This is a genomic window from Bacillus cereus group sp. BfR-BA-01360 (assembly GCF_022663595.1).
GTDB classification, from domain to species: domain Bacteria; phylum Bacillota; class Bacilli; order Bacillales; family Bacillaceae_G; genus Bacillus_A; species Bacillus_A cytotoxicus.
This window is the reverse complement of the sequence record NZ_JAKUFV010000012.1, coordinates 57,672-115,155: the sequence shown is the minus strand read 5'-3', so window position 1 is coordinate 115,155 and position 57,484 is coordinate 57,672. Positions and strand designations below refer to the sequence as shown.

Sequence of the window (57,484 nt, the reverse complement as noted above, 5' to 3'; positions counted from 1 at the left end):
GTCAAATCAAAATGACATTAGCGGGTCAATTTCAAGTTGTCTACAATTTGAAGCGTATTCGTAGAATTATGAAGAAATACGGGATTATCTGCCCGATCCGCAAAGCGAATCCTTACAAAAGAATGATAAAAGCGACGAAAGAACATTTCGTGGTACCAAATCGATTGAAGCGAGAATTCAGGCAAGGTACCCCTGGAAAAGTGCTTCTTACAGATATCACCTACCTGTTTTATGGTAAGAATCAGAAAGCATATTTATCTACTATTTTAGATGGGTCCACAAATGAAATTTTAGCCTATCACGTTTCAGAACAGCTCACATTAGACATCGCAATGACGACTCTTCACAACCTAAAGAAGAATAAGAAAATTCGATTGACTGAAGATGCCTATATTCATTCTGATCAAGGAGCTCATTATACAAGTCCGACCTATCAAAAACTAGTTAAAAAATTAAAACTGGGACAATCCATGTCAAGACGAGGAAACTGTTGGGATAATGCCCCCCAAGAATCTTTTTTCGGGCATTTTAAAGATGAAGCGCATATAAAAGCTTGTACATCTTTTTCCCAGCTAAAACAAGAGATTAAAGACTATATGAAATACCATAACCAGCATAGATATCAGTGGAATTTAAAGAAGATGACTCCTGTTGAATACAGAAATCATCTTCTCGCGGCTGCCTAACTTTTTTTTAAATGTCCTTTATAAAGGGTACAGATTAACAAAAGCATTGCTTTTTCTAATTTCCAACATGGAATGGTCCTCACATTAATTTGCATTTTGAACAAATACACGTTTCAATTGCTTACGGAAACGAATACATAAGGTAATTGCCACAATCAAAGCAATTCCAAAAATGATTTTCCCGCTATGCTGTCCCAGTGCACCAAAGATGTCATGTAAATTTCCACCTAACCAATAGCCACCAAGCAAAAAGAACAACACCCAGAATAAAGCACCTGCATAAATTGTAATTGCAAAGCGACGGAATGGTAGATTAATAATTCCTCCAAAATATCCGGTAAAGTGACGGACACCTGGGATAAAGAAGCCAATAAAGATTAAGAAATATCCATACTTATCAAACCACATTCTTGTTAAATCAATTTTTCTTTGTGTTAAAAAGACATACTTTCCATACTTTTGTACAAAAGGCATCCCAAGCTTATTTCCTAAAAAGTATTGAATCGTCATTCCAATACTTGTCCCAATAAATGACAAAATAATTAATACAAATAAGTTTAAATCTCCTGTATGTGCTAAATATCCTGCATAGGCTAATGTCGGCTCTCCCGGAAATGGTAGAGCGATATACTCTAACAGTAATCCAACAAGTACAACATAGTAGCCATATTGCTGAAATAACTCATGAATCCATTCCATGTTATCTCTCCTTTTCTAATCCTATCAACATGAATCACGTACCCATTGTTACTATTATTGTATAAAAAAATTGTCGAAATAACTATCATAACAGCTTACATTTTTATTACATTTTTGTAAGATACACATCAACTTATTTTCACTGATCCCATTCTATATGTTTCTAAATCACATATACGCTAACCTAAATTACATCCATTTGTTCTATATAAAAAACGAATTCAAAAAAATACATACTTTTATAAACTCTTTATTTGCAAACCTTTATCCATTTTTATATAAATACCCTTTCTGTTTTTTTAAAAAAACGTTCTATATAAAAAACCATATTAAACTCATCTCAACTTCATATTAGCTTCATATACATATTGTAAAATTATATCGGAATTTGTTGAAAAGTATAACTAGTGAATGTGCCATATATTAAATTGAATAAATATAAATGATTCCCCAAAAAAAGAGAAAAGGAGAATAAAAATGGAAGCGTATAACATGCACAATTTTATCAATACAGAAATTGAATCTCAGCCGCATGAAACAACTTTCAATCTACACATATGCGAAGCAAATGAATTTGATACGAATTTAACAAAATCTACAACGTTATCCTTTATTGTTACAAAAAGAAATATCAAAATTATTACTAGAAAGTGGATCAATTCTCGGCAAGAAAGTATGATTGGTAAAAGTTATATTATTCCAACTCAAGCATTTCACTATCTGCTACCTATTATTTGTGAAAATGAAGAAGAAATGATTATTCAAGTACAAAGCTTTGGCACAAGCGGTGAACTTCTACTTAACGAAAGATTACTAATCAATAAAAATAACCGCAAGAATAGTACGAAAATCACTTCCTTTTTTGAAGCTTTAAATGAGAATATTATTCAAACTTTACGTACTTTCCAAATTCAATGTATGTAGTACAGTCATAAATAATTTATTCGTACTTATTATTTTAAATGATAAAATGAGCAAGAGGAGTATAATGATGAAAAAGTTATTATTAGTTATGTTATTTATATGGATTTGGGTATATCCTCTCAAAACTACCGAAGTAAAAGCAGCTTCACCATCTCAGCAACTAATTGTTAACACAAATACACATAAGATGGCATTCTATCAAAATGGAGTATTAATAAGAAACTTTACTGTCGCTACTGGAAAATCTACCACACCTACTCCAACAGGATCTTTTATTATTGTTAACAAAATTAAAAATCGCCCTTACTATACTGGCCATATTAAAGGTGGCGATCCACGTAATCCGCTCGGTGATCGTTGGCTCGGATTAAATATGGCAGGCACATGGGGAACAACATATGCGATTCATGGAACAAATAATAATCAAGCTATCGGTAAATCTACAACGCTTGGTTGCATTCGTATGTATAATAACGATATACATTGGTTATTTGAACAAATTCATGAAAAAGCCACTGTCATTGTAAAAAACTAGTTTAATACCGAAACAAGAGAAAACTCTTGTATTAGCCAAGAACTTATCTTGGCTTCTTTTATTTCCTTTATTTCTTTGTTTACAGTAGCAAAGCAGTTGTCTTTACATATATAATAAAAATAACTTTAATAAAAAGGCTATTAACATTTATAAAAATAAATATTAAAATTATACAGTTGTAATGTTTCATAAATTTCATATTACATACTATAATAGAATTATCGTGAATAAATTTTTTATCCCCATATATTACATACTTTTACTTTATTGTAATAGCGGGGGCTTATTATGTATATGAGCAATAGAAATTGATTATAATGCTTCATCAATCAGCTTTTTACAGGTAGTTCATCTCTCACCTAATTTCTTGCTTTCACTAAGCCTTAAAGTGTGAGTCTTACTGCCCGTTAATGCAGGATAAATGTTGAATTTGAATATTTTAGTAAAAAGCGTTATTTAGGAGGTGTTACGATGACGCATATACTAGTGATTGAAGATAATCCAGATATACAAGAACTGATACGAGAATTTTTGACTGCACAAAATTATAAAGTTGATGTTGCAGGTACAGGAACAGAAGGCATTCTTCTATTCCAAAAGAATTTATACGATCTTGTCCTGTTAGATGTAATGTTGCCAGATATAGATGGATATAGTATTTGTAAAATTATCCGTGGTCAGTCAGATGTACCGATTATTATGCTAACAGGTCTACAAAATGAAGAAAACGAAATTAAAGGTTTTGAGCTCGGGGTCGATGATTACATTACAAAGCCTTTTCATTATGCTATTTTTATCAAACGAGTTGAAGCAGTATTGCGAAGAGCAGCTTCAACAGAGGTTGAAAATGCAAATATACTACAATTCCATGAACTAATGCTAAATTCCACTGCATATGCTGCATATGTAAATGGTGATCAAGTGGAACTTACAACAAAAGAGTTTGAAATTATATATACGTTATTACAAAACCGTGGGAAAGTATTATCAAGAAGTGATTTATTAAATAAAGTATGGGGCTATGAACATTACGGTGATGTGAGAGTAATTGATACACATATTAAAAATTTAAGGAAAAAATTATGCATTCCTTATATTAAAACGGTGAAAGGCATTGGCTACAAAATCGACTCTTAAAAAAGGAAACATCACCAGAAATATTTTTATTAAAACCATGTTATTTTGTATCCTTTTATCACTATGCCTTTATCAAGTTATTTATTTTTTATTATCAAACTATGATAAAGAGCATCACGGGCATTCTATTCATTCAAAAGAATTACAGACAACGCAGGACGCGGTTGCAAATACAAAGGCTGCTCAAAATAAAAGTGAACAAAATAAAGCATTTTCCGGAAGTCTATCAAACCTTCCACCTTCTAGTATAGATATTCAATTGCTCTATACTGCACTCAATCATGTCTTACATCATGATCAAGAGGCAAAAGAAAATGCGCAAAGCCCTTCTCATGTAAATAGTAAAAATGAATCACCTTTACATTCTGAACAACAAGCTAGCCAAACTGTTAACTCAGATGTAACAAAACAAGAAGACAAATCAAAAAGCCTTGCAGAGATATTCAAGCAGCTCGCTCCACATATCGCGCTAACAATGTTGACTGTCTCACTCCTTGGCTCTTTCATTTATACAACATTAATAGCGAAACCATTTCACTATATGAGCGAAACATTGCGAGAAATTATGAATCTCGATTTCTCCGATAAACCATCTACAAATATACAAAAAGAGAATTATGGTTTAGAAACTTTAGCTGTTGGAGCACAACAAATTGTTAAAAGATTACATGAAACGAATAAAGATTTAAGAAACGAACTGAAAAGAGAACAAGAACTGGAGAGATCGCGTAAAGAATTTATGTCCATGCTGTCTCATGAATTAAAAACACCAATTACAGCTGTTATGGGGCAATTAGATGGTATGATTCACGGAATCGGCGCTTATAAAGATCGCGATAAATATTTAAAGCGTTCCTATGAGATGATGCAGGATATTAACAATTTAACGGAAGAAATGTCGGAATTATCCAAAATACAAAATCCTCAGTTCAAACCGAATCTACAAGTCATTTGCCTATCTAACATACTTGAAGATATTATGAAGAAGGTAGATTATTTTGTAAATGTAAAGCAATTAAATGTTCAATCTAATATCAAACCAGACGTACAAATTTTAGCTGACCATAAATTTATTCAAACAGCCATTTTTAATATTGTTTCAAATGCGATTAACTATACAATCGACCATCAACATGTATATATAAAACTTTATGAAAAGCCAAATGCTTATGCTTTGGAAGTATTAAATACAGGTACACAAATTGAAGAGGAAAAATTAGCTCATCTATTTGAGCCGTTTTATCGAGCCAATCCTAGCAAACACGGCCTAGTACATGGAAGCGGTTTGGGCTTGTATATTGTAAAACAAATATTAGATAAGCACCAATTCCCTTACGGCATTCAAAATACGCCTCAAGGTGTAAAATGTTCGATTGTGTTTCCAAAAGCTTTGTAGCATTCATAGACTCTACGATTGCTTCAGAACATAATAGAAAGAGAATTTCCCTATTCAAACTCAATATGTCTTTATGAGCGGCGGAATTTTGCAGAGCTTTTACTCTGTTTCGTTTGCTCGTTGTCCTAACTTGGACAACGGGCGCTTTTATTTAGAAAGAAGGTTTTGTATTGAAGTTATGTCTCCACTTCAATGGCTTGGCATCATTTTTATATGGATTGGTATTTTCACACCGCAGTTTCTTAAAACACGTCCATTCAATCAAAGTATGTAGAAAAGAAATTGAGAAACCTTGTTACTATATAATGCAAAAAAGGATCCCTTCACGGATAGGATCCTTTTTTGCATGCTTAACGCATATAAGTTGAGGTTGGAGATTACCATAATTCTGTAGAATAGGACACAAGGTATTTCAACATTTTATCTCTGACTTTACGTAGTCAAAAGGGGTATGACCAACATAACGAAGAGTAATATTTTAGTTGATATTGATAACGATTATCAATATCAACTAATTAGAAGTATACATGATGTGTTCTAGAAATACAATAGTTTTTTATTTATATTTTTTACTATGGAAATGTAAACATTTTACGAACATTCCCATAAATTAGGGATTGAATTCCTATAATCTGCTATACTTGTACTAGAATATGAAGCACTTTTTCGTTTAAAGTGTTTCAGTTCTTTTTCATAAATATCTATTAATTATAATAATCAATTTTAAAGGTGGAGAGATTATGAAACAGATCGGAATTCGTAAAAAGCTTCTCTTTATGTTTTTAGGTATATGTTCCTTATTTAGTATTGCACTCATTATTATTCTTTCCTATGCAATAAGTGAGACGCACAAGGCTGAAACCTTAAAATCTGAAGTATCGAAACGAGCTACTATTTTAAAAGAGAGAGGGGATTGGTTTCAAGCACAAGTTGCTGGCTTACAGGAATATTTACTATCTCATGATCAAAAAGGGTTAGATAAATTTAATCGAGAAGGCAAAAAATTAGCAGATACACGTAAAGAAGTGACAAGTGATAAAAAGCTGTCAGAAGGGATGAAAGAAGCTATTTTAATGGGGGGAAAATGGCGCAGTGTGATTGATAATGAAGTTCTTCCACTTGCACGTGAAGGAAAGTGGGAGGAAGCTTCCAAAATTGCAATAGAACAAACGGATTACGTCAATGATCTATTGGATCGCTTTACCAAATATGCAAATGAAGAAAAAGAAAAACAAAATCAATTAATTGAGGATATTCATACTTCATCCGAATTCATCCAATATATTATTTTCTTCTCGCTTATTGCATGTACGATTATTTCTATCTTATTAGCTTGGTGGTTCTCCGGCCATCTTGTTAAACCGATCCAAAAAATTGATTCTAAATTAAAAGAATTAGCTTCTAAAGATGGTGATTTAACAGCAAGATTAGACGTAAATAGTAGAGATGAAATTGGCAACATCGCTCATTCTTTCAACCAAATGCTCGCAAATTTACAACATATTATTCAACAGGTACAACAAACATCTACGAATGTAAAGGAAGCATCGTTAAGCATGTATTCCAGCACAATTGCTTCTATGGATGCGACATCACAAATTCAAGATACAATGGTATCTCTTGATGATAGTATTCGTTCACAAGTTTCTAGTATAGAAGAAAGCTCCACTGCTATGGACGACATGTCAAAAAGCGTACAGCGCATTGCGGAATCTGCTTCTTCTGTCGCAGAATTAGCAATGACAACAGCTGAAAAAGCAGACGATGGTGGCAAAGTTATTGAAAAATCAATTTCACAAATGAATACAATACATGAAGCAGTCAACGCCACATCACAAGTTGTGGAACGCCTAATTACACATACAAAACATATTGATACAGCTGTACAATCCATTTCTAATATTGCGGAACAAACAAACTTATTAGCTTTAAATGCTTCCATTGAAGCTGCTCGGGCTGGGGAACAAGGAAAAGGATTTGCGGTTGTTGCAGATGAAGTTCGCAAACTGGCTGAACAATCTAAAACAGCAGCGACTGATATTAACCATTTATTACGTCAAATTCAAAATGATACACAAGCTGCCAATGATATGATGACACAAGGGCAATCAGAAGCATCTCAAGGAATTACGGTCATTCGTACTGCTGGTTCTTCTTTTACAGCAATTGTAAACCATATAAATGAAGTTTCTACACAAATGCAAGAAATGTCTGCTACTGCTGAAGAAATGGCTGCAAGTGCTGAAGAAATGAATGCATCCTTAAATAATATCGCCTCCATTTCAAATGAGGTGGCAGCTGATACAACCCAAACATCCAATTCAGCTGGTGAACAAGTTCATGTAATGAAAGAAGTCGCTACAAAATCATCAGAGATGAAAGCTACTGTAGAGGAGCTAGAAGCACTTGTTGCGCATTTTAAAACAACTTCATAATAGATTGTAAGAGAGACTTTTCATTTGTCTCTCTTTTTTATTATTTATCATGGATTTACATATATCTCGAAAAGAAATATCTTATGCTTTCCTCTTTGAATGACTGTCTGCTATAATTCCTAATGGAAAGAACGTTTTATTCCAACAAGATATAGGATAAAGTGAAACTTTAATCAGTGGGGGCTTCATCCCCATCGATTATGAGCCTTCACCAATCGGGCTGTTACGGGCAGTAAGGCTCCCACCTATCTTCCTTGCTTCTTTCTGAATCTTGAGGTGGGAGTCTTACTACCATAAAATAGCGGGATAAAGCTTTTCACATTATTATATCTAAAAATCTTAATAGAATGATTAAAAGGAGGTTTTTCGTATGAGTTTTATTAGTATTCGCAAAAAATTGATATTCATGATGATAGCAACTTGTGCTTTATTCAGTATTGCATTAGCTCTTATTTTATTTTTTGCTACCGATCAATCCAAAAAAGCTGAGACATTACAAACAGATATCTCCCCTTTAGCAACAGAATTAAAGGAACATGGAGAGGCTTATCAAGTGCAACTTTCTGCTCTACGTGGTTATTTATTACAACATGATCAAGTGGAAATCGACAAATTTCATGAAATGAGTAAGCACATTGAAAGTACGAAGGACAAACTTCTTGCGGACTCTCATGCCAATGAACAGCTAAGAGATACAATGCAACTAGGGGCTAAATGGAGAGAATTTATTGACACAAAAGTCTTTCCACTTGCAAAAAAGGAAAAGTGGGAAGAAGCTATTCAACTTGCTGAAACAGAAAATGCGACCGTCTATAAAGTAATAGGGGATTTCACAAACTATAGCAATGAACAAGCAAAACTACGTGAACAGTCCATTCAAAAAATCGACCAATTCTCATCGTTCATTGTATATGTTGTATTGTTATCTCTTATTATCTGTAGTGTTGTTGCCATTATTCTTGCATGGTGGTTCTCTGATAAACTTGTTAAACCAATTCAACAAATTGATATAAAGTTAAAAGAATTAGCATCTCAAGAAGGGGACTTAACAGGTCGTTTACAAGTAAACAGTAATGATGAAGTTGGTGAAATTGCTACTTCCTTTAATAAATTGCTAGAAAATTTACAGCACATTATTCATCGAGTACAAAAAACATCTAAGGAAGTTCAAACAGCTTCTGAAAACATGCTCGAAAAAACGAATACATCAAGAGAAGCTACATTAAAAGTTCAGCGTACCATGTCTGAATTAGAAACAAGTATTCAATCTCAAACTTCTAGCATGGAAGAAAGTTCTACTGCTATGGATGACATGACCATGAATGTGCAGCGCATTGCGGGAGCTGCTTCTTCTGTTGCTGAGTTAGCTGTTACTACTTCAGATCATGCCAATAACGGTACTGCCGTTATTCAGAAATCGATTACACAAATGACAACAATTCATGAAGCAGTCAATGCTACATCACAAGTTGTCGAACGTCTAATCACTCACACAAAACATATCGATACAGCATTGCAATCTATTTCTAACATTGCGGAACAAACAAATTTACTTGCTCTCAATGCTTCTATCGAGGCTGCTCGGGCTGGGGAACAAGGAAAAGGATTTGCAGTTGTCGCAGATGAGGTCCGCAAACTTGCAGAACAATCTAAAACAGCTGCAACTGATATTAACACGCTATTGCATCAAATTCAAAATGATACAGAAACAGCAAGTTCTATGATGTCACGAGGACAAGCAGAATCTGCAGAAGGAATTCATGTAATTCGCAAAGCTGGAGATTCCTTTACAACAATTGTAGAACAAGTAAACCATGTTTCCACACAAATACAAGAAATCTCTGCAACAGCGGAAGAGATGGCAGCAAGTACCGAAGAAATGAACGCATCTCTTAACAACATTGCTTCTATCGCTAATGAAGTATCCGCAGAAGCGACTCAAACTGCAAAATCAGCGGAAAGAAAAGTAATTGTTATAAATGAAATGACTTCTACAGCAAGTCAAATGAAACGAACAGTAGAAGAATTAGATACTCTCGTATCGCGATTTAAAACAGAATAAAATTCCTTTTATCCAGGTACTCCTTTTAAAGGAGCCTGGATTTTTTACTTTTTCAAACCCAGTATAGTTCACTTTCTAAGTAATCTTCTATTACTATAGACGTTCTCTCACGAGATTCTCCCCATATGTAACGACATTCACAATCACGCGTTATTTCCCATATCACAATAAAAGGAGTCTTATTATAATCTATATGTATGCTCCTTTCTGCTACTTACCGCCATTATAGAAAGCACTTCATGAAACATGTGTGAGCTATTTCACTGCATCTTTATCTTTTTTCCTTTATAATGAGAATGACTATCACTAATATTAGGAGTGTGCTACATGTCAAAGGAATTTGAAGATAAGATATATGCAAACTTGGAAGCTGTGATTGATCCTGAATTAGGCGTTGATATCATCAACCTTGGTTTAGTATATGATGTTACCGCTGACGAACAAAATAACGTTGTTATTACTATGACAATGACTTCTATCGGTTGCCCGATGGCTGGGCAAATTGTATCCGATGTAAAAAAAGTACTATCAACAAATGTACCTGAAGTAAATGAAATAGAAGTAAATGTTGTTTGGAATCCGCCTTGGTCTAAAGAACGTATGTCCCGTATGGCAAAAATCGCTCTTGGCATTCGTGACTAATGTACAAAAGATCTGACTCAGCTAAGTCAGGTCTTTTCCCCTATTATTTTACGCCTACTGACTCATAAGCTTTGTCTACAGCTTGTACTGCTTTAGAATTTTCACCATATAAATCTTCAGCAGATTGCAGAGCAGCTTGACGCATCATTTTAAAATCAGCATTTGCAGTTAAATATTTCGTAAGCGCATGATAGTAAATTTTTTCTGTCGCTTCGCGGCCAATGCCAGTTACTTTTACACCGTAATGCTCTCCGCCCTCAGAAACTAAATATGCCGCTTTATTATTAATACTACTATTAATATGAACACCACCGTTATCATATGGTCCTACATAGCGTTTGCTATAATGATCTGGATACCCTTCACCTGGCTTTAACGGATTTGGAATCGAAGCTGGATCTTTCAGAGAACGAAGCGCATCTCCTTCAATATCAGGCGTGTAAATATCAGCCCCTATATCCCAGTTTTTCTTCTCAACCATAACACCCATAATATCCGATATCGATTCGTTCAATGCACCTGATTCATTTTGATAAACTAAATTCGCTGTATATTCTGTTACAGCATGTGTTAATTCATGACCAATTACATCTAATCCTGCAGATAATGGAATAAATGTTTTTCCATCACCATCACCATATACCATTTGTACGCCATTCCATGCCGCATTATTCCAAGCCTCACCTACGTGAACAGCTGAAATGAGCTTTGCACCTTTATTATCGAAAGAATTGCGATTAAAAGTCTTTTTATAATAATCATATACTTTTCCGGCATTTACATGTGCGTCAACTGCAGCTTTGTCCTCAAAGAACTTAGATTTACTCTCTATTTCTTCTCCTGTATAACCAAACCATTGTGATAAAATTATAAATATATTCTCGTCCATATTTTTTGCGTCAAATGTATGAACACCTTGCCCACGTTTCCCATCAAACAAGTTATATACACCTGTTTTCTCATCTTGAGCAATTTCAAATGATGCTTTGTTTCCTAATACACCGTATCCAAATCCTGTAATAGAATCGATTGCATTATATTTCTCAATCACATTTCCATTTGTTGCATCAATAAAATAATGCCAATATCCTGGAGCTGGTTTGGAAATAGATGCTTTTACAAGATAAGTAAGATAGTAGTTCCCGTCTTTTTCATACACATATAAATCTTTTTTTACACCATCATATTGATTCACTTTTCCAATTTCTTTTTCAATATTTTTCTTTGCAATGTTTACAGCTTGTTCATCCGTAATGCTCGTTGCAGTCGGAATATTTTTATCCTCTAAATTTGGAATGACTTGTCCGAAAAAAGCCTTCACATTATTTTCTTTATCAAATGTGATCGTTTGATCTGAGCCATACACAGGAATGTCATTATATTTCTCAACTAGCTTAATATGAGTTGTCTCCGACTTCTCATCTTTTTCTTCCCCAACAATCTTGAAATGTTTTTCTACATTTCCGGCTAATTTGAACATTGCTTTCTTACTCTCTAAATATTGAAAGACAGATTCTTTTTTATCTACTCCTTCTGGTGCTTTCCATTCTTCCCCTATGTAAGCAGGTGTTTTAAATTTTGGGTGATATTGAATTTGTTCTTCTGCCTGTACGTTTGATGTCCCGAATCCCCCAAATCCTAAAGTAATAACAGATAGAGCTAATGCTGACGAAACAATTGTCTTTTTCAAACGAGCACTCTCCATTCCCCAAAAATTTTTTGACACTCTTATACACTTCAAAAAAAGGAAAATATATCCTTTTGGAAAATATTGAGAAATAATTTTCTTACAATTTCATCCAAAACAGCAAATCAAAAGAAGTAGCGCATCTTTTTCATGCCCTACTTCTTTTGATAAGTAATAACTCTTATTGTTTTTTCATTTCAATCACCAAATAATGTGACTGCTCTTTTGCTTGAATATAAATGTCCTCCTCAACAACTTCCGCTGCATCTCGCATGACAAGTGTTTCATCATTTACAATACCGCTTCCTTCAATTTGTATAAGATAAACTTGACGTCCTTCATTTACAGGGAAACAAATCTCTTTTCCTGCTTCTAATGATAAAGAATATATATTTGCATCTTGGTGAATGGTAATTGGTGCATCACCATCAACTGAGGACACCATATGGAACCATGTATTTTCGCGTTTATTCCAATCAAATTTAAACTCTCCATAGTTTGGCTTATGGCCAGCATAGTCTGGTAAAATCCAAATTTGTAATAGACGCAATGTTTCATTTCCTAAATTATGTTCACTATGAAATACCCCTGTACCAGCACTCATATATTGAACATGCCCACGCTCAATTGTACCGCGGTTTCCCATACTATCTTGGTGCGTTAGCGCTCCATCTACAACGTAAGAAATAATCTCCATATCACGGTGTGGATGCATATCAAATCCTGTTTGCGCCGCTACTAAATCATCATTAATAACGCGAAGCACTCCGAAGTTCATATTATTTGGATTATAGTAGTCTGCAAATGAAAAATGAAAATGTGTATGTAACCAACCGTGATTTGCTCTTCCCATATTTTTATGATCAATTTTTCGAAACATATTCTTCACCTCATTTTATCTCATATTCGAGATATTTTCTTAAAATTTTTTATTGTAGCTTTCGAAGTAATTCTAATAATTGTCGCTGTTCCTTATGATTTAACTTTCCAAACTGTTCCGCTTGAAATGTTTCTTGCGGTGGAACAGTTTCTTGATATAACGCTCTTCCCCTTTCTGTTAACGAAAGATATTTCGTCGCCCCTTCCCGTTCCCGCTGAATCCATCCTGACTTTTCCATCTTGCTTAAAAGTTGCGTAATATTCCCTTTCGTAACAAATAACTTCTTTCCAAGTTCCCGCTGTGTTAATCGTTCTTGTCCACCAATTTGAGCTAAAACATCAAACTGTGCAGCAGACAAATTCCATTTCTTTAAATGCTGATTTGTTTCACGAATACTTTTGTTATAAAAGCGCGATAAACGGAACCATAATAGTAAACCTAGTCTATCTTCTGTTTTCATTCCATCACCTCGCTCATTTCATATCATTAGTTTAGAACTAAACTTTAAAAATGTCAAATACTAAAATTTAATAAGTAAAAAGCATAGTAGACTTGATCACTATGCCTTAGTTTATTTTCCCTCTTATATATTCATTCATTTTTCGTTCAGCAAATGTACGAGCATCTCTTTCTATCCATCGTCGTTCATATGCCTCGTTATCTATATATAAAACATTCTGTTCCTGTTGCATAGAGTGTCGAAACTCATGTAACAACGTTTTGAGCACTTGTTCATATTGTTCCCACCTGCATATAAAAATGAGTCTTTTTTCTTTATGATAAAAGCCGTTCAAAGGAAATAAAAATTCTTCTTCCTCTTCTCCTAACATGAGAAGAACTTCATTCGTCTCACACGTATCGCAAAAAATAACAGGAATTTCACGCTTCTCAATGAGTGAAAAAACATCATTTTTCACTTGTTGAATATCCCAAGGAAATTCTGCATCCAGCACGTACCAATTTCCAGCTTGCTGATGCACATTTTGAAACTGGAGTTCCATCTTCCTCCATTCCCCTTTCTATATTCCCTTTTTCTATATATATGCCACCACAAGAAGAAAAATAAACATATATTCCTATATAACATTACATCTCATTCAAAAATCTTTTAAAATATTGTTTCAAAGGCTTGATTTATACCAATTACTAATTTATAATTATTATAAATTAGTAATTGGTATAAAATAATAACTCAAAAGGAGATGGATTATATGAATACACAAGTAATCGAAGTATTAAATAAACAAGTAGCAGACTGGAACGTACTATTTACAAAACTACACAACTTCCATTGGTACGTAAAAGGACCTCACTTCTTCGTCCTACATGAAAAATTCGAACAATATTATACAGAAGCAGCTGAACACATTGATGAAATCGCAGAACGGATTTTAGCAATCGGCGGCAAACCAGTAGCAACAATGAAAGAATACTTAACACGATCTTCTGTTCAAGAAGCTTCTTACGGAGAAACTGCAGAAGGGATGGTTGAATCAATCTTGAAAGACTATGAAATGATGTTAGACGAACTCAAAAAAGGCATGGAAATTGCTGAAAATGCAAACGATGAAACAACATCTGACTTACTACTCGGCATTTACACAGAACTAGAAAAACACGCTTGGATGCTACGTGCATTCTTAAATAAATAATGCCCCGCCCTAACGGATCCGGTTCTTCCGTATAGAAAGTGCTCTTTCCTTTCTCTTCTGTAAGAACCTTAGACACAAGAGGCTTGCCACCGCAACTAGATATTCTAACCGCTAGGTCCCGAAAATACACTTAACAATGAAACGCCCCCAAATTTCAGAGGGCGTTTCATTGTTATTCATATTGACACGAATTCTGCTGAAAAGTTCTTTTCTCTCTTCTAGCTTATTTCTCTATATAAAAATGCATGTTAAAAAACATGCATTTTTGAATTCATTATTTACGATAATTGTTTCCACTTATTCCCCATTACAGGGCGCTGGTAATTTTTCAAATGGCGCAATAATTCTTCTGCATCATCTGCTGAAACGATTAATTCTTTATTAGATGGATTCATAAATCCTTCTTCTGCTGCACGATTTACCATTTGCAAAATCGGCTCATAAAAATCTTTCACATTTAATAAACCAACTGGTTTATCATGAATTCCAATTTGCGACCAGCATACGACTTCAAATAATTCTTCAAACGTCCCATATCCACCAGGTAACGCAATAAATGCATCTGCAAGTTCTCCCATTTTCGCTTTACGTTCATGCATTGTTTCTACTTCAATGAGTTCTGTTAACCCTTCATGAACAATCTCTCCACGAAATAACCCACGAGGCATAACACCTGTAACACGTCCACCTAGACGTAACACTTCATTCGCTACTTCTCCCATTAATCCTACACATGAGCCGCCATATACTAGTTCATAATGATTCTGGACAAGCATTTTTCCAAGCTTAATAGCCTGCTCTTTAAATTCAGGTCTCTCTCCTAAGTTCGAACCTGCAAATACACAAATTTTTCTCATACCTACACCCCAAAGCTATATATTGTTATGATACAATAAACATTGTACAACATATTGAGGGGATGAGAAAGAATTGAATATAGTTGAATTTCAAAGATGGGTCGAGGAATTTTATAAAAAACGAAACTGGTTACAATATAATGCCTTTATTCGCTTAAATTTCTTAACAGAAGAAGTAGGTGAAGTTTCCCGCGTTGTGCGTGCCATTGAAATTGGAAGAGATCGTCCTGATGAACAAACAAAAGGACAAGAAGAATTAACACGAGAACTAAAAGAAGAACTTGGAGATGTACTAGCGAACCTTATTATTCTTTCACAGAAATATGACCTTGATTTACAAGATATTATGCAGGCACATGTCTCAAAGCTTTCCAAAAGGTTCGAAACATCTAAATGAGAATACACCAAATCGAGTAGGAGAAGGTGATTAACCTCCGACCTCCCGTATACATCGGTTCAATTCAGTCTGACGAATCAGTGAATAGCTGCTACGTAAGCTTTTAAGCCCTAAACAATTCAAGAATGAATTGTTTAGGGTTCTTGCTAAGATTGGGCTATTAGAAATTCTCCAATATTTCTTCCGCTATTTCCTCATTCGTATGCTTTGGGAACTCCTAATGATCGTAATTCCTTTATGCTTATCTTAGGCGTTTTCCATTGTTTCCATATAATCATACGAAGTCAGATTCCCCCTAATTTTGGACACATACTACCCTTAACCCATTGTTTCAAAGAATTTCTCTTTCTTTCCAGATAAGGCAAGAAAAAATACGCCTCATACTCGAACTTCTTTGATTTTTCACTCTTCTATTTAAATTCGTCGATACAATTCATTTGGTGATAAACCAAAAATATAAGAATGGATCGTTGTTGTAAAACTCAATATATAGTTACTTCTTGATAAGCGTCTACATATGTTTGAAACATGCATCACTTCAAACATTCGTATGACTCGATATGGGCATTCATATGTGGTGTCTTCGGTGGAATTCTCCCATGCAAGATTCACAAATGGGGCATACTTTTTCAAATACATTCGAAATAAATGATGAACCATTGTCAGTACGAATCACAGGTTTGTAGTCCGTTTCAAATTATTCCCGCTTGAATCGAACCCTTTGTACAAGATGACCAACGTCTTCGCTTGGACATTGTAAACCAATATGATAACCAATGATAGAACAATCACACACATCGATAATGGATAGAATATAAAAGAAAGGAATCGAACTTAAATAGGCAAGTGGATATACAAACACAATTTCTACAAAACAAAGTTGAGAACGCTCAAAAAAAGTGCATACATATTCTTCTGATGAAGATATGCATACACTTTTCTATGTTAGATGGGAAAAGGCAGTGTAATGCTGAACATTCAGCATTACACTGCCTTATTTCTTAAAGCTTGAAGTGGGATGAGGCATAAAAGGAGCTTTTTGCCCCCCCTTGGAGGCGAGTTCGACTTACACAACAAAAACACTTGAGTAACATAGTAAAACAAAATTATCACTTTAGAAAGAAATGAATCCATTCTTTCTAAAGTGATACATATGATGAAAAAAGGACTTTTTACTTTATGGAACCAATCTGTCCAAAATCAAGTAAAGTTCATTCATCAACTATTGAGAATAGCTGCATAATAATAAATCTCATTAGAAATCTATATACTTCTTTCAAGTGGATGTATTCTTTGCATCAGACTCTGTTTGCCGCTCTATTTTGTCTTCAGCAACTTTTAACTTCTTTTCCAATTCTGTTTTTTCTTTTTCCCATGTTGCTTTGGCCGTCATTAGCTCCTGAAACTGCTTGTCTTTCCTCTCCAGTTGCTGTTTCAGATTTTCTGGCCCTACTTGCAACTGATCCATTTGAATTTCCGACTGGTCTTTTTCATCTTCCTTTTGTGTTGAATTTAGTGGATATCCCTTTGTATAAATTCTATAATGTTCATTAAATCTCCATCTGTAAACCTCGATATAGTATCTATTGCTAGGTGATACCCAGATATTATAATCCTTCTCCTCCGTAGCTACTTCACACGGCGTCTTCCCAAAAGTGCTCGGACATGCGGCTTTCCACACCCGCTTCTCTTTGTTTAACAGCGTGTAACGGTTTCCGCCGTTATATAATGTGTCGAAGCGCTTCCCGTCTGAGAATAAATTGATTTGATATGATAGGTAATCATCGTTTTTAAAAGTAATGTGAGTTGCTGTTTCAGCTTATCTGAGTCCTCTTGCAGAGTTTTAACCCGTTGCTTCTCCTGATTGTTTTCTTGGGCAGCTTGATCTAACGTTTCATGTAACCAATTAATGTATTGTACCTTATTTTCAATGATTTGATTGGCTTGTCCAATTTTGTTATTCGCATTCTGTGCGAATTCATCAAATTTTTTCTTTAAAGTATCGAAGGTATTGACAAATTTCGGCACATTTGTTTGGATTTCGGTTACATCCTCTTTCAGCTTATTTAAATGTGTATCTCCTGTCCATCCTGTAATTAGGCTCGTGGCCAATATGCCCAGCATCATTTTTTTCAACAACAATCGTATATTCCTCCTCGCCTAAATGTATTCATTTAGGTGACTGCTTAAAAAACATTTACTTTATTTGGTGCTCCCGGACGACGCTTACCTTTATCTTCGTTATCTGTAATTTCAGGTAATGATGGATCTAAGTCTTTTACCGCATTCTCTTGGATTGCTTGCTGCACGTTATCCAGCACCTCTTTTAATTTATCAGCGATGTCTTTTGCAGCCGCTTCCGTATTCACATTTGCTTCCGTCAAGCTCTGACGTAATGCGGTAATCTCATTTTTAATTTGCTGAATTGAATTTTTGTCCTGTCCGCTTGTTCCATCCTTTTCTAGAAGCCCTCGAATTTTTTCTAAAAGGTCTGTTGGTTCTTTGAGGCTCTCATCTGTAATTTCCTTCATTAAGGCAGTGACATCTCCTGTCTTGTCATTTCCTACTATTTCCGTAATTTTCTCTTCTAGTTCTTTTTGTTTATCTATATTCAGCTTATCCTTTTTTATGTTGTCAAAAAGGGTACCGATTTCGTTTTTGTGTTTGGGCTTTATTACCAGATCTTCTTTATGTTCTTTGTCGATTTCATCTGTTGTAATCATCACAGTAGCTGTTCCCGCAATAGATGACCCAACTAGTGTGCCCGTAAGAACAATTCCTTTTAAAGTTCCTAGTACCATTGTTCCATCTCTCCCTTATCTATTTTTTATCAGTTCGAATGATTAGATTGTTTGGAAAGATTGAATTCGCTTGCAACTTTCCCCTAATTCCAAAAACACCCTTGGGAACGTATTCACCATGCGAATTTAATGAGTAACCTAGAGAGGTGAATTTTTTGAATTTTATTGAAATAAAGGAGGTATTTCTCGGGGATTACCAGCGTTTCAAATGACCCTTTTCGTCTCAATCTCCTTTTTTCATATACAGAAGTGAGAAGGAGAAGATGATTGGAATCAAACATCATCCGTTCATGCTATATTATCTATTGAAATGCCATGAGGAAACAACTCGTCTTTTTTCTTTTGTTAAAGGAATTTATACACTATTTATCCTCTTAAAATATTTTTATACTGAGAAAATAAGTGAAAGGAGGAAACCACAATGGCTAAAAAACAACTTCATTGCGCATTCTTTTTTCTAAGTATGTATTCTCTTTTTTCCGCATATTGTTCAAGCTCATGTTAAGCGGTTTCCACATGCCCCCCCAGAAAAGGTACCTATGGAAAAACATTCTACAACCATTCTTCCTTGTAGTTGTATATTATTTCTTAGGTTTGTTTCTTTTGTTGCTGTTGTATCATGCCTTTCTTACCTTATAAGCGATAAGCATTTACAAGAACTGCTTTCATAAAGGGAAACAGGCCGTTTCATTCCGTATCCTTTAGGGCATGCATTCAATGTGGTACGAATCCACTGAAAAATCTGTATTTTATATATATATTCCTCTTTTTCATTTAGAAGCTTCAAACTTCTTTTTACATTGGCAATGAATATCACCTGTACTCTCTATTTTTTGCTTCGATTTTTTAACATTCTCCAGCTCAATGTTTTAATTCTTCTATTTAATGAACAATAATATAAAGTATTTACCAGAAGGATTATGTCTAACTGTAGCATGTAAAATACGTCCCTTAAAAAATTATTTTATTCATTTCCCGTACCTCACTTTTATCATTGTTTCCCTTATAAAGAGGAATGCGTGTAAAAATAGACAAAACCCCCGAATCATGGACTTTTTAAGTATCCACGATTCGGGGTACAGTTCAATTAATATAAAAATAGACCCTTTTAATCGAATAAATATTATACTATGATTTGTTACCTTGATACTAGATGTAGATTTTAACATATTTATCATTTTTAAAGATATTTTATTTTTGTAATCCATTAATAATTGTATCTGTATTCCACTTCATCATTTTTAAGTAAGTATCTCCATCCTTACCTGGCTTACCAAGTGAATCTGTGAAGATTTTACCAGCGATTGGTACATTCGTTTCTTTTGAAACAGTTTCCATACTACGTGAATCTACACTTGTTTCCACAAATAAAGCTGGAATCTTTTTTTCTTGAATTAAATTTACAACGTCTCGAATTTGATCTGGAGTACCTTGGTTCTCTGAATTAATTTCCCAAATATATCCTGTTTGCATTCCATATGCTTTTCCAAAGTATTTAAACGCACCTTCACTAGAAATTAAGTAACGTTTTTCTTCAGGAAGCTGCTGGATTTTTCTTACTGTCTCCTCATGCAGTTTTTGAAGTTCTGCTATATACTCTTTCGCATTTTTAGCGTAGAATTCTTTGTTTTTAGGATCTTCTTTCATCAATGCTTCTTTCACATTTTTAGCATAGATAATACCATTTTCAATATTCATCCACGCATGTGGATCTGTTTCTTTTTCTAATCCTTTTGTTTCTAAATAAATCGGCTCTACACCCTTACTTACTTTATAAACAGATGCGTCCTTTCCTGATTTACCTGTCGTTTTTAATAGTTTTTCAAACCATGAATTACCTTCTTCTAAGTTTAAACCATTGTAAAACACTACATCAGCATCCTTCATTCGCATCACATCTTTGGGTAGCGGATCATATTCATGAGGATCAGCCCCGATTGGAACAAGACTATGAATCTCAACTTTATCTCCACCAATTTGCTTCACCATATCATATATAATTGAGTATGTAGTTACAACTTTTAATTTTCCACTCCCCTCTCCCTTCCCATTTGTGTTACTAGAACATGCAGTTAATCCAAATGCGAAAATACAAAGTATCGAAAAGAAAACATTTTTCAATTTCATCTTTATCCTCCAATCCATTATGACAACTCTGCTCTATTTTTTCTCATTTTGATAGCTCTCCAAAACAAACCTTGTGACGGTGAGAAAAAGAATGCTAATCCGAATAAGAAGGTTGCAACAAGAACAATCGCTGCACCTGAAGCAAGATTATAAGAGAAACTAAAATATAACCCTACTACAGATGAAAATGCACCAATACCCGTAGCCAAATAAATCATAATCCATAAACGGTTTGTTAATAAATACGCTGTAGCTGCTGGTGTGATTAACATAGAAACAACCAGAATAATCCCTACAGTTTGAAGTGAAGCAACTGTAACCATCGTAAGAAGAACCATTAATCCATAATGTATGAGCTTGTTTGGCAATCCATAACTTTGTGCCATTATCGGGTCAAAAGTAGATACCAGTAGTTCTTTATAAAATAGAATCACAAGACCGATAATGATAATTCCAATAACAAGTGTCATCCACATATCTGAAGAACGAACTGCTAAGACATTTCCAAATAAAATGTGGTACAAATCCGAACTACTCTTCATAAAGGTTATTAAGATAATCCCTATAGCAAATACAGATGTAAACATAATCCCAATTGCCATATCCTGTTTAATACGACTATTTTGGCTTACAAATCCAATTCCTACCGCAGTAATGACCCCTGTGAAAACCGCACCTATGAAGTAGTCCATTCCAAACATATAAGAAAGTGCTACTCCTGGAAGGACGGCATGTGAAATGGCATCCCCCATCAATGCCATACCTCGTAATATAATAAAGCATCCAATTACACCACCAATAATTCCCACCATAACAGAAGTTAATAAAGCTTTCTGAAGAAAACCGTACTGCATGATTGCATCTATAAATTCTACAACCTTCATGATGAGTATACCTCCGGTGACTTATTGAAGAATATTCCTTGATTCACATACGCTTTTGACAGAATAGTCGGCTCTAACACTTGTTGCACTTCTCCGTACTGAATGAAGCGTTTATTCAATAATAGTAATTTATCAAAATAGGATTCTGCTTTACTTAAATCATGATGTACAACAACAATTGTTTTTCCTTTTTTACGTAATTCTCTAAGAATTTTAATAATTGTCTCTTCACTTGTTACATCAATTCCAACAAATGGCTCATCTAAGAAAAATACCTCAGCCTTTTGTGCTAATGCTCTTGCCAAAAAGACACGTTGTTGTTGTCCACCTGACAGCTCACCAATTTGGCGATTTTTAAACTCTTCCATTCCAACTTTTTTTAAGCACTCAAATGCCCACTCTCGATGCTCTTTCTTCGGTCTTTTCATCATGCCTAAAGATGGATACGTCCCGATTAACACGACATCTAAAACGGTAATCGGGAAATCCCAATCTATATCACTTCTTTGTGGTACATACGCAACACGCTTTCTAGCGCTTCGAATATCCTCTCCAAGAATTCGAACATATCCCTTATCATTTGGGATTAAATCTAAAACAGCTTTCATTAAAGTAGACTTTCCCGCTCCGTTTGGGCCAATAATTCCAACAAGCTTTCCCTTTTCAATATCAAAAGAAACATTCTCAACCACTTGATTCCCTTGATACGATACAAACAAATCTTTTACAACTACAGCTCCAGCCATTTTTTTATGTATTCCCCTTCCTCTTTCGCACAGGTAAATATTTTGCACGAGGGCAAACTTTAGACAAAAATACATTTTGCTATAAATATAAAATGTATCTTGATTTTATTTTCCTTAAGGAAACTTTTTTGCTTAAATCAAATTATATAGAATTGACGCAAGTTTGTAAACATAATAACTAGCAAGCTGAGATTCCGAATCACTATGAAAGAGAATCCTCCTTTTCTCTTTATAAGCATGTTTGACTTGCTAAAAGAATGCGGAATGAAATGACCTGTTTACCTTTATGAAAGCAGTTCTTGTAAATGCTTAACATGAGCTTGGACAATATGCGGAGAAAAGAGAATACATACTTAGAAAAAAGAATGCGCAATGAAGTTGTTTTTTAGCCATTGTGATTTCCTCCTTTCACTTATTTTCTCAGTATAAAAACATTTTTACACGAGGATAAATAGTGTATAAATTCCTTTAACAAAAGAAAAAAGACGAGTTGTTTCTTCATGGCATTTCAATAGATACTATAGCATGAACGAATGATGTTTGATTCCAATCCCCTTCTCCTTCTGTAATGGAGAATACGTTCTCAAGGTTTTTTGAAGGAAAAGGGCGAGCGATGTACAAGCACATTCAAATTTTCTAACAAAAATTTAAAAAACAGATAAGGGAGAGATGAAACAATGGCATTAGGAACTTTAAAAGGAATTGTTCTTATGAGCGCATTAGTTGGGTCATCTATTGCGGGAACAGCTACTGTGCTGAAATGGACTGGTGATGAAAAATTAAAACAAATGCAACTAGCAATGGAACAAGCAAAACAAGAGGTTGTTAAGGCGAATCAAAAGTTAAAAACTGTTTTTGACAAATTTACTACGTTGAAAACCGAAGCGGATAAGAAATTAAACGATGCAAATACAACTATCGAGGATAAATTAGAGTATATCAATTGGTTAGATACGGAATTGACAGCCATCGAAGACGCGATTAAGGGCTTTGAGACAACATTTGAGGAAAAAGATCAAATCATAGAAGAGTTAAAGCAACTAAAAGATTTGGATCAAACTAAAAAAAACGAATTACAAAAACAAATTGAGAATTTACGGAAGAACTTAGAGGACAAGGGCATTTTAACGGAAAAACAAAAAGATAGAATTGAAAAGTTAAAAGAATTACTTAAAAAAGAGCAAGATCAGATTACAACAGGGGATATCGACAAAGTGACGCAGATTATGGAAGAAATCGACAAAGAACAGAAGGAAGATCTGCTAGTAAAGCCGGAAGACAAAAAGGAAATCGATAGCCTTTTTGAGAAAGTGAAAAAGGATACGAAGGATATAACTAGCCAAAAAGAACTAGAAGAGAAAATTACGAAAATAGTAGGAAATGACAAGACAGGAGATGTCACTGCCTTAATGAAGGAAATTACAGATGAGAGCCTCAAAGAACCAACAGACCTTTTAGAAAAAATTCGAGGGCTTCTAGAAAAGGATGGAACAAGCGGACAGGACAAAAATTCAATTCAGCAAATTAAAAATGAGATTACCACATTACGTCAGAGCTTGACGGAAGCAAATGTGAATACGGAAGCGGCTGCAAAAGACATCGCTGATAAATTAAAAGAGGTGCTGGATAACGTGCAGCAAGCAATCCAAGAGAATGCGATAAAAGACTTAGATCCATCATTACCTGAAATTATAGATAGCGAAAATAAGAGTAAGCGTCGTCAGGGAACACCAAACCAATAAAAAAACAAAATAGAGTGGATATTTTTTAAGTAGGAGGAAATGATGTGCTTCTTCATCACCTTCTTCTCTCACACCTTTCTTTCATTTGTAAAGGATGAGAGAAGAAGGAATTTGGAATTTTATTTGATAGTGAAAAATATGGCATTTTGTAAAGTCGTCACTTGAATGAATACATCTAGGTGAGGAGGAATATATGTTTGTTGTTGAAAAAAATAATGCTGGGCATATTGGCCACGAGCCTAATTACAGGATGGACAGGAGATACACATTTAAATAAGCTGAAAGAGGATGTAACCAAAATCCAAACAAATGTGCCGAAATTTGTCAATACCTTCGATACTTTAAAGAAAAAATTTGATGAATTCGCACAGAATGCGAATAACAAAATTGGACAAGCCAATCAAATCATTGAAGATAAGGTACAATACATTAATTGGTTACATGAAAAGTTAGATCAAGCTGCCCAAGAAAACAATCAGGAGAAGCAACGGGTTAAAACTCTGCAAGAGGACTCAGATAAGCTGAAACAGCAACTGAAGAGCACAGAGGATAAGTTGAAGGAATACAAAAAACAAATTGACACATTACTACTAGAGCAAGAGCTTGTTAATTTATACGAAAATGGGAGCCTTAGAGAAAGCGTGGATCAAGACACGTTAGATCGGCTACGGGATAAAATTAATCAATTCGGAACAGAACAGAAAGCACAGTTACTAAAAAAGTGGGAACAGGCACAAGTATCTTTCTTGAAAAACCTGATTCAAAAAGTGGAGTACATTGATGGTATATTATACATTACTTTTAAAAACGATGATTACCTAAATTATGGGATTTATTTATACCGAAACGGTAAATATCACGGCTCCATAAAATTTGACCCTACGTATGGCTGGATCTCAAAAGACAAGAACGTACAGATCAACGAATCGACGCGGACGTTCTCATCTTGTAGGTTAACGATGACCAAGTGTGAGCAGATGATATCCCCTACGGATGATTACCATATCGAAGTTGCCAGACTTTATTGGGATGATACGAGAATTGTTTATAGGGAAAATTATATAGTTTATAGGAAGGGAGATTCACTAAATTCAACACAAAAAAAAGATGAAAAAGACCAGTCGGAATTTCAAATAGATCAGTTGCAAGGAGGGCCAGAAAGTCTGAAACAGCAACTGGAAACGAAAGACGAGCAGATTCAGAAGCTAGAACAAGAAAAGCAAAAGTTAGAAACCCAAATGAATCAGTTGCAAGGAGGGCCAGAAAGTCTGAAACAGCAACTGGAAACGAAAGACGAGCAGATTCAGAAGCTAGAACAAGAAAAGCAAAAGTTAGAAACCCAAATGGATCAGTTGCAAAGGGAGCCAGAAAATCTGAAACAGCAACTGGAAATGAAAGACGAGCAGATTCAGAAGCTAGAACAAGAAAAGCAGAAGTTAGAAACCCAAATGAATCAGTTGCAAGGAGGGCCTGAAAATCTGAAACAGCAACTGGAGAGGAAAGACAAGCAGATTCAGGAGCTAATGACGGCCAAAGCAACATGGGAAAAAGAAAAAACAGAATTGGAAAAGAAGTTAAAAGCTGCTGAAGACAAAATGGAGCGGCAAACAGAGTCTGACGCAAAAAATACATCCACTTGAAAGAGGTATATAGATTTCTAATGATGAATGAACTTTACTTGATTTTGGACAGATTGGTTCGGTAAAGTAAGGTGTCCTTTTTTCATCATATGTATCGCTTTAGAAAGAATGGATTCATTTCTTTCTAAAGCGATGATTTTGTTTTACTATGTTACTCAAGTGCTTTTGTTGTGTAAGTCGAAATCGCCTCCAAGGGGCTGTTCCAAAAGCTCCTTTTATAACTCACCCCCCACGGGGAAAATGTATTTTCTCCGTGGGGGGTGTTGTGTTTTCGATTATCTTTCGCTTGATATAGATTTGCGCTCCTTCATCAGACCAAAGACTTTGTTTTGCTTTTACTTCTTCATACGGTTCTGATGCAAAAAATCTGTCAAACATCGATTTAAAGCTTTAAGAAATAAGGCAGTGTAATGCTGAATGTTCAGCATAGTACACTGCCTTTTCCCATCTAATATAATATTGTTAGATGTATGATGTTTCCAATAAAACATACCAAAGCTTTTTGTTGGGGGTAATGAAGATGTTTGCATCCTATTTAATGCAAGTTTTATGAATACTACCTGCATATAAAATGATTATAATATGCGTTTCTTATTTTTTATACATTCTATTTTTACCTTTACAAAGGTAAAAATAGAAGCACAACTGGTTTTGTAATCGTTCGTCTTACTCCATTAAAGTTTTTACAGCATGATAGGGTTGGTTAACGCCTACTGAACGCCGTACACTTAGATCCGAACGAGTTTTACACAGCATTCCTTTTTCTACAAGTTGTTGAACTGGAGAGAAAGTTGCTTCTGCTGTAAACCTTCCTGTGAGCCATGATGTTTTGTTAACAATTGTTCATCAAACAAATATATAATTAAGATGTAGCTATTACTCTCTAAACTATTATTGTTTTGCAAATATTCCTATTTCATAAAAATCTCGTTCTTGAAGTATCGGTGATACATAAACAATAGAGTTCCAATTCGTTTCTAAGGGTATAGTAGTAATAATAAAATCAATATCTAGATTTTCCATATTCCCCTGAAAAATCTTTGCATTTCCTTCTACAAATTCTAATTGATTACCATAACGTTTATTAATACAACTCTTCATATATTCTTCCCAACTCTTACCTTCACCTGTAATAAGCAATACTTTTTTTTTGTGTAGGTTATGTTGTTTTCCTGTCGCTATAATACGCATAGTCACCTTTGCAAATTCTTCGTCAGGAATATCTGTTAATCCCATTTCTTTCCCCCATTTCGTATATGCTCGTTTTACTAAATCAAACGTTTCTGGATAATGTTTCTTTATGTACTTACACGTATCTTTTTCTGGCGCTTTTATTCTAGGTAGAAATTTCAGTATATGATAGGTCTGCCTACAATACTCAACTATCCCATAGACAAAATCATCACTATTGGCTAGTTCTATTTTTAGTTCTTGTTCCAAGAGACGAATGAAATCGTTTACACATTTATAGAATATTGTTTTTCCTTCTTTATACAATAGTAGTTCTTCTTGTTTCAAGGTATTCCCACTATTATTTATATATCTCGATAACTTAACAACTATAACCAACAATACTTGCTCTTCTATATTTAGAGGTCTATTTTTGTTCACCTTGATTATATTTTTATCCTCAAATATTTTTTTATAATGTATGGATTCTACTGTGTGTTTAACAATCCATTCACTAAACTTTACTTTATGTCCTTGTTTTATTCGTTTAAAAAGAATTGTTATAATAAAGGCTAATCTTCTTTTATCATTAGAATAAAATATAATATCTAATTTTTTTTCAATATCATGTACGTAATCCATCAATACTTCTTCTTTATATTCTGTAAAGGGCCATTCTGTATCGGGAAAAGCTTCCAAGTAACGCTCAGAAAACATGAATATAATTTGAAATTCATCCCCTGAAATCCTTAATGGCTTTTTTTCTAAACATAAACCGAATTTTTCAATATACCTACTGACTCTTTTTAGTACATCATTAGTCGAGGTAACAGGGAGATATAGTCTATCAGCTAAAGAGGTCACTGTATTGGCACGTCCCTCTAATAATTGTTGAAGTGCTAAAAACGTTAATGATTTCTTCAGGAGATTAGAAGTTGCTTCAGTAATTGATTGATTCTGGGATAAAGATAATTTTACACCTTTCCCTTTTTTGGAACATATGACTATATTTTTGGGTAATAAATCATTAATAATTGATATATCTTTTCGAATGGTTTTATTTGAACAGTGTAGTTTACTTCCCAATTCCGCCAGCGTAAACCATCGCTTTTCCTCAACAAGAATATTTAAGAGATTAATTTTACGTTTAATATCTTTTTCCATGATTATCTCCTTTTACTATTAATCGAGTCTAATCTTTCATGAACTTTTTTGTTAATCATTTATAAACTTGTTTAAATCATTACATATATTTAAATTTAATAACTTAAATATATTAAGCAAATATAGCTGCAATGTTAGCGGCTGTTATGGGTCTTCCTCTCCTCTCTCTGCAGATGTTATAATAAGAGAACGTAACTCTTTGTTAGCACTTGCAAACAAGACACTAGACAGAATATTCCGACACTCCTCCCTGAAAATCCAGGAGTTTGATTCTTCACAAACAGCAGGATATAAAATTTTTTATCGCATCATTGGAAATCTCACCCTCCTTTTTTTATAAGCGGGAATATTTCACTATTCATTAGGTTTGTCTTTATATTTAATTGTTTAAAGCTAGCTAGCCAACCTAAATTTCATACACATGATACGAATTCATATCCAAATACATAATACTAAATACCCCCCCTACATTTTTTCAATATTTTTCTCTTGTTACAGGAATTTTTCACAACGATAAAAATCAATATTTAATATATACTTAGAAAAGCGAACACCATCGATTATTCATAATCATTTGACAGGAATGCAATTTGTATCGTTGAAAGAAAATACTCATACAGGAACATCTACAGGTAAGGTTATACGCTATACATGATGTGTGTTGTCGCTACGTGCAGTATTTCTCAAAACATTTCCGCCAGGTGATGGTTATGTAGAGCTTCTACAAGAAGAAGGAAAGACAAATCATGTCTGAATTTCAGAATCTTCCAAAATTCAGACATTACTATGAGGAAACAATCATTGATGTGGTACTTCAACAAACGGTTACATATAAACGAACAGAAGTAGAATTTATATAAAGTGAAACTTTAATCAGTGGGGGTTTTCTTCATCCCCCACTGATTATGAGCCCTCACCAATCGGGCTGTTACGGGCAGCCCTACTCCCACCTATCTTCCTTGCTACTCTTTGAACCTTGAGGTGGGAGTCTTACTGCCCTAAAATAGCGGGATAAAATCTCCTATAGCAGTAAAGACTTTCATTTATGTTGCAATCTCATCCAATGATACCTAACTTTCTATGCAGTTCGTACTCCTCAGACTAGAGATTTTCCGCCGACTTCCTTCACGATTCAGGAGTTGAACTCCAGAAAATGTGCACATGCTGAGCGCACCAAAAAAAGCAATGAGCCTACACCCATTGCTTTTCTTACTAATTAAAGCATAACCCCAACGATAACCGCTGATAAGATACTTACTAATGTTGCACCGTATACAAGTTTTAATCCGAATGATGATACAACGTTCGCTTGTTTTCCATCAATACTTTTCGTCGCCCCAGCGATAATTCCGATAGATGAGAAGTTCGCAAATGATACGAGGAAGATTGATAAAATCCCTACTGTTCGATCCGATAAATCACCGGCCACTTTTCCAAGGTCAAGCATTGCCACGAATTCGTTCGTTACTAATTTTGTTGCCATAATTTGTCCCGCTGTTAGCATCTCTGATGTTGGAATACCCATAATAAATGCTAATGGTGAGAAGATATACCCTAAAATGCTTTGGAATGTGATTCCGAAAATTGAATCGAATACACCGTTAATTGCTGTAATTAATGCTACGAAACCGATTAACATCGCCGCCACTGTTACAGCGATAGAGAAACCAAGCATAATATATTCGCCTAACATTTCAAAGAATGTTTGTTTCTTATCTTCTTGTAATTCTAAAATATCGTCCTCTTCTTTTACATCATATGGATTAATAATATGAACGATAATGAATCCACTAAATAAGTTTAATACAAGTGCTGTGACTACATATTTCGGCTCAATCATTTTCATATAAGAACCAACAATTGACATTGATACTGTTGACATAGAAGATGCACAAAGTGTATATAAACGATTTTTCGGTAATTTACTTAATTGATCTTTTACTGTAATAAACACTTCACCTTGACCAACGATTGCAGCTGCTACTGCATTATAGGATTCTAGTTTTCCTAAACCATTAATCTTACTTAATACGAAACCGACTGCACGAATGATAATTGGTAAAATTTTAATATGCTGCAAAATTCCAATTAATACAGCTAAGAAAATAATTGGTAATAGTACTGTTAAAAAGAATGGTGCTTGTCCATCATTTGCTAGACCACCAAATACAAAATTAACCCCTTCTTCCGCATATTTTAATATCGCGCCGAAACCATCTGCAATTCCTTTTACTAACACATATCCTATTTTTGTATTTAGTAAGAAATAGGATAACGCTAATTGAATGACAAGCATAATTGCAATTGGTTTATATTTAATTTTCTTACGATCTGAACTTACAAGAAAAGCTAGTACAAATACTACCAGTAAACCAATTAGAAACATTACTAGTTTCATATGTGAATCCCCACTTCCCATGTGTTATCGGTTGTCCAACGAATGACGAATGACGTCTGACTACTAATGTTTAAAAAGAAAAATCCTTACAATCAGTAAGCGTTTACATAAATTGCAATTTACAAATGGCGGTCTCTTCTTCCCTACCTTATTCAAAGTCTGAAATGGATACCACCTACAATACAAATTGTAAGCGTTATCTAACAGAAATGCAACATAATTTTTCCCTTATAAACAAAAGCAGTGAGTTTACGCTCACTGCTTTTAACTTTTATAACATTACGCCAACAATAATCGCTGATAAAACACTCACTAAAGTTGCGCCATATACAAGGCGTAATCCGAACGACGACACAACATTTGATTGATTTTCGTCAATTCCTTTCGTTGCTCCTGCGATAATGCCAATAGATGAAAAGTTCGCAAAAGATACAAGGAATACCGAAAGAATACCGACTGTGCGAGCAGATAATTCCCCTCCCACTTTGCCAAGGTCAAGCATCGCGACAAACTCATTTGACACTAATTTTGTTGCCATAATTTGACCCGCTGTTACCACTTCTGATTTCGGAATGCCCATTACAAATGCAAGAGGAGAGAAAATATATCCTAAAATAGCTTGGAATGTCATTCCAAAAATCGCATCGAACAAGCTATTAATGGCTGTAATTAATGCTACGAAACCAAGTAACATTGCCGCTACTGTTACTGCAATTGTAAAGCCAAGCATAATATATTCGCCTAACATTTCAAAGAATGACTGCTTCTTTTTATTTTCTAATTTTAACGTATTTTCTTCTTCTGTAATATCATACGGATTAATAATATGAACGATAATGAATCCACTAAATAAGTTTAATACAAGTGCTGTGACTACATATTTCGGCTCAATCATTTTCATATAAGAACCAACAATTGACATCGATACTGTTGACATAGAAGATGCACAAAGTGTATATAAACGATGCTTTGGAATTTTACTTAATTGATCTTTTACCGTAATAAATACTTCTGCTTGACCAACGATTGCAGCTGCTACTGCATTATAGGATTCTAGTTTTCCTAAACCATTTACTTTACTCAATAGAAAACCAACAGAGCGAATGAACAGTGGTAAAATCTTGAAGTGCTGCAAAATCCCAATTAATACAGCGAAGAATACAATTGGTAATAACGCTGTGAGGAAGAATGTGGTTTCCCCCTTATTCACAAGACCCCCAAATACGAAAACGATTCCAGATTCAGCATATGTGAGCAAGGCGCCAAATCCATCAGAAATTCCTTTTACTAAAATATACCCAATCTGTGTACTTAATAGGAAGTACGATAATGCCAATTGAACCATAAGCATCACCACAATTGGTTTATACTTAATTTTCTTTCGGTCTGTACTTATAAGAAAACCAAGTATAAATACAACGAGTAATCCTACAAGAAACATAACAAACTTCATATATAAAATCCTCCGTTTAAAACTTATTCAACATTTTAGTAAATTATTAAACATTGAATGTCTGACCATACAAAACAATCAATAATCCGAACTTTTATTTTTCACGTAAAATGAATATGATATCAACAAAAACGAATTTATCTCTTATTTATAAAGGCCTTAACCATTCTAACATAAATTTAAATCCACATCCTTATATTTCCGAAAAAAATTACAATGAATATAAAAAAATTATTAATGTTCGTCTTTTATAAAGATATAAAAAAGGTATCAGATTTTCTCTGATACCTCCTTTTTACATAGTTTGTTCTTTTTCTTCTACTTTAGAATCTTCCCAGCACTCTGTATTTTCTAGCCCCGGAATCGAACTTGCATGAAACACTGGGTCTCTTCCTTGTTTCTTTTGTTTTACATAGTCTGATAATGCTGTAAAAGCAAACTTAGATAGAAATACAATTGCCACTAAATTAATAACAGCCATAATCCCCATAAATAGGTCTGCTAAATCCCATACAATTTGAATTGTAGCTACCGAACCAAGTATAACCATACCAAGCACTGCAATTCGGTAAACGATCAATATCCCTTTACTTCCATTTAAGAATTCAATATTTGTTTCACCATAATAGTAATTCCCAACAAGTGAACTAAATGCAAATAAGAAAATTGCAACTGCTACAAAAATAGAGGCCCAAGATCCAATATGTTGACTTAATGCTTGTTGTGTTAATTGGATACCATTTGTATTAGCTAATCCTGATACATCTGATAACAAAATAATAAATGCTGTACAACTACAAATTAGCAATGTATCTGTAAATACCCCTAATGTTTGGATAAACCCTTGTTTGACGGGATGTGTTACATTCGCAGTTGCTGCTGCGTTTGGCGCGCTCCCCATACCAGCTTCATTTGAAAACAATCCACGTTTTACCCCTAGTAAAATAGCCGCTCCAAATCCACCACCAACAACTTCTTTAATCCCAAAAGCATGTAAAATAATTTCTTTAAATAAAGTTGGAATCTCTGTAATATTTGTAATCACTACGAACAAGGCAACTCCTATATAAATAAGCGCCATAACAGGAACAATCATTTCGACAGCGCGAGCAATTCGTTTTACCCCACCAAAAATAATAATTGCTAACAGTCCAGCCATTACAATGCCGACTAATCTACTATCTGTATGAAATGCGCCATCAAATGCTGCTGCCACAGTATTTGACTGTACCGCATTAAAAATCAAACCAAAACTAACTGTGATTAAAATAGAGAAAATAGCACCGAGCCAGCGCTTATTTAGTCCTTTTTCCATATAATACGCCGGTCCCCCGCGGAACGTATTTCCATCTTTCACTTTGTAAATTTGCGCTAATGTACTTTCTACAAAAGCAGATGCACCACCAATTATCGCAATCAGCCACATCCAAAATACAGCCCCAGGTCCCCCAGTTGAAATCGCAATTGCCACACCTGCTAAATTACCTGTACCTACACGAGAAGCTGTACTCATACAAAACGCTTGGAATGACGAAACGCCATTCTTTTCCTTTTGTGCTTTACGTGTTTTCGAACTCGCTCCATCTCCTAGTAAGCGAATCATTTCACCAAAATAGCGAATTTGAACAAAATTAACTCGTAAAGAAAAATAAATGCCAATACTAATTAACATACCTATCATAATATATGTCCAAAGAACATTATTTATATCCGTAATCAATCTCGCTAACATTTCCATCGAATCACTTCCCCCTCTCTTAACAATAAGAAGATTATATTCTAAAAAATTTTAAGAATCAACAAGTTTAGACAAAAAAATGTTAGGTTTTATGACACAATAATATAATTATTCCTAACATAACTTACTCCCTAAACAAACTGGACATCATTATGTTTCCTACAATCGAATTGACAAACAAAATTGTTGTAACTATAATGATTACATCACGTTGATAAAACAACCTGATCATAAAACTATCTATCCACCTTTAGATATATAGCTTTACTACTTATTTTATAAAATTTCGGAGGGATTTCTTATGAAAATTGGAATTATCGGAGCAAGTGGAAAAGCTGGAAGCCGTATTATGAAAGAAGCACTTGATCGCGGCCATGAAGTTACTGCAATTGTACGAAACGCATCAAACATTACAGACAAGAATGTAAAAGTATTAGAAAAATCCGTATTCGATCTTACTTCTAACGACCTTCAAACATTCGATGTAGTTGTGAACGCATTTGGTGCGCCAACTGGTAAAGAGCATCTTCACGTTGATGCCGGAAACGTATTAATTGAGGCCATGAAAGGTGCGCCACATACAAAATTAATTGTTGTCGGCGGTGCTGGTAGTCTATTTATAGACGAAGCAAAAACAACACGAGTATTTGAAACACCAGATTTCCCAGCAGAATATCTTCCAACTGCCCAAAATCAAGGCAAAAACCTAGAAATTTTACAACAAACAAACGACATTACTTGGACATTCATTAGCCCTTCTGCTCTATTCGCATTAGGAAAACGTACTGGTTCTTATAAAACTGGTAAAGATCATCTTCTTGTTAACTCAAAAGGCGATAGCTATGTAAGTTATGAAGATTTTGCTGTAGCAACACTTGATGAAATCGAAAATCCAAAACACGAAAACGAACGCTTCACAGTTGTTTCTGAAGCAGAATAATAAAGGGAATTTTTGAATCAACAGGCACTTTAGCCCCACTAAAGTAAAACTCGCCCCTAAAATCTTGAGGTGGGAGTTTTACTTTTTATTAATATCTTCCACCAAAATCACCATTGTTCTACCACATAACGAATACTCGTTTATCTCTTGTAAGATGTAGATGGTTGATTCGCGATGCTTCATTTTTTTCAGCTCACAGCTACTTCTAAGCTTGATTTTTTCTTACTTCTTTCAAATAGTACAACTGCATTTTGGAGATTGCTGTCTCCTTATGAGCATCCCTTTTTAATTTGAAATCAAAATTCACCAGGCCGTATTTACTTCGAATGAAAATGCGAATTTTTCCGCCCACATTTCCCCTTTGAGGTGGATCAGTTGATTGCGCTTGATAGGTTCCTCTCTTCGCATTCATTTGTTTGAACTGCACATAATCTTTTCTCAATATCTTACTCGCATCAAACGCCCCTTCATTCTTTTTATGTAGCACGCGAACTATCATCAAAAAAAGGGAAAATGAACAAAACTTACTCATTTTTCCCTTTTCTTCTCTATATTCGACTATGTTTTAAATCATTCGAAAATAAAATGTCTGCCCTCGTCCTTTGTCATCACTAAGTTATGGAATCAAATCCATATAGTTACGAATCATTTTTTATGTTAACATAAGTGTATATAGTATATAATAAAAGATATATATTATACACTTGCCGATAAAGGAACTTTTCTATGATGCGGACAAGTTCATAAATAATAGGTAAGACATTATGATTTTAAATTTCTTCAACTGGAATTAGAAATTTAAGGGCATTTATCTCATTTTGTGAAGCTTTGTATAAAGTTTTGCATTTTTTTGCTGTTCTTACCTATATTCGGGATACTTATTCCACAAAATAAGAGTATTGTTATCGTAAAGGAGAATTGGAGATGCCAGAAACTATCACTCAAACAAAGCCTGAACAAGAATCTGTACAAATTTCTGCTAGCCAAGGACAACTAGATGTACTTGACCAGTTATTAAAACCTGAAGTACAACAATCATTAACTACGCTAGTAGAACAGCTTCCAAAATTAACTGAGCTTGTTAACATTTTAACTAAGTCTTATGATTTCGCACAAACTGTTGCAAATGATGAAGTATTAAAAAGCGACACTGTTGGTGCAATCCAAGAGATTGTAGAACCTGTAAAAGATACTGTGAAAACAATAGCAGCAACTGCTATTGAAGCAAAAGATCGCGCTGAAGAAAGCAATGAAGTTATCGGTCTTTTTGGTTTATTAAAATTATTAAAAGATCCACAAGCACAAAAAATGTTCCGCTTTGTAAATGCTTATCTTCAAATTAGTGCAGAACGTAATAATAAATAATTTATCTTATAACAACAATTAGTAAAGACGGGGGATATCATACTATGTCAAAACAAATTGTCATCTTAGGCGCTGGTTATGGCGGACTTCTTGCCGCTTTAAATGTACGCAAATATTACAGCAAATCAGAAGCACAAGTTACAGTTATTAACCAATATCCAACACACCAAATCATCACAGAACTACACCGCTTAGCAGCAGGTAATATTTCTGAGCAAGCAATTGCAATGCCACTTACGAAACTTTTCAAAGGAAAAGATATCGATCTTAAAATTGCAACAGTTGAATCTTTCTCAGTGGATAAAAAAGAAGTTAAACTAGTTGGCGGCACTACTTTATCTTATGATGCACTTGTAGTTGCTTTAGGAAGTAAAACCGCTTACTTCGGTATTCCAGGATTAGAAGAAAACAGCATGGTATTAAAATCTGCTGACGATGCAAACAAAATCTTTAAACATGTGGAAGAACGCATTCGTGAATACGCAAAAACAAAAAATGAAGCTGATGCGACAATCTTAATCGGCGGTGGCGGATTAACTGGTGTTGAGCTAGTGGGTGAACTTGCTGATGTTATGCCTAAACTTGCAAAAAGCTACGGCGTAAATCCAAAAGAAGTAAAATTACTTCTTGTTGAAGCAGGTCCAAAAATCCTTCCAGTATTACCAGACGATTTAATCGAACGTGCGACAACTAGCCTAGAAGCACGCGGTGTTACATTCTTAACAGGGCTTCCTGTAACAAATGTTGAAGGCAACACAATCGAATTAAAGGACGGTCAAAAAATCGTTGCGAACACATTCGTTTGGACAGGTGGCGTACAAGGTAACCCATTAATTGGCGAATCTGGTCTTGAAGTAAACCGTGGCCGTGCAACTGTTGACGACTACTTACAATCTACTTCTCATAAAAATGTATTCGTTGCTGGAGACAGCGCTGTTGTATTCGGCCCAGAAGGTCGCCCATATCCACCAACTGCACAAATCGCTTGGCAAATGGGTGAACTAATTGGATACAACTTATACGCAGCATTAGAAGGCAAAGCTCTTGAAGAGTTTAAACCAGTAAACTCTGGTACACTTGCAAGCCTAGGACGTAAAGATGCTGTTGCTATTATTGGTGCAAGCTCAACTCCACTTAAAGGCTTACCTGCATCATTAATGAAAGAAGCAAGTAACGTTCGTTACTTATCACACATTAAAGGATTATTCAGCTTAGCTTACTAATCCGTATCGAAGCCTAAATCATACATCTCATGATTTAGGCTTTTTTGTATACATAGCTTTATTCGTCATGAAAATATAATAATCCTCCAAAATTGTTCTAATATACTGATTTTTTCATCAAAATTGTGTATAAAAATAGAAGCAAGGATTATTCCTCGCTCCTACTTTTCCTTTCAATACTTTTGCTCATTTCAAATAAACTGAAACTTTAATCAGTGGGGGGGTTCTTCATCTCCCACTGATTATGAGCCCTCACCAATCGTGCTGTTACGAACAGCATTACTCCCACCTATCTTCCTTGCTATTCTTTGAAGCTTAAGGTGAGAGTCTTACTGCCCTAAAATAGCGGAATAAAGATGAAACTTCACTATAACATGTATCTATTCAATTGATGAAAGTACATCAATAAGTGAAAAGATAACTGTCGTAACTTCTGGCTTTGCAGTAGTTTTCCATCCCGCGGATGAATCACCGCTGACTATAGCGCCTCACTTTATAAATCTTCCCCAATAATTCTTACTTCTCTTTCTAACTTTACACCAAATTTCTCTTCCACTGTTTTTTGTACAAAATGAATTAAATCGATATAATCTTGTGCTGTTCCATTATCTACATTGACCATAAATCCAGCATGTTTTGTAGAAACCTCTACACCACCGATTCTCTTTCCTTGCAGTCCAGAGTCTTGAATTAATTTTCCTGCAAAGTGATTCGGTGGACGCTTGAAAACACTACCGCATGAAGGATATTCTAGCGGTTGCTTAGACTCTCTTTTATATGTCAGATCGTCCATTTTCGCTTTAATCTCTGCGTAATTACCTTTTTCAAGCTCAAATGTACCTTCCAATATAATGTAATGATTATTAGCAAATGTGCTTTTACGATACCCAAATTCAAAGTCATCTTTTGTAAGAGTTATAAGTTCTCCCGCTTCTGTCATCACAAGTGCCTTTGTTAACACATAGGAGATCTCACCACCATATGCACCAGCATTCATATATAAAGCACCGCCCACAGAACCAGGAATGCCACATGCAAATTCAAGGCCTGTTAAAGAATATTCTAGCGCTGTTCTCGAAACATCAATAATCGCCGCACCGCTTTGTGCTATAATTGATGTTCCTTGCACAGTAATATCCGTTATATGAGTTAAGCTTAATGTAATACCACGGATACCTCCATCTTTTATAATGACATTAGAGCCATTTCCTAAAAATGTAATGGGAATATTGTGCTCGCTTGCATATTTTACAACCTTTTGAATTTCCGTATAACTAGTGGGCATAATAAACACATCCGCCTTGCCTCCGACTTTGATGTGCGTATGATTTTTCAACATTTCATCTTGCTTCACATGATTCTCTGGTAATATTTCACTTAAGTATTTATAAACCTCTTGCATATTCATGATCCGATTCCTCTATTTCTATATTCTTTTTTCCCCGCTTATGACGGGCAATCATATCCCCACTAAAAAGATATGTTAAGAAACAATATAACGTGGTAGATAAGCTATGAACGTCTAATTGGAAATCATACAACAGATAAAAAATCCTACTCATTAAAGCATATTTCCCCAAAAACTACTCTGTGATTATACAAGATTCCAATCTCAGTTTCACACCTTATAAATCTGTTGCTTTATAAGGTGTGCCACTCATATTAAAATATATATTTCTCAATAAAGCAACCCAAATAGGTCAAAACTCCATATATTACAAATTTGTAACTTTAGCGTAATAAAGTTACACCTACATTATTGAGGATTCTCTCCATATATCACCAATTTACCCCACAACAACAGCACATCCACTAGAATGTGCTGTTGTTCTTCATGATTAATTTCCTTCTTTTTCCTTATCAAACCACAATAACTCATCGTCATCAACGTCACCGTTATAGTTAATCAATATCTCTTCTCCTGCTTTTATATCTGTATAAGCATAGAAATCGAATGTATGATTGTCAAAATTGATTTCGTATGTGGCATTCGGACGATACGCATGGTTAAACAGCATACCATATCCTAATAGAATCGCTGAATGATTCACCCCATACTCAAATGCATAATCGGCAAGTAACGTTTTTTCAATAAATATATGTTCTTCGTTTGGATAAGAAATAACTGGTGCTTCATGCAATAGCTCACCTTTTTTTATATCCCGTGTTGCAAATACCCCTCGATTAAATTCCCCACTACTAAGTGCAGATGTCTTAATTTCAATCATATTTTCCACCTATATATTTCTTTCTCTACAGTATTTTCTTACTTTAAGCTTGACAGATACAGACGAGAAAAGCAATTCATTTAAATAAATATTTCTGATTGGTGCCTTTTCCACTCTTGACGAAAAAATCTATACGCACTTATTGGAAATCACCAAAATATTTAGTACACTAGTAAATGGAATGAATACGGCGATGGAGTTCGCCACAACCGCTGCTTAGCTAATGACTCCTACCAGGATACACACTGGTAGGAGTCTATTTTTTTTGAGTAAACTAAGAGAGAGGTGAAGAAAATGGTCTATCTTATTGTTGGATTAGCTGGAATATTAGGTGCTCTTTCACGATATTATTTAGGACTAAGTATTGATGTATTGTGGCACCACCCTTTCCCACTCGCCACATTATTTATTAATTTGATTGGATGCTTTTTATTAAGCTGGATTGCCACTTATATTTCTCGTCTAAATATTTTTCCTTCAGAGGTCGTTACGGGGATTGGAACAGGATTTGTAGGATCTTTTACTACATTTTCTACTTTTGGTGTCGAGACAATGAAATTAATCAACCAATCAGCATGGTCGATTGCTATCGTATATGTACTCTGCAGCATATTCGGTGGACTTTTTATGTCTAGTATGGGATACAAATTAGGAAATATCTTATTTACAAAGCGCGCCGTTATAACGAAAAAGGGGGACTAAACAATGTCAGAATATCATGCATTACTCGTCGCTATCGGTGGCTTCTTCGGTGCGATTACACGCTTTTATATAAGCAATTGGTTTAAGAAAAGAAAGAAAACATCCTTTCCGCTTGCCACATTCTTTATCAATATAACAGGCGCTTTCTTGCTCGGACTCATTGCCGGAAAAGGTATCGATAAAAGTTGGCAATTGCTACTAGGAACAGGCTTCATGGGCGCTTTCACTACATTTTCTACTTTTAAATTAGAATCCATTCAGCTTTTTACAAATAAGAAGTGTGGAACTGGGTTCTTGTACATAGGAGCAACCTATATCAGCGGAATCATACTTGCATGTATCGGAATAAAAATAGGTAGTTTATAAAAATAAAAGGGGTGGTGACAACTACCATCCCTTTTATTTTCTATTCTTTCTTGCGATTCTCTACTTTTTCAAGCAATTGTTCTTTTCTTATTTTAGAACGGTCTATATATTCATCTGAAAACTCTGTAGCGTATGCTCCTCGATACTTCTTAGGAGAGTTCAGCACCTGCTCTTCTTCCTTTAAAACCATTCTCTTCATATAGATATGGAAGAACACTTCTACTATCCCAATCAGAAGTGCTGCCCAAAACGAAGATGCAGTAAGACTCCGAGTTGCATCAATACCTGTAAGAAGATATGCTAATACCCAAATTCCGAAAAAACTTAAACCGAAATCCACAATGGTAGCAACTGTATTTCCATACTTAGATAGAACAAATAAATCTCCAATTAAATAGGCTGCTCCTGTAATGACTAATGAGATAAACAAAACTCTAGGAACTGAAACGTCCCAGAAAATACCTAGTACTATAAGCAATACAGCACTAATTGCCATATACTTAATCAATAAAGCAACAATATGTTTCATTGATTATCCTCCATTTTTAACTTCCATATGGAATCATATTTTTACCCAGTACTAGATTGTGTTGATTTCATAAAAGCATACAGGAAATTGCAACCATCACATTATCTGATTTATTCGGCTCTTTTAGGGCAGTAACAGCCCGGTTGGTGAAATTTTATTTATATCAAGCAAGTCCCTTATTCTTACAACAGTTTGTAGTATAATTTGCTTATTATTTTATGCAATTGGTGTTCCATTTGGCACTAGCTCATCAGGTTTTAAAAGCACAACATCTCCTTCTTCTGGAACACCACCTATTATTAACACCTCTGATTTAAATCCCGCAATTCGTCTTGGTGGAAAGTTCACAACTCCAATGACCTGTCTGCCAATTAACTCTTCCGGCTCATATCTTTTCGTAATTTGGGCTGAAGATTGTTTCATCCCCACTTCTTCTCCAAAATCAACTTTTAATTTTATCGCCGGCTTCCGCGCTTCTGGAAATAGCTCTGCTTCTACAATCGTTCCGATGCGGATATCTAATTTCATAAAGTCTTCAATCGTTGCCATATATGCTCCCTCCAATTTTTGAAATACCTACCTACATTTTAAACAAATGAAATAAAAGATTTTTCACCAAAAATCAGCTATTTTTATCTCTATGTCATATATTCGTTACATCGTCCCTATCACCTTTGCGATATTGACTCGGTGACATCCCCTCATACTTTTGGAACAAGCGAGTTAAAGAAGACTGATGCTCTAACCCAACCTGTATGGCAATATGCATAATGGATAAATTTGTATTTCGCAATAATTCTTTTGCTTTATTAAGGCGAACTTCCTGTATGTATACCGATGGAGATTTTCCCGTTTCTTTTAGAAACCACTCCGAATAATAAGAACGATTATAGTGCTCAAGCGCCGCTAATTGTTGCACAGTTATATTTTTATCATAATGTTCATGAATATATTGAATAGACTTCGGATGTCGCTCCTTGAATAAGCAGCGCGAAATATATGGATAGAGTTCGTTCAAGGAAGATTGTCCTTGTTCTATTTCATGTAAAATGAGATAGCGAATACTTTTCCACTGTTTATCGAACACATGTGAAATCCCTGTCCTTTGCATATTTCCTTCAGGAATCATGAAATGAGGAATATCCAGCACTAAAAATTCATTGCGTACAGCAGAATGAAACGTATGGGTGCATTCTGGAGGGACAAAAAATAACGTCTTCTGGTCAATGAGAAGATTTTGTAACCCAGCTTTTATAGAAAGTTCTCCTTGAAGAGGTAAAATTAACTGAGCATGACTGTGAGCATGTGTATGTTCAATCTCTCTATACGTTCGGCGTTCCGCAACAATCTCTTTACATATTTGCATATGCTCTTCTTCTCCCTTTTCATATTTGGATTTATCATATCAAAAAAAGTAGTGCAAACCAATCGCACGGTCTGCACTACTTTTTAATGTTTTTTCAAATCTCTCAAATTCGATATATATAAAGCGATTATTAAAATAAGAATTGATCCAGCATATAATAACGTTTCAAATGGTTCTTCATGAGAAACAATAATTAAGCGAATAAGTGCTGTAATTCCTATATAAATAAAATAACGTAACGGGAAATGATAATTTGATTTAAAATACTTAATAATCAACGCAATGAACTCGAAATATAAAAAGTACACAATAATGCTTTCAACAAGCTTATACGATGTAAATTTTTCGGCTGAAAATATGTACTGTATAAACGTAATTGTTTCATTCACTAAAAAGATTGCTAAAACAACGGATAATAATATAATAAGCGCAATGTTTAAAATCCATTGTAAAATACCTGCGATAAAGTGATCGATATTAAATAACTTCATTTCCTTTAAAACTCCTCTTCCTATTCATACTTATATATTATAGTAAAATTATATTCTACGGAAGTTGAAGCTGTATTTCTCGCCTTTTCATTTATACTATCAGCTCTCATTTTCCCCATTATAAATGAAATAGCCAACTCAATTATTTCCTGATACCGAAACTTACGACTGTATCCTTTTCCGAATCATAGCGATAACTAATAAAATAACTGGTATTACAATTTGGAGTGGAATATGTAGAAAGATCGGGACCTTCTTTATTCCAATTTCTTCATGCTCCATGTAATTAGTCGCAATCATAATTGATAACAGAACTACTACTGCACCAAACACAACAACTATAGAACGATAGCTTTTCAATCTAAACAATTGGGCAGTTCCTACTGCGGCACCATATAGAAACGATCCCACCTTAAAAAATCCGCCGATCATCATCGTTATAATGATAGCTGCATCAATTCGTTCAATCAGATTTCCAATAGATGCCATCCTCACGATTGTAAGCAGTGGATATGTTTTCATCTTAACTAAATTGGGGCCTATGACGGAAAGAATACTGATTGTATTTACAGTTAATAGAATTCCCGCTACAAGAACCACTACCATCCCTAATTTCTTCACCTTTCTCGAATCATGTAATGCCGGCCAAAACATCATAAACAATACCATTTCACCGAATGGAAATGTGATGACAAGAGGAAAGGCTGCCTCCCATACTGGCCCGAACCCTTTTTCTAGTACAGGTGCGAGCTGTTCTATATCAACAACTTGAGAGCTGTATACAATAGCCCATGTTAATATCGCAACAAGGAACAAAAAAGGAAAGAATATCTCCCCCATACGTCCGAATACTTCAATTCCACCATGTAAACAATACACAATGACAAGCATAAAACTACCGATAACGATAATAAGAGGAGTTTTCGGCAGAAAAGTTCCCGTTATAAGTTCACCAAAATCTCTCAATACTCGTGCGGCTATATAAATAAAATAAAAAATGTAGATTACATTCAAAGGGTAACCGATAAGTTTGCCCACAATTTTAGGAATCATTTGTGTAAGTGTATCTCCCGAGTAATACTCAAATAATTTTGTATATATCCACATTAAAACGAAACCACAGAACATACCGACTAGAATGACTAACCAGGCATCTTGTTTCGCGTCTACCCCTAATCCATAAATTACTGTACTCCCCACTTCGAAAGCCATCATAATATAAAAAAGTTGCATAATTCCTATTTTTTCCCGCATCATGTCTTTTTCTCCTTTGTCTAAGGAACATACGATATTATTCTTTCACTGTGTAAGACCTCTTTTTTCTAATAAAAGTGATAAGTAACAGCACTGTCGGCATAAGCGTCATCATACACGGTATATAAAAAGGAGAGATGTTTCCTAAAAATCGAGTCATTTCCTGTCCACTAGAAAATGCCCATACACCAATTAGTATTACAAAAAAACCAAGTGGAAACACAATGGGACGGTAGTCAGACAGATGAAGCCATTGCGCAGTCCCTAGAACAAGTACATAATAAAATACGGAAATTTTGATGAACGCCCCCAACACCCAAAGAGTAATCACAATTGACTCAAGATGTTCAAAAAAAGTAGCAACACTAATGTATCGAAAAGCAGTAAACACTGGATATATATGACTAATTACTGTTCCTCCAAACAGCAAAACTCCAATTATATTAGCATAAAGCAGAATGAACATTGCGACAAACACCGAGATTATCCCCCACTTTCTCCCTTTTTCACAATCTGTTACAAAAGGAAGTAGCATAGAGATAAGAGACACTTCACTAAACCAAGCCTGTGGCACAGTTGAACCAAGGATTGAAGGCAGCACACCATGCTCCATAATTGGAAACATATTCTCTATTTTCAAGTCAGGTATAAGCAGGAAAAAGAGGACAGGTGGAAATAAAAATAGCGGAACGAACAGTTGCGATGCCCTTCCTAATACTTCTATACCACCTCGAACCGCAAACCCACAAATTAGAATCATGCTTCCAATCACTACAATAATCGGAGTCTTAGGTAAAAAAGAACCAATGACGAAATCTGCGTACTCCCTAGTTATTATGCCGCATATATGTAAAATGAAGAACAGATAGACAAGCCCAAGGATTTTTCCTGGAATCCGGCCGACGATATATTTACTATATTGTATAATCGATTTCTCTGGATAACACTTATGCAATTGATATACGACAAATACAGTAAAAAAACCATTGAGAGACGCCCAAATTGGTGAAATCCATATATCGCGCTCTGCGTGCTCACTTGTAATGGCTGGAACAATAAGAACAGCCGTTGCAATGATTGTTGGTATGATGATAAGCGCCATCTGAAACGCAGAAATTTTCCCTTTTTCAACCATTTTCTTGTCTCCTTTTTATCCTACTTTTTCTCAAGCATTTTACCAAGCGGTTTGAAAAGCTTCTCAATCATTTGCGTAGGCCCTAACATGTCCGGAAAAAACAAAAGAAGAATAGCAAGCAGGTACCCTATCGCTGTTAAGGTTATAAAGGCCACCTTCTCCTTTTTCTGATCGTGATTCATTTTTGACCACTCATATAAGGCAATGACAAGCACGCATACTGTTATTCCTACTATTGTTAGCCATTTCATTTTTTTTCGACCTCTTTTTCTTTCACTCCCACTGGTGTAGTAGACAAACCAGGTCGGCGTACACGCGTTTTCATAACAATCTTCACATCCACCTGTGGAAGAAGCTTATCCCAACGATGTTTGACCTTATCCCATTCTTTTGGATATTTGCGGTGAAACGCATCTGCAAAACCAAACGCGTCCACATTCATTTCCTTCTTCACCTGTTTCAATGCTAGGTTCATGTACTGTTTAATGTCTTTTTCTAATTCTTTTTCTACCTTCTTCACAATGTTGGGACTCATAATGTCAAAACGGCTTCCATTTTGTACAATCGTACCTTCTGATTGAACTTTCGCGACGATCTTCCACTTTCCATTCTCAATCGTAGGAAGAAGCTTTGTCTTTTGACGAACTGGATCTAACGAGATAGATTCTCCTTTTTTGGGGGTTATTGTCACCACACTCTCTTGAATTTCATTTCGCAACCATAATATCCCTCTAGTCACCTTCGTATTCATTCGACCGATCATTTTGTCCTTCTTAAAAACAGCCGTGCCAACTACAATAGCCATCGTTTCATCTTTGTTTTTTCGAGATACTGGTGGTAGCTTTTTAATCAAAGGTAGTAGAGCCACTCCTGCCTCACTTATTAACATCTGTTCAAAATCTATCACTGTAACATTTATACCGATATTCAGCTCTGATAGTTTTCGAAGCGCTTCTCCCACGTATGACTCTAAAGGTGGCTGTAACTTTAGAAGATCGATTGCTTCCCCATCACTAACGAACAAATAAGCTCGTTCCCGAGGTTCTGGATGGCGAAGTAAAAAGTCAATTTGCTTATGAATATCCCCTTCTTTAGCAAACTTTTTACTAAATATATATATTTTACAGTGCCCCCAAAAGAGTTTACGTGAAAATTTTGCTTGAAGCTTTGACGCAGCATCCGCCATATTTTCTCCAATCGCAGACCTTACCAAGATCTGAGAGCCTCCACCACTTCCTCCTCCTGCCTCGGACTGTCCTCCTTTCACAGCCCGAGGCACCAAAATTTGAACAGTAAGCCTAATGTTTTTCCCTTTTTCTTTGTCAATGCCAGTCCCCAACACTAGCGCTGTGTCATTCACTTCTCTTCTGTCCCAACAACCAGAAAGTAAGAAACTAGCTAACAAAAAGAGAAGAATGAGAAACACGTTTATGATGTTCCGAGATAAGAGATTCATGCTTGTTCACACCCTTCTCCTCATATCTTTCCTCTATAAATCGTCTCCCTCGCTTGGATTTGGTTTTTGGCTAGGGGGCTGTCGGTATCGATTGAATTCATTAGTTAAATGGGGACGTGTATTCATCTTCCACCACGGAACTCGAATCAAAGTATCTTTCAGCTCATGTGCATTCATCGGAGCGATTGGTGTAAGGTATGGAATATCAAAAGAGCGCAATGCACATAAGTGAATGACAATTGCAATCACCCCAAGCATAACCCCAAGTAATCCTAGGGAGCCGGCAAGAAACATAATTGGAAAGCGTAACATCCGCAACGCAATCCCTTGTGTATAATGCGGTACCATAAAAGAAGAAATGCCTGTAATCGCAACAACGATAATCATCGGAGCGGAAACGAGACCCGCTTGAACAGCAGCTTGCCCAATAACTAGAGCTCCAACAATACTAACAGCTGCTCCTACCTGTTTCGGAAGTCGAACCCCCGCTTCGCGCAGTGCTTCAAACGTAATCTCCATCATTAATGCTTCTATAAGAGCTGGAAAAGGAACTGTTTCCCGCGAAGATGCCATACTAATCAGCAAAGATGTCGGCACCATTTCCTGATGATACGTGAGCACAGCTACATAGATAGAAGGTAAAACAAGAGAAAATATCATAAATACAAACCGCAACAGACGAATAGCTGAACTAATTAAGAAACGTTGGTAATAATCTTCAGGCGATTGAAGTAAAGAAAAGAAACTAATCGGAGCAATTAAGACAAAAGGTGTACCATCCATCAGAATTACTACACGTCCCTCTAAGAGATTCGCAGCAGCTACATCCGGCCGTTCTGTATTAATAAGTTGCGGAAAGGGGGAATAAGGATTATCTTCAATCAATTCCTCGATATAACCACTTTCTAATATGCTATCTATGTCAATGCGCCGCAATCGGTTTTCAACTTCCTCAATTAGTGTTTCATTCGCAAGTCCTTCTATATAAGCAATTACAACCGAAGTATCCGTATAGCGACCGGTTTGTATTAATTTCATCTTGAAATTAGGACTTTTGATTCTTCTGCGAAGTAAGGAGGTGTTAACTGACAATGTTTCCACAAAACCTTCACGCGGTCCTCGTACGACATTCTCAGCTACCGGTTCTTCAATTGAACGCTTTTCCCATTTCGCAAGCCCTAACGCGAGCCCTGACATTTCCTGGTGCACGAGAAGTACAGGGTTTCCGCTGGAGATATTCTCTATACAATCTGTAAATGTCCTGACTTCTTTCGTCTTGGAAAGATGTATCTGTTTTTCTAACACTTCCAGTGGATTAAGCCCGCCCCCCTCCACTTCCGACATAAGTGGAGAAAGCACATGAGTATGAATCTCCTCTACATTAGATAATCCTTCTACATAAATAAGAACTGCTCTCATTTGTCCACGAATCAAAAACATATGAAAAACCACATCAAAACAATCCTGATACATAGAGCGAAGAATCTCTAAATTTTCATCTAGATCCGAAGAAAGTAAAACTTGTTGTTGCTGATCAATCTTTTTTTGATTCTTTTGAAAAAACATGAACAGCTCCTTTCTTTTATTCCATGTTGTATGAAAACTACCCTTATCTTGCGATATATCTAGAAAATCTATCCAATATAATTAAAAAATTCTTCAATTTATTTATGACTCTTTAAATTGACTGACAGAGAATTGAACCACATTATATTTTAAAGGCTGTTAAATCATATTTTCTTCCCTTCTTTTCACCTGTGTACGGAATTTGCATCATGTGCATTAACCTCTTTATAACTGAGCTGGATTCGATGTTTAGAAATTCTTTTAACTCTCTATTTGTAACCGTCGTTCCTAAAAGAAGCGCATAATCTTGCACAGCATATGTATGTGCTTCTATGGAAAAAGCATTGCACTTCGGACAACGCCATCCAGTTCTTACTTTCATCATTACAAAAGACAAACATTCTGAACACTGTATACCTTTTTGTAATTCCTCTTTTGTAATATTATGTTGCTCAAGAAGATTTTGTTGTAATGGGGAATGTTCGATCATAATATGTTCTACTAATTTTTCTAATTTCTTGGCTGATAACTGTTTCTTTACATGTACATTTTCTAACTGCTTAATTTTATTTGGGAGATTTGCACTATGGGTAATATTTTGGAGAAGTTCTGGATTATGAAATGAAGTTTTAATAATTGTACGCGGTGTACTAATCACAATGAGGGACTCAATTGGAAGGTTAGAAATACCATATAAATGAAGCCACTTTCGAAATTGCACTTCTTGTCTTTTTATTTGCAATATCGGGTCTGGAAATCCTTCTGAATGTTGCTCTGATATGCGGATGAGCTGATGAAATTCCGTATCAAAAAACAATGTCCCTGTTATATTTTTAATTTCTAGAAAGAGTATAAAGCGTGAGGATATGATGAGGGTGTCAATTTGAAAAAAATGCTTCTGATCAAAGAGTCTTATATCATGCAAAATATAATACTCCTTATCTGGTAGAAAGCTAAGCGGGTAATCTACCGCTTGTTCTCCTTTATATCCAGCATTCTGTTTCGCAAACTTTTCAGCAATTCTATCTCTTTTTGGGTGATTTGCAGGCAATCTTCTCAATAATGCTTCTAATTGACGCAAATAAATCGGCTTTTTCCGTTCTTTCACAATCATTTTCAGCACCCCTTTAAAATATATCGGCGATTGGGTCCAAAATATCGGCGCAACTTGAAATATATCGGCGATTTAACCCCAGATATCGGCGTTTCGACATGAAATATCGACCACTCGCCAAATTTCGACATGAATTTCTTCCGTAAAATAAAAAAACCACCAAATATGTATTGGTGGAGACGGTGGGAGTCGAACCCACGTCCAAAAGTATTGGCACTTAAGCTTCTACGAGCATAGTCGATATATTAGCATTTCGCAAACTTTTCGGCCTATCGACAGGCTTCCAAGTCGCTAGTCTGATTGTTCTCTTCCTTTGCCCTCAGACGGTGAGCTCCGGCGTAGTCCACTTAGAGTGAGTCCCTTACCCTACCACATGGACGATGGAGGGAGGAACCGCTAAGCTGTATTAAGCAGCTAAAGCGAAGTTGTTTTGTTGTTTGCCAGTTATAGGCTTTGACGTTTTAACGAGGCCGATCCCCTCGACTCGCAACTTAAGCTCAAACTACCCCTGTCGAATCCGTAACGTCCCCATATAAGAAATGGAGCATACGAAGTATATGCGTGATAGCTACAAATGAGCTGTTTTTCAATGTTCACTGGCCTTACATGAATTATTATATCATACGTTCGACATTTTACAAATGTAAATTTCTGTATTACATCTTTTGACGATCACGGAAAGCACGTGCAATTTCACGTTTTGCTTCTTTTTCTTTTAAGTCATGACGCTTATCATATTGTTTCTTACCGCGAGCTAAGCCAAGTGCCATTTTTGCAAATCCATTTTTTAAGTAAATTTTTAGCGGAACAAGTGTATAACCTGTCTCTTTTGTATAGCCAACTAGTTTCTGAATTTCTTTCTTGTGAAGAAGTAATTTTCTTGTGCGAAGCGGATCATGATTGAAGCGATTCCCTTGTTCATATGGACTAATGTGCATATTATGTACCCAAACTTCACCATTATGTACGCGAGCAAAAGCATCTTTTAAGTTAACGCGTCCAGCACGAATGGCCTTAATTTCCGTTCCTTGAAGGACAAGCCCCGCTTCGTATGTTTCGTCGATGAAATAATCATGAAATGCTTTTTTATTTTGTGCAATAACTTTACCGCTACCTTTTGGCATTTTACGTCCCTCCTCTATCTGTACCATTTTAACAAAAGTCATGAAAAAGTGGAAGTGGCTCGCTCGGAATGTGAGAAGAAGCAAAGCCACTGGAGCTAGATTATAAAAAAAATAAAAATGGCTCCGCTTTATTAAAAGCGAAGCCATCCCTTACTTACGCTTTTTCTTTTTCTTCTTGAATCCTGGAACGTTCTCAAAGAATGGCTTTTTCTTTTTGCCACCTTTTTTTCCAGAGTGATCCGCTCTGCCTTTTCCGCGGCTGCCGCGCTCATGTTTGCGATCTTTTCCGCGCTCGTCACTACCACGGCCACTACGTTTCTTTCTGCCACCTTTTGGTTGTTCAATGACAATTGGACGGTCTTTGAGTTTACGTCTTGGCGTGCCTTTCATACCGACGATTTCAAAATCAATTGCGCGCTCATCTTTATTGACATTAATCACGCGAATTGTAATTTCATCACCGATGCGGAAGACGTTACCTGTGCGCTCACCAATCATCGCAAAGTGCTGTTCATCATAACGGTAGTAATCATCTGTTAAATAACTAACATGAACGAGACCTTCAATTGTGTTTGGAAGCTCTACAAATAAACCAAAGTTCGTTACAGAGCTAATCATACCATCATACTCTTCACCAATCTTATCAAGCATATACTCTGCCTTTTTCAGTTCATCTGTTTCGCGTTCCGCTTCAACAGCGCGGCGTTCCATATTGGACGAATGCTCTGCGATATCTGGTAACTTCTCATGCCACTTTGCTTGTGTTTCATTGTCTATATTGCCATTAATGATATATTCACGAATCAGCCTGTGAACAATCGTATCTGGATAACGACGAATTGGCGAGGTGAAATGTGTATAGAATTCTGTTGATAGACCGAAATGTCCTAAGCTTTCAGCATCATAACGAGCTTGCTTCATCGAGCGAAGCATAACTGTTGAAATAACTGGTTCTTCTGGCTGACCTTGCACCATTTCCAGAATTTGCTGTAAAGCACGAGGATGCACCTCATTGGCACGTCCTTTTACCGCGTATCCGAAGTTTGTAACGAACTCGAAGAAACGTTCTAATTTATCTTCTTTCGGATCTTCATGAATACGGTACATAAACGGTACATTCATCCAGTGAAAATGCTCTGCCACTGTTTCGTTTGCAACAAGCATAAATTCTTCAATGAGCTTTTCAGATATTGAGCGATCGCGCAGCACAACATCTGTCGGCTTTCCTTCTTCATCAACTAATACTTTCGCTTCTTTGAAATCAAAGTCAATAGCGCCGCGTCTCATACGTTTTTCACGTAAAATTTGCGCTAATTCTGCCATCTCTTTAAACATTGGAACAAGTGGCTTATAACGTTCCATTAATTCTTCATCTTCATCTTCCAAAATGCTTCTTACATCAGCATATGTCATGCGTTCTGTCGTCTTGATTACACTTTGGAAAATTTCATGTTTTACAACATCGCCTAAATGGTTAATTTCCATTTCACAAGATAATGTTAAACGATCTACTTTTGGATTTAATGAGCAAATTCCATTTGATAAACGATGCGGAATCATTGGAATTACACGATCTACAAGATAGACACTTGTCGCCCTCTCTGCTGCTTCTACATCAATTGGAGAGCCTTCATGAACATAGTGACTCACATCTGCAATATGAACACCTAGCTTATAATTACCGTTCTCAAGCTTCGTGACTGTAACTGCATCATCTAAATCTTTCGCATCTGCACCATCGATTGTCACAATCATTTGGTCACGCAAATCACGGCGATCCTTTAAATCTTCTTCTGAAATTGTTTCTGGTACACTGTTCGCGTGCTCCATTACTTCTTCTGGAAACGCTAAAGGCAAATGATGTTTATGAATAACCGATAAAATATCTACTCCTGGATCATTTTTATGTCCTAAAATTTGAATGACTTCGCCCTCTGCACTTAAACGATTTTGCGGATAGCTAGTAATTTTCACAACTACTTTATGACCTTCAACAGCACCCATAGAGGCGCTTTTCGGGATAAAAATATCGCTTGTCCATCTTTTATTGTCTGGAATAACAAACCCGAAATTTTTTGATTCTGTATATGTACCAACTAATTCTTTCGTTCCGCGCTCCACAATACGAATAATCGTACCTTCTTGACGTGACCCGCTAGATTGTGAGCTAATTCGTGCTAATACTGTGTCTCCATGAAGTGCACCGTTTAATTCTGTCGGCGGAATGAAAAGATCATCGTCTCCCGTTTTCTTCTCTTCTGGAACAACGAATGCAAAGCCACGTGCATGTCCAATTAATTTCCCGCGCACTAAATTCATTTTTTCTGGAAGACCGTAGCGATTACTGCGCGTACGCACAACAAGTCCCGTTTCTTCCATCATAACAAGCGCTTTTACAAAATCTTTAAATCCTGCGGAATCTTCAATTCCAAAGGCAGCCTCTAATTCTTGTATCGTTAGCGGTTTATACGCTTCTTCTTTCATAAATAATAACAACTTATCAATATGTTCTTGAATGATATCTTCCAAGCACAAATACCTCCTTTAAACCCTCATATTGTCTAGTGTATCCGAAAGATGTGGGATATATAAAGTGAAACTTCTACAAACATTCATTTTTCATCCTTTATCTTGCGATTCCTTCTACCTTACAGCCCACATGAAAAAAAGAGGCAACTAGATCTTACCAATCTAGTTGCTCCAAGAAGTTATATACGTCTTCATGTAGCTCATCACGTTGTTTATCCAGCGTAATGACGTGAGTAGAGTCTTCATACCATTTGATCTCTTTTAATGTAGATTCTACACCGTTATAAATAATGTTTGCGCTGTCAGTATTAATCATTTCATCATGGCGCGCTTGTACAACAAATGTTGGTGCATAAATCATATCTACATTATTGCGTACGTCACGAATTAAATCTTGTAATGCCTTTAATGTATTCATTGGTGTCTTTTTAAATTCGAACATCTCTTGTTCAATTTGCTCTGGCGACTTCTGTTCACGTTTTTTATATTCACGCGCATATGCCAATATACCTTGGTACATTGTTTCTTCACTCTTAATATACATTGGCGCACACATTGGTACTACACCTAAAATAGGAACTGTATAAGCAAGCTTTAATGAGAATACACCACCAAGTGACAATCCAACAGCAGCAATCTTCTCATAGCCTTGATCTTTTAAATGCTGATACGCGTTCATTACATCTTTCCACCAGTCTTCAGGACCTGTATGTACAAGCTGTTCTGGTGGCACACCATGGCCTTTATAAATAGGGGCGTGGCAAGTGTATCCTTTTTTCTCTAAGAAACGCCCTAACATACGTACATCAGCTGAGTTTCCCGTGAAACCGTGCAATAATAAAACAGCGCGGTCTCCACCTTCAAATGTAAATGGTTTCGGAGATGCTAATTTCATCATCTTCTTCTCCTCTTTCTCTTCTGTAGTCTAGTCGTATTGTTTCTGTCCTTAGTTTACCATAGTTCTATTTCCATAATCTAATTTGAAACTTTGTTTACATTATTAAGCACAAAAAAAGAAGAACCACTAGCACAACATTGCTAATGCTTCTTCTTTTTTCTTATAAGTTAAAGTACGTAACACCAATTGTTAATCCGAAGAATAATACAGCTAAAACAACTGTAATACGGCTTAATACCGCTTCTATTCCGCGTGCCTTTTGCTTGCCGAATAACTGTTCCGCACCGCCTGAAATTGCACCTGAAAGGCCTGAACTATTACTAGATTGCATAAGTACCATCACAATCATTAAAATCGATACAATAATTAGTAAAACTGATAAAAACGTATGCATCTTAGCGTACCTCCTACAAGATTCAGTTAGTTTAACTGTAGCATAAATTGTACAGAAAAGCGAGAGCCGTTCGCTTGCTCTCGCTTTTCTATATTATACAAGCATCATTGCAAATAAAGGTCCCAGTAAGCACGTTAAAATAGCCGTTAATGTCATTGTTACCGATCCAATAACACCTTCACTCTCATTATTTTTCATCGCTCTCATAACGCCCATAATATGTGAAGCACAGCCAAATCCAATTCCTTTACCAACCGAATTTGTCACACGGCTCCATTTCAATAAAAAAGGCCCTGTAATCGTCCCACTGATTCCAGCAACAACAACGAACGCTGCTGTTAATGATGGCACACCACCAACTTGTTCTGATACGCTCATAGCAACTGGCATTGTTACTGATTTTGGTAAAGAAGATAAAATTAAACTTTTATCTGTTCCCATCAGCGACGCAATAATAAAGTCACTTGCAATCGCAACCGTTGTTCCCACAATAACACCACCAGCAATCGGCACAACATATTTTCGAAGTACATGGCGCTGTTTATAGAGCGGAATTGCAAATGCTACAACACCTGGTCCAAGTAATTTAGAAATCCAGCCCCCGCCACTTTGCATGTATTGTTGATACGGTACATCCAACATCATTAATAAAATAATCATGAGTACTGTTGCGATAATCATTGGAATCGTAAACGGCGTTGGCAATATCTTATAAATCATTTTAGATAATTGATATATGAACACTGTCAGAAGAACCCAACCAATCCCGATTAATATACTACTCATCTTGTCTCTTTTTCCTTTCTAGTCGCAAGATATTGTCCTGTATGTCCTGCGACAATAATAATTAAAAATGTGCTCGCTACAACTGTAATGAAAAGAGAAATTCCTTTGCTCATAAAAAAAGCACCGTAATTCATTAAACCAATCGTTGGTGGAATTAATAAAAACGGCATAATGGCAACGAGTGTTTCGGCTCCTAAATCAAACCATTTCACAGGAAGAACTTTCAAGCCAAGTAAAATAAGCAATAAAAACATCCCAATCAAACTTCCTGGTATTGGAATTTCCAATATTTCTTGTATCCATGTTCCTAACATGTAAAACACATACAGAGCTACGATTTGAACAATAACTTTTGTAAACTTCATGTTCATCATCCCTCATGTCTATACGATCTTTCCTTTTCTAACCTTATCATAGTATAAATTGTAAAAACCTGCAATTTATCGACTTGACAAGGAAAAACACATTTGTTATACGCTTACATCCTTGATATGACTGGATTTTCGATTCAAATTTACGTCAAAAACATTGACCTAAAGATAACTATTTTTATTTTCTGAATTTTAGCATTCGCTATTGCGATAAAACATTATCTCACATTTCATTTACATAAAAAAACAGACCGTGATTTCTCACGGTCTGCTCTTACTTTCTACCATTATTTTTTAAGGTTGTAGAAAGATTTTAAACCATCGTAAACAGCGATTTCGCCTAGTTCGTCTTCGATGCGTAATAATTGGTTGTACTTAGCAATACGGTCAGTACGGCTCATAGAACCAGTTTTGATTTGACCAGCGTTTGTTGCAACTGCGATGTCAGCGATTGTAGCATCTTCAGTTTCACCAGAACGGTGAGATACAACTGCTGTGTAACCAGCACGTTTAGCCATTTCGATTGCTTCGAAAGTTTCAGTTAAAGTACCGATTTGGTTCACTTTAATTAAGATTGAGTTAGAGATACCTTTTTCGATACCTTCAGCAAGTTTCTTCGTATTTGTTACGAATAAGTCGTCACCTACTAATTGAACTTTTTTGCCAAGACGCTCAGTTAATAATTTGTGACCATCCCAGTCGTTTTCGTCTAAACCATCTTCGATAGAGATGATTGGGAAGTCTTTGCAAAGTTCTTCGTAGAAATCAACCATTTCTGCAGAAGTCATGCTGCGACCTTCACCAGAAAGATCATATTTACCAGTTTCTTTGTTGTAGAACTCAGAAGAAGCAACGTCCATTCCTAAGAATACGTCCTCACCAGCTTTGTAACCCGCTTTTTCGATTGCTTCGATAATTACTTCTAATGCTTCGCGGTTAGAACCAAGGTTTGGAGCGAATCCACCTTCGTCACCTACTGCAGTGTTAAGACCTTTGTCATGTAATACAGCTTTTAATGCATGGAATACTTCAGCACCCATACGGATTGATTCTTTGAATGTTGGAGCACCAACTGGTAGAATCATGAATTCTTGGAAGTCCACGTTGTTATCAGCGTGAGAACCACCGTTGATGATGTTCATCATTGGAGTTGGTAATTGTTTTGCATTGAATCCACCAAGGTAACGATATAATGGAAGACCTACGAAATCAGCTGCTGCGTGAGCTACTGCCATAGAAACACCAAGGATCGCGTTTGCACCTAATTTACCTTTGTTTGGAGTGCCATCTAATTCGATCATAGCACGGTCGATACCAGCTTGGTCAGTTACATCGAAACCAACAATTTCTGGAGCGATAATTTCGTTAACGTTTTTAACTGCGTTAAGCACACCTTTACCTAGGTAACGAGATTTGTCACCATCACGTAATTCTACTGCTTCATATTCACCAGTAGATGCACCACTTGGTACTAATGCGCGTCCGAATGCGCCGCCTTCTGTGTAAACTTCTACTTCTACAGTTGGGTTACCACGAGAATCAAGGACTTCGCGAGCATAAACATCAATGATTGTTGACATACTATTTTCTCTCCTTTAAATTACATAAATTATTTAATAATTGTTTTACCTGTCATTTCTTTAGGTTGTTCAACACCTAGAAGTGTTAGCATTGTTGGAGCGATATCTCCTAAAATGCCACCTTCGCGTAATTCTACATCTTTCTTTGTAACGATGAAAGGAACCGGGTTCGTTGTATGAGCTGTCATTGGAGCTCCATCTGGAGTTAACTCTTC

54 protein-coding genes, 1 other RNA gene, 1 pseudogene and 1 riboswitch (1 of these 57 running past the window's edge) are annotated in these 57,484 nt (G+C 35.7%); of the genes and pseudogenes, 17 read left to right on the top strand and 39 right to left on the bottom strand.

Annotated elements, in window-relative coordinates; translation table 11 throughout:
- Window positions 1-686, top strand: a 686-nt coding sequence (locus tag MR056_RS13035; protein WP_242136566.1) for an IS3 family transposase, incomplete at its 5' end; no start/stop codon positions are given.
- Between the two features lie 84 nt (window positions 687-770).
- Here the strand turns inward: MR056_RS13035 and MR056_RS13030 are convergent.
- Window positions 771-1,385, bottom strand: a complete 615-nt coding sequence (locus MR056_RS13030) for a DedA family protein (RefSeq protein WP_012096064.1) — start codon at window positions 1,383-1,385, stop codon at window positions 771-773.
- Between the two features lie 477 nt (window positions 1,386-1,862).
- On the opposite strand from MR056_RS13030, the gene MR056_RS13025 reads away from it, so the two are divergent.
- The 7 genes from MR056_RS13025 (at window position 1,863) to MR056_RS12995 (ending at window position 10,516) form a co-directional block, all read left to right on the top strand.
- Window positions 1,863-2,309 carry a DUF3978 family protein gene (locus MR056_RS13025; RefSeq protein ID WP_140388446.1) on the top strand — a complete coding sequence of 149 codons (447 nt, stop codon included), beginning with the start codon at window positions 1,863-1,865 and terminating at the stop codon, window positions 2,307-2,309.
- 67 nt (window positions 2,310-2,376) lie between these two features.
- Window positions 2,377-2,844 carry a L,D-transpeptidase gene (locus MR056_RS13020; protein WP_041810602.1) on the top strand — a complete coding sequence of 156 codons (468 nt, stop codon included), beginning with the start codon at window positions 2,377-2,379 and terminating at the stop codon, window positions 2,842-2,844.
- A 471-nt stretch (window positions 2,845-3,315) separates the two neighbouring features.
- Window positions 3,316-3,981, top strand: a complete 666-nt coding sequence (locus MR056_RS13015; protein WP_012096067.1) for a response regulator transcription factor — start codon at window positions 3,316-3,318, stop codon at window positions 3,979-3,981.
- Entirely contained in the window at window positions 3,959-5,377 is a 1,419-nt protein-coding gene (locus MR056_RS13010; protein ID WP_012096068.1) for a sensor histidine kinase, read from the top strand. The genes MR056_RS13015 and MR056_RS13010 overlap by 23 nt, the downstream gene beginning before the upstream one ends.
- A 740-nt stretch (window positions 5,378-6,117) precedes the next feature.
- Window positions 6,118-7,812: a methyl-accepting chemotaxis protein gene (locus MR056_RS13005; protein ID WP_012096069.1), complete on the top strand. Its 1,695-nt coding sequence runs from the start codon at window positions 6,118-6,120 to the stop codon at window positions 7,810-7,812.
- Window positions 7,813-8,182: 370 nt separating this feature from the next.
- On the top strand, window positions 8,183-9,874 hold the full coding sequence (locus MR056_RS13000; RefSeq protein WP_012096070.1) for a methyl-accepting chemotaxis protein: 1,692 nt from the start codon (window positions 8,183-8,185) through the stop codon (window positions 9,872-9,874).
- Between the two features lie 327 nt (window positions 9,875-10,201).
- Window positions 10,202-10,516, top strand: coding sequence for a metal-sulfur cluster assembly factor (locus tag MR056_RS12995; RefSeq protein WP_012096071.1), 315 nt, complete (start codon window positions 10,202-10,204; stop codon window positions 10,514-10,516).
- A gap of 43 nt (window positions 10,517-10,559) precedes the next feature.
- Here the strand turns inward: MR056_RS12995 and MR056_RS12990 are convergent, their stop codons facing one another.
- From MR056_RS12990 to MR056_RS12975, 4 genes are all read right to left on the bottom strand, one after another.
- The gene (locus MR056_RS12990) at window positions 10,560-12,206 is read right to left on the bottom strand and encodes a M4 family metallopeptidase (RefSeq protein WP_140388447.1); all 1,647 of its coding nucleotides are present in this window, start codon (window positions 12,204-12,206) and stop codon (window positions 10,560-10,562) included.
- A 178-nt stretch (window positions 12,207-12,384) separates the two neighbouring features.
- Window positions 12,385-13,083, bottom strand: coding sequence for a pirin family protein (locus tag MR056_RS12985; RefSeq protein ID WP_012096073.1), 699 nt, complete (start codon window positions 13,081-13,083; stop codon window positions 12,385-12,387).
- Between the two features lie 49 nt (window positions 13,084-13,132).
- Complete coding sequence (locus MR056_RS12980; RefSeq protein ID WP_012096074.1) at window positions 13,133-13,543, bottom strand: MarR family winged helix-turn-helix transcriptional regulator; 411 nt, start codon at window positions 13,541-13,543, stop codon at window positions 13,133-13,135.
- A gap of 106 nt (window positions 13,544-13,649) precedes the next feature.
- Window positions 13,650-14,084, bottom strand: a complete 435-nt coding sequence (locus MR056_RS12975; RefSeq protein WP_012096075.1) for a DUF3920 family protein — start codon at window positions 14,082-14,084, stop codon at window positions 13,650-13,652.
- 210 nt (window positions 14,085-14,294) lie between these two features.
- On the opposite strand from MR056_RS12975, the gene MR056_RS12970 reads away from it, so the two are divergent.
- Window positions 14,295-14,735: a Dps family protein gene (locus tag MR056_RS12970; RefSeq protein WP_012096076.1), complete on the top strand. Its 441-nt coding sequence runs from the start codon at window positions 14,295-14,297 to the stop codon at window positions 14,733-14,735.
- 278 nt (window positions 14,736-15,013) lie between these two features.
- Here the strand turns inward: MR056_RS12970 and MR056_RS12965 are convergent, their stop codons facing one another.
- Window positions 15,014-15,592, bottom strand: coding sequence for an LOG family protein (locus MR056_RS12965; RefSeq protein WP_012096080.1), 579 nt, complete (start codon window positions 15,590-15,592; stop codon window positions 15,014-15,016).
- Window positions 15,593-15,665: 73 nt separating this feature from the next.
- Here MR056_RS12965 and MR056_RS12960 point away from each other — a divergent pair, with 73 nt between their 5' ends.
- Complete coding sequence (locus MR056_RS12960) at window positions 15,666-15,989, top strand: MazG nucleotide pyrophosphohydrolase domain-containing protein (RefSeq protein WP_012096082.1); 324 nt, start codon at window positions 15,666-15,668, stop codon at window positions 15,987-15,989.
- Window positions 15,990-17,265: 1,276 nt separating this feature from the next.
- On the opposite strand, the gene MR056_RS12950 is transcribed toward MR056_RS12960, so the two are convergent.
- The 6 genes from MR056_RS12950 to MR056_RS12925 form a co-directional block, all read right to left on the bottom strand.
- Window positions 17,266-17,670, bottom strand: coding sequence for a hypothetical protein (locus MR056_RS12950; protein ID WP_012096083.1), 405 nt, complete (start codon window positions 17,668-17,670; stop codon window positions 17,266-17,268).
- Between the two features lie 14 nt (window positions 17,671-17,684).
- The gene (locus MR056_RS12945; protein WP_012096085.1) at window positions 17,685-18,131 is read right to left on the bottom strand and encodes a hypothetical protein; all 447 of its coding nucleotides are present in this window, start codon (window positions 18,129-18,131) and stop codon (window positions 17,685-17,687) included.
- 44 nt (window positions 18,132-18,175) lie between these two features.
- Window positions 18,176-18,790: a hypothetical protein gene (locus tag MR056_RS12940; protein WP_210351364.1), complete on the bottom strand. Its 615-nt coding sequence runs from the start codon at window positions 18,788-18,790 to the stop codon at window positions 18,176-18,178.
- Between the two features lie 1,191 nt (window positions 18,791-19,981).
- Window positions 19,982-20,917 carry a metal ABC transporter substrate-binding protein gene (locus MR056_RS12935; RefSeq protein ID WP_012096088.1) on the bottom strand — a complete coding sequence of 312 codons (936 nt, stop codon included), beginning with the start codon at window positions 20,915-20,917 and terminating at the stop codon, window positions 19,982-19,984.
- Between the two features lie 17 nt (window positions 20,918-20,934).
- On the bottom strand, window positions 20,935-21,801 hold the full coding sequence (locus MR056_RS12930; protein ID WP_012096089.1) for a metal ABC transporter permease: 867 nt from the start codon (window positions 21,799-21,801) through the stop codon (window positions 20,935-20,937).
- Window positions 21,798-22,547 (bottom strand): metal ABC transporter ATP-binding protein, encoded by a 750-nt coding sequence (locus tag MR056_RS12925; RefSeq protein ID WP_012096090.1) that lies wholly within the window; start codon window positions 22,545-22,547, stop codon window positions 21,798-21,800. The genes MR056_RS12930 and MR056_RS12925 overlap by 4 nt, the downstream gene beginning before the upstream one ends.
- Window positions 22,548-23,224: 677 nt before the next feature.
- Between MR056_RS12925 and MR056_RS12920 the strand changes: the two genes are divergently transcribed.
- Window positions 23,225-24,289 (top strand): hypothetical protein, encoded by a 1,065-nt coding sequence (locus MR056_RS12920; RefSeq protein WP_012096091.1) that lies wholly within the window; start codon window positions 23,225-23,227, stop codon window positions 24,287-24,289.
- Window positions 24,290-24,486: 197 nt separating this feature from the next.
- On the top strand, window positions 24,487-25,929 hold the full coding sequence (locus MR056_RS12915) for an AAA family ATPase (protein ID WP_012096092.1): 1,443 nt from the start codon (window positions 24,487-24,489) through the stop codon (window positions 25,927-25,929).
- A 17-nt stretch (window positions 25,930-25,946) separates the two neighbouring features.
- On the opposite strand, the pseudogene MR056_RS22895 reads toward MR056_RS12915, so the two are convergent.
- From MR056_RS22895 to MR056_RS12890, 5 genes and pseudogenes are all read right to left on the bottom strand, one after another.
- Window positions 25,947-26,109 (bottom strand): annotated as a pseudogene (locus MR056_RS22895) (IS6 family transposase); the annotation flags it as partial.
- Window positions 26,110-26,820: 711 nt separating this feature from the next.
- A complete protein-coding gene (locus MR056_RS12905; RefSeq protein ID WP_012096093.1) occupies window positions 26,821-28,263 on the bottom strand; it encodes a BglG family transcription antiterminator in 1,443 nt (480 codons plus the stop codon).
- A gap of 1,216 nt (window positions 28,264-29,479) precedes the next feature.
- Entirely contained in the window at window positions 29,480-30,661 is a 1,182-nt protein-coding gene (locus MR056_RS12900) for a NupC/NupG family nucleoside CNT transporter (RefSeq protein WP_012096094.1), read from the bottom strand.
- A gap of 271 nt (window positions 30,662-30,932) precedes the next feature.
- Window positions 30,933-32,114: a NupC/NupG family nucleoside CNT transporter gene (locus MR056_RS12895; protein WP_012096095.1), complete on the bottom strand. Its 1,182-nt coding sequence runs from the start codon at window positions 32,112-32,114 to the stop codon at window positions 30,933-30,935.
- Between the two features lie 295 nt (window positions 32,115-32,409).
- On the bottom strand, window positions 32,410-33,852 hold the full coding sequence (locus MR056_RS12890) for an alanine/glycine:cation symporter family protein (RefSeq protein ID WP_012096096.1): 1,443 nt from the start codon (window positions 33,850-33,852) through the stop codon (window positions 32,410-32,412).
- Window positions 33,853-34,153: 301 nt separating this feature from the next.
- Here MR056_RS12890 and MR056_RS12885 point away from each other — a divergent pair, with 301 nt between their 5' ends.
- Window positions 34,154-34,792 carry an NAD(P)-dependent oxidoreductase gene (locus MR056_RS12885; RefSeq protein ID WP_012096097.1) on the top strand — a complete coding sequence of 213 codons (639 nt, stop codon included), beginning with the start codon at window positions 34,154-34,156 and terminating at the stop codon, window positions 34,790-34,792.
- Window positions 34,793-34,997: 205 nt separating this feature from the next.
- On the opposite strand, the gene MR056_RS12880 is transcribed toward MR056_RS12885, so the two are convergent.
- On the bottom strand, window positions 34,998-35,324 hold the full coding sequence (locus MR056_RS12880) for a hypothetical protein (RefSeq protein ID WP_012096098.1): 327 nt from the start codon (window positions 35,322-35,324) through the stop codon (window positions 34,998-35,000).
- 392 nt (window positions 35,325-35,716) lie between these two features.
- On the opposite strand from MR056_RS12880, the gene MR056_RS12875 reads away from it, so the two are divergent.
- A complete protein-coding gene (locus MR056_RS12875; RefSeq protein ID WP_012096099.1) occupies window positions 35,717-36,157 on the top strand; it encodes a DUF1641 domain-containing protein in 441 nt (146 codons plus the stop codon).
- Window positions 36,158-36,201: 44 nt separating this feature from the next.
- On the top strand, window positions 36,202-37,380 hold the full coding sequence (locus MR056_RS12870) for an NAD(P)/FAD-dependent oxidoreductase (protein WP_012096100.1): 1,179 nt from the start codon (window positions 36,202-36,204) through the stop codon (window positions 37,378-37,380).
- A gap of 493 nt (window positions 37,381-37,873) precedes the next feature.
- Here the strand turns inward: MR056_RS12870 and murB are convergent, their stop codons facing one another.
- Both murB and MR056_RS12860 read right to left on the bottom strand, forming a co-directional pair.
- The gene (gene murB, locus MR056_RS12865) at window positions 37,874-38,788 is read right to left on the bottom strand and encodes a UDP-N-acetylmuramate dehydrogenase (protein WP_012096101.1); all 915 of its coding nucleotides are present in this window, start codon (window positions 38,786-38,788) and stop codon (window positions 37,874-37,876) included.
- Between the two features lie 430 nt (window positions 38,789-39,218).
- A complete protein-coding gene (locus tag MR056_RS12860; protein ID WP_012096102.1) occupies window positions 39,219-39,608 on the bottom strand; it encodes an SET domain-containing protein in 390 nt (129 codons plus the stop codon).
- 180 nt (window positions 39,609-39,788) lie between these two features.
- Window positions 39,789-39,848: riboswitch (Fluoride riboswitch) on the top strand.
- A gap of 54 nt (window positions 39,849-39,902) precedes the next feature.
- On the opposite strand from MR056_RS12860, the gene crcB (MR056_RS12855) reads away from it, so the two are divergent.
- The gene (gene crcB, locus MR056_RS12855; RefSeq protein WP_012096103.1) at window positions 39,903-40,310 is read left to right on the top strand and encodes a fluoride efflux transporter CrcB; all 408 of its coding nucleotides are present in this window, start codon (window positions 39,903-39,905) and stop codon (window positions 40,308-40,310) included.
- 3 nt (window positions 40,311-40,313) lie between these two features.
- Window positions 40,314-40,676, top strand: coding sequence for a fluoride efflux transporter CrcB (gene crcB, locus MR056_RS12850; protein WP_012096104.1), 363 nt, complete (start codon window positions 40,314-40,316; stop codon window positions 40,674-40,676).
- Window positions 40,677-40,716: 40 nt separating this feature from the next.
- Here the strand turns inward: crcB (MR056_RS12850) and MR056_RS12845 are convergent, their stop codons facing one another.
- The 19 genes from MR056_RS12845 to gpmI all read right to left on the bottom strand — a co-directional run.
- Window positions 40,717-41,205, bottom strand: coding sequence for a YndM family protein (locus MR056_RS12845; RefSeq protein ID WP_012096105.1), 489 nt, complete (start codon window positions 41,203-41,205; stop codon window positions 40,717-40,719).
- Window positions 41,206-41,421: 216 nt separating this feature from the next.
- Window positions 41,422-41,754: a chaperone CsaA gene (gene csaA, locus MR056_RS12840; RefSeq protein ID WP_012096106.1), complete on the bottom strand. Its 333-nt coding sequence runs from the start codon at window positions 41,752-41,754 to the stop codon at window positions 41,422-41,424.
- 94 nt (window positions 41,755-41,848) lie between these two features.
- On the bottom strand, window positions 41,849-42,571 hold the full coding sequence (locus MR056_RS12835) for a helix-turn-helix transcriptional regulator (protein WP_012096107.1): 723 nt from the start codon (window positions 42,569-42,571) through the stop codon (window positions 41,849-41,851).
- 83 nt (window positions 42,572-42,654) lie between these two features.
- Complete coding sequence (psiE, locus tag MR056_RS12830; protein WP_012096108.1) at window positions 42,655-43,062, bottom strand: phosphate-starvation-inducible protein PsiE; 408 nt, start codon at window positions 43,060-43,062, stop codon at window positions 42,655-42,657.
- Window positions 43,063-43,224: 162 nt separating this feature from the next.
- Window positions 43,225-44,319: a GerAB/ArcD/ProY family transporter gene (locus MR056_RS12825; protein ID WP_012096109.1), complete on the bottom strand. Its 1,095-nt coding sequence runs from the start codon at window positions 44,317-44,319 to the stop codon at window positions 43,225-43,227.
- A gap of 34 nt (window positions 44,320-44,353) precedes the next feature.
- Window positions 44,354-45,451 carry a GerAB/ArcD/ProY family transporter gene (locus MR056_RS12820; RefSeq protein ID WP_012096110.1) on the bottom strand — a complete coding sequence of 366 codons (1,098 nt, stop codon included), beginning with the start codon at window positions 45,449-45,451 and terminating at the stop codon, window positions 44,354-44,356.
- Window positions 45,452-45,471: 20 nt separating this feature from the next.
- Window positions 45,472-45,702 carry a hypothetical protein gene (locus MR056_RS12815; RefSeq protein WP_012096111.1) on the bottom strand — a complete coding sequence of 77 codons (231 nt, stop codon included), beginning with the start codon at window positions 45,700-45,702 and terminating at the stop codon, window positions 45,472-45,474.
- Window positions 45,699-46,907, bottom strand: a complete 1,209-nt coding sequence (locus MR056_RS12810; protein ID WP_087099335.1) for a Ger(x)C family spore germination protein — start codon at window positions 46,905-46,907, stop codon at window positions 45,699-45,701. Before MR056_RS12810 ends, MR056_RS12815 begins: the two co-directional genes overlap by 4 nt.
- A 33-nt stretch (window positions 46,908-46,940) precedes the next feature.
- The gene (locus MR056_RS12805; RefSeq protein ID WP_087099337.1) at window positions 46,941-48,473 is read right to left on the bottom strand and encodes a spore germination protein; all 1,533 of its coding nucleotides are present in this window, start codon (window positions 48,471-48,473) and stop codon (window positions 46,941-46,943) included.
- A gap of 142 nt (window positions 48,474-48,615) precedes the next feature.
- The gene (locus MR056_RS12800; RefSeq protein ID WP_012096114.1) at window positions 48,616-49,587 is read right to left on the bottom strand and encodes a nuclease-related domain-containing protein; all 972 of its coding nucleotides are present in this window, start codon (window positions 49,585-49,587) and stop codon (window positions 48,616-48,618) included.
- 171 nt (window positions 49,588-49,758) lie between these two features.
- Window positions 49,759-50,117, bottom strand: a transfer-messenger RNA (tmRNA) gene (gene ssrA, locus MR056_RS12795).
- A gap of 126 nt (window positions 50,118-50,243) precedes the next feature.
- Window positions 50,244-50,711, bottom strand: a complete 468-nt coding sequence (gene smpB, locus MR056_RS12790) for an SsrA-binding protein SmpB (protein WP_012096126.1) — start codon at window positions 50,709-50,711, stop codon at window positions 50,244-50,246.
- Between the two features lie 150 nt (window positions 50,712-50,861).
- Complete coding sequence (gene rnr / locus MR056_RS12785; RefSeq protein ID WP_048723464.1) at window positions 50,862-53,240, bottom strand: ribonuclease R; 2,379 nt, start codon at window positions 53,238-53,240, stop codon at window positions 50,862-50,864.
- A 154-nt stretch (window positions 53,241-53,394) separates the two neighbouring features.
- A complete protein-coding gene (locus MR056_RS12780; RefSeq protein ID WP_041810118.1) occupies window positions 53,395-54,135 on the bottom strand; it encodes an alpha/beta hydrolase in 741 nt (246 codons plus the stop codon).
- Window positions 54,136-54,298: 163 nt separating this feature from the next.
- Window positions 54,299-54,532, bottom strand: a complete 234-nt coding sequence (gene secG, locus MR056_RS12775; protein WP_012096129.1) for a preprotein translocase subunit SecG — start codon at window positions 54,530-54,532, stop codon at window positions 54,299-54,301.
- A gap of 93 nt (window positions 54,533-54,625) precedes the next feature.
- On the bottom strand, window positions 54,626-55,318 hold the full coding sequence (locus MR056_RS12770) for an LrgB family protein (RefSeq protein ID WP_012096130.1): 693 nt from the start codon (window positions 55,316-55,318) through the stop codon (window positions 54,626-54,628).
- Window positions 55,315-55,683 (bottom strand): CidA/LrgA family holin-like protein, encoded by a 369-nt coding sequence (locus MR056_RS12765; protein WP_012096131.1) that lies wholly within the window; start codon window positions 55,681-55,683, stop codon window positions 55,315-55,317. Before MR056_RS12765 ends, MR056_RS12770 begins: the two co-directional genes overlap by 4 nt.
- A 293-nt stretch (window positions 55,684-55,976) precedes the next feature.
- Window positions 55,977-57,269: a phosphopyruvate hydratase gene (eno, locus tag MR056_RS12760; protein ID WP_012096132.1), complete on the bottom strand. Its 1,293-nt coding sequence runs from the start codon at window positions 57,267-57,269 to the stop codon at window positions 55,977-55,979.
- Between the two features lie 29 nt (window positions 57,270-57,298).
- Window positions 57,299-57,484, bottom strand: the 3' portion of a protein-coding gene (gpmI, locus tag MR056_RS12755) for a 2,3-bisphosphoglycerate-independent phosphoglycerate mutase (RefSeq protein ID WP_012096133.1). 1,344 nt of this gene lie beyond the right edge of the window; the window shows 186 of its 1,530 coding nt (coding positions 1,345-1,530); its start codon lies beyond the right edge, outside the window; the stop codon is at window positions 57,299-57,301.

Bases quoted from the DNA above. Each gene is read 5' to 3' on its own strand.
- MR056_RS12880 (WP_012096098.1), bottom strand. From the start codon at position 35,324: ATGAGTAAGTTTTGTTCATTTTCCCTTTTTTTGATGATAGTTCGCGTG.
- MR056_RS12770 (WP_012096130.1), bottom strand. From the start codon at position 55,318: ATGAGTAGTATATTAATCGGGATTGGTTGGGTTCTTCTGACAGTGTTC.
- MR056_RS12905 (WP_012096093.1), bottom strand. From the start codon at position 28,263: ATGGAAAAAGATATTAAACGTAAAATTAATCTCTTAAATATTCTTGTT.
- MR056_RS12985 (WP_012096073.1), bottom strand. From the start codon at position 13,083: ATGTTTCGAAAAATTGATCATAAAAATATGGGAAGAGCAAATCACGGT.
- MR056_RS13000 (WP_012096070.1), top strand. From the start codon at position 8,183: ATGAGTTTTATTAGTATTCGCAAAAAATTGATATTCATGATGATAGCA.
- MR056_RS12875 (WP_012096099.1), top strand. From the start codon at position 35,717: ATGCCAGAAACTATCACTCAAACAAAGCCTGAACAAGAATCTGTACAA.
- MR056_RS12800 (WP_012096114.1), bottom strand. From the start codon at position 49,587: ATGATTGTGAAAGAACGGAAAAAGCCGATTTATTTGCGTCAATTAGAA.
- MR056_RS12825 (WP_012096109.1), bottom strand. From the start codon at position 44,319: ATGATGCGGGAAAAAATAGGAATTATGCAACTTTTTTATATTATGATG.
- MR056_RS12980 (WP_012096074.1), bottom strand. From the start codon at position 13,543: ATGAAAACAGAAGATAGACTAGGTTTACTATTATGGTTCCGTTTATCG.
- eno (WP_012096132.1), bottom strand. From the start codon at position 57,269: ATGTCAACAATCATTGATGTTTATGCTCGCGAAGTCCTTGATTCTCGT.
- MR056_RS12815 (WP_012096111.1), bottom strand. From the start codon at position 45,702: ATGAAATGGCTAACAATAGTAGGAATAACAGTATGCGTGCTTGTCATT.
- MR056_RS12885 (WP_012096097.1), top strand. From the start codon at position 34,154: ATGAAAATTGGAATTATCGGAGCAAGTGGAAAAGCTGGAAGCCGTATT.
- MR056_RS13020 (WP_041810602.1), top strand. From the start codon at position 2,377: ATGAAAAAGTTATTATTAGTTATGTTATTTATATGGATTTGGGTATAT.
- MR056_RS12820 (WP_012096110.1), bottom strand. From the start codon at position 45,451: ATGGTTGAAAAAGGGAAAATTTCTGCGTTTCAGATGGCGCTTATCATC.
- murB (WP_012096101.1), bottom strand. From the start codon at position 38,788: ATGAATATGCAAGAGGTTTATAAATACTTAAGTGAAATATTACCAGAG.
- MR056_RS12870 (WP_012096100.1), top strand. From the start codon at position 36,202: ATGTCAAAACAAATTGTCATCTTAGGCGCTGGTTATGGCGGACTTCTT.
- MR056_RS12970 (WP_012096076.1), top strand. From the start codon at position 14,295: ATGAATACACAAGTAATCGAAGTATTAAATAAACAAGTAGCAGACTGG.
- MR056_RS12995 (WP_012096071.1), top strand. From the start codon at position 10,202: ATGTCAAAGGAATTTGAAGATAAGATATATGCAAACTTGGAAGCTGTG.
- MR056_RS12935 (WP_012096088.1), bottom strand. From the start codon at position 20,917: ATGAAATTGAAAAATGTTTTCTTTTCGATACTTTGTATTTTCGCATTT.
- MR056_RS12925 (WP_012096090.1), bottom strand. From the start codon at position 22,547: ATGGCTGGAGCTGTAGTTGTAAAAGATTTGTTTGTATCGTATCAAGGG.
- smpB (WP_012096126.1), bottom strand. From the start codon at position 50,711: ATGCCAAAAGGTAGCGGTAAAGTTATTGCACAAAATAAAAAAGCATTT.
- MR056_RS12845 (WP_012096105.1), bottom strand. From the start codon at position 41,205: ATGAAACATATTGTTGCTTTATTGATTAAGTATATGGCAATTAGTGCT.
- psiE (WP_012096108.1), bottom strand. From the start codon at position 43,062: ATGAAGTTATTTAATATCGATCACTTTATCGCAGGTATTTTACAATGG.
- crcB (WP_012096103.1), top strand. From the start codon at position 39,903: ATGGTCTATCTTATTGTTGGATTAGCTGGAATATTAGGTGCTCTTTCA.
- MR056_RS12805 (WP_087099337.1), bottom strand. From the start codon at position 48,473: ATGTTTTTTCAAAAGAATCAAAAAAAGATTGATCAGCAACAACAAGTT.
- MR056_RS13030 (WP_012096064.1), bottom strand. From the start codon at position 1,385: ATGGAATGGATTCATGAGTTATTTCAGCAATATGGCTACTATGTTGTA.
- MR056_RS12965 (WP_012096080.1), bottom strand. From the start codon at position 15,592: ATGAGAAAAATTTGTGTATTTGCAGGTTCGAACTTAGGAGAGAGACCT.
- MR056_RS12940 (WP_210351364.1), bottom strand. From the start codon at position 18,790: ATGGTACTAGGAACTTTAAAAGGAATTGTTCTTACGGGCACACTAGTT.
- MR056_RS12810 (WP_087099335.1), bottom strand. From the start codon at position 46,907: ATGAATCTCTTATCTCGGAACATCATAAACGTGTTTCTCATTCTTCTC.
- MR056_RS12835 (WP_012096107.1), bottom strand. From the start codon at position 42,571: ATGCAAATATGTAAAGAGATTGTTGCGGAACGCCGAACGTATAGAGAG.
- secG (WP_012096129.1), bottom strand. From the start codon at position 54,532: ATGCATACGTTTTTATCAGTTTTACTAATTATTGTATCGATTTTAATG.
- MR056_RS13015 (WP_012096067.1), top strand. From the start codon at position 3,316: ATGACGCATATACTAGTGATTGAAGATAATCCAGATATACAAGAACTG.
- crcB (WP_012096104.1), top strand. From the start codon at position 40,314: ATGTCAGAATATCATGCATTACTCGTCGCTATCGGTGGCTTCTTCGGT.
- MR056_RS12900 (WP_012096094.1), bottom strand. From the start codon at position 30,661: ATGAAACTAGTAATGTTTCTAATTGGTTTACTGGTAGTATTTGTACTA.
- MR056_RS12920 (WP_012096091.1), top strand. From the start codon at position 23,225: ATGGCATTAGGAACTTTAAAAGGAATTGTTCTTATGAGCGCATTAGTT.
- MR056_RS13025 (WP_140388446.1), top strand. From the start codon at position 1,863: ATGGAAGCGTATAACATGCACAATTTTATCAATACAGAAATTGAATCT.
- MR056_RS12780 (WP_041810118.1), bottom strand. From the start codon at position 54,135: ATGAAATTAGCATCTCCGAAACCATTTACATTTGAAGGTGGAGACCGC.
- MR056_RS12975 (WP_012096075.1), bottom strand. From the start codon at position 14,084: ATGGAACTCCAGTTTCAAAATGTGCATCAGCAAGCTGGAAATTGGTAC.
- MR056_RS12895 (WP_012096095.1), bottom strand. From the start codon at position 32,114: ATGAAGTTTGTTATGTTTCTTGTAGGATTACTCGTTGTATTTATACTT.
- MR056_RS12765 (WP_012096131.1), bottom strand. From the start codon at position 55,683: ATGAAGTTTACAAAAGTTATTGTTCAAATCGTAGCTCTGTATGTGTTT.
- MR056_RS12860 (WP_012096102.1), bottom strand. From the start codon at position 39,608: ATGATTGAAATTAAGACATCTGCACTTAGTAGTGGGGAATTTAATCGA.
- csaA (WP_012096106.1), bottom strand. From the start codon at position 41,754: ATGGCAACGATTGAAGACTTTATGAAATTAGATATCCGCATCGGAACG.
- MR056_RS12890 (WP_012096096.1), bottom strand. From the start codon at position 33,852: ATGGAAATGTTAGCGAGATTGATTACGGATATAAATAATGTTCTTTGG.
- MR056_RS13005 (WP_012096069.1), top strand. From the start codon at position 6,118: ATGAAACAGATCGGAATTCGTAAAAAGCTTCTCTTTATGTTTTTAGGT.
- MR056_RS12930 (WP_012096089.1), bottom strand. From the start codon at position 21,801: ATGAAGGTTGTAGAATTTATAGATGCAATCATGCAGTACGGTTTTCTT.